Source organism: Candidatus Nitrosocosmicus sp. FF01 (assembly GCF_047711275.1).
Classification (GTDB): Archaea; Thermoproteota; Nitrososphaeria; order Nitrososphaerales; family Nitrososphaeraceae; genus Nitrosocosmicus.
The window spans coordinates 1-45417 of sequence record NZ_JBLNIG010000006.1 but is presented as its reverse complement, the minus strand read 5'-3'; the positions used below and the strand labels follow the sequence as shown (position 1 = coordinate 45417).

The following is a 45417-nucleotide window of genomic DNA, read 5'->3' as shown; positions in this document are numbered from 1 at the left end:
CATTTTAATATCAGTCAGTTTATGGGGGCCATTTAATTGACAGTTCACTTAAAAATACATATAATCATCAGTTTCGCTACTCTTTCAAGTAACAACAATAACCTAAATTAAAGCGTAATTCAAGTGAACATATAATAAAAAGACCTTATTCATTAGGCCTATGTCTGAATTTGACAGTACTATAAGTTTCATTTTTGGCAGATGGAAAAGTCAAATACTTTATACAGGCGCCAAGAGTGGCATATTCGACTACCTTACAACAAATCCCGTAGATATACACCATATTGCACAGGATTTAAATCTCAACGAGATTATGGCATATCGTATTCTCAGAGCAATATCGACTTTAGGCTATGCAAAAGAAGAAAATGATGGTCGCAGATTCTCTATAACATCATTGGGAGAAATACTGAAAAAAGATCATCCTCAAACCCTCCAAGGAGTTTTACTTTTAGAAGAGGGACCAGAACATTATCAAATTTGGAAACATTTACCTAGAATGATTAAGGACGGACAGCAGAATGCTTTTTCTTCGGAATATGGCATGGATCTTTTTGAGTATGCAAGTAAGAACTCAGAGTATTCAAAAATTTTCAACGATGCAATGAGCAGTTATTCGGCGATGCATACTACCATGGTATTAGAAGCACTAAACAATTACGACTTTACTAACATATCTTCCCTTTGTGAAATTGGAGGTGGCCAGGGACATCTTTCAAGCCACCTTCATTCAAAATATGATCATCTCAATGGAACAATATTGGAATTGGAGCCAGTCGTAAGGAATCAAGAAAACTCCTGGCCCAGTAAAATGGGTTTGCAGGATCGTTGTAAATATATCAAAGGCAATATGTTTGATCAGGTCCCTTCAGCAGATCTTTACATGATGAAAATGATTCTACATGATTGGAGCGATAAAGAGTGCATTCAAATACTTGTAAATATTCATAAAGCTGCACCCGACAAAGCCAGAATATTTATTGTTGAACACATAGTGCCAGAACCTAGCCAGCCACACTTTTCGAAATTGTTCGATATACATATGATGTGCGCTACTACCGGTAGAGAAAGGACAATAGCAGAATACAAGACCCTGTTAAGTCAATCGGGATGGAAATATCTTCAAACTCATTACCCTAATTCTAAAATGATTGGTGTTATCGAAGCAGTAAAAAATGGATAACTCTAAACCATTTTCATCAATTATTTTATCGGTGTTGACATTTATTTTTTTAACATATTAACCAAGGTGGAATTTGAGAATCTAATTAAACATGTGCAAATATTTTTATTCTCTATTGATGTATAACAATACGTTCATTACAATACCAATTCTTAATGGTATCTAATCTTAGCCATTGTTGCCAGTTTATGGCTATAAACATAACACAAATATAATAATCCAATAATATCAAGATGTCAGATATGAAATTTCAACGCAGAAGCTATAATGTCTTATTGATACTCGTTATTGGATTTGTAATCTCGTTTTCCATGGCAGTTGCGAATTCGCTCTACATACGAGCTTTTGACGACGCAAACTTTACTAATTCTTTGAATTTGGGAAAACCATTTGTTGTAGAAATTTATCAGTCATCAGGAGGAAAACCGGAATCTACAGATTATGGTATTTATTCAGATTTTGCTGGCAAAGGAATTCTTAACGGTACGATAGATATTGCTGTAGAGGGAAATTATTCGGAAATCCTTAGAAACAATGACACATCCTACATTCAAGGAAATACAAAGTTTTCTACAAAAGACAATGGTACAGCGTCATTTAGTTTTCAAGCTATAGGCAACTACAAACCAGACGGCACTTTTAATAGCAATGGAGTAGGGATCTTCGAAGATGAAGCAAAAGGCGAGCTTTCTTTTCTTAGAAATTGGGTGACCATTTATAAGGATCAAGTAGATAAAAACGGCAATGGAACATTTCTAATGTGGCATCTAAAGTAGATAGAAGAATAAAGCACAGGAACAGAGAGCAAGCTAGTGGAGATACAATGCCTAGAAATTTGATCAATCCATAGGCTCCTCTTGACCGTATACTCTTAAGATCTGTTATAAATAGAGGTACCGACTATCAATATTTCTCTTGTTGTGTCCCTAGATGGGTGCGTAACAATATAAGAGAATAATTTGAATTTGGAATCGTAATATTTCTTACTATAGATACATTCATGCGGTGCTCTAAAAGATCTGAATTGAACTCTTCAATTTAGTATCAAATCTTGAAAGTCATGTATTGCTTAGACCAAGAGTTTGAGTTTACCTTTGAATTTTCAAAAACTACCTATCAGTTTTTGTATATTCTCAGCCACTAATTTTTCAACAGCCTTTTTTGCACCATCTAATAATGTCATGGCTCAAATATCCTGCTTCGATCCAGTGAGAATAAATCTTGGCGCCAGGTTTTTTTTACTTGATTGGCAGCTTGTGCGTGATCTACGTGTACATGGGTCAGAATTATACGTTTTACATTTTTGATATCGTATCCTATATCAAGTATATATTCTTCAAGCATCGGCAATCGAGAAAGAAAAGCTGGGTCAATCAGAGTCAAATTATCCTGATCCTCCACAAACAAGTAAGAAAAAACTTTTCCACGTGGATCAGGATGAATTACTCCATCGATTGAATATACCTTAGGAGTTATCTGGGTCATATGATTTCAAATGATTAATCATATTGATTTTTAAACTTATTCACTTTGATTTCGGAAATTTCATTTTATGATTTATGATTGCAAGACAAGAAATTATTAAAAAACCGCTATTTACTAGAATGGCTATGAGCAGTATATGTAGGTATCTGCATCTACCAATCGATCAATTTTTTCTTGTAATTAAACTGGCTCAAAAATGGGAACATCTGTAGTAATTATCTGATTTGCGTTTGTACAGTTGATAATAAAGTCAATATCAGGTGCCTTTGTACATTCGGATTCCATTTCCTCTTTGCTAGCATTAAGAAACGCCTTAATCCACAATCCAACAATTTCGTAGCACGTGGCCTTAAAGTCCAAATTTGAGTGACTACAAAAGTTGAACCCAACAGCTGTATTGGCATCTCCCTTCATAATTGTCTTTAGCGTGCCTAACAAACAATCGTTATGATAAATTGTTTGGCTTGCTATGTAACAAGCCGCTATTGCTAATTCAGGACTTGTGTATGCAGCAGTTTCTAACAGCCTACCTACACCTTGATAGCAGAATTTGGAAAATTTTGCAGGAGATATATTATCACAATTTGAAAATGTTTCTGAAAGATTGTAATCTAGCGATAGACCATTTTTCACCATATAATAAGCCGGATAATAGTAGTAGCACTGAGATGCAAATTTTTCAACAGTTGTGTCGCAAGGAGAAAAAGTATTATCTAAATCAAAGTCACCTTCTCCTGTTTCAAAGAAGTACTCAATGTTCTCCATAAATATACCCCTTGAGCATGCACTCTGTGCCCATAATGGTACAAACTCATTACAACGATCAACAGCTGCTGCAGTATCATAATTATATAATTTTATCAATCCATGCCCCACTCCATGAATACAATCACGTTCGTGTAGCCAACTTATGTTTTCTTGACCAACGGGACATAGATTCGCAATAGAAATTTGATCCTTTTCTAAGGTATTGTTAGAAAATTGTTCTCCTTCAAAATAACTTTGAAAGATACCATGATAAACCGAACCCCCACAGTGTACTGTTGCATACTTGAGTGCTTCTTTGGGACTTCCTACATAATCATATAGCCACGTTCCAAGGTGGTGACCATCATGATGACAAGAGTAATTGGCTTCGTCAAAAAGGCGAACAAGATTCAAAAATGTTGCTAAAACTAATTCACGGTCTGCTGTGGAATTATCGAGCTCGTCTAGTGCCATCATGGGACAATGATCTTTGCTGGCAAACACATCATGACAAGATACCATAATTTGTTGGGCAAATGCCTTCGATGAATTATTTGCTGACACACCAGCCTCGTTTAGGCTATAACGGGACAGATTCTCAAATGAGTTGTGTACGCCGTGGTCTTTGTGATCGCTTAGTGAATAGACTTGAACACTACTGCCCAAAACAAGGGCAACAAACATTATTACAATTGTTAAAACTGATTTATATTCTAAGGACAACATCGTTGGTCCCTAGTATTTGTCTATTGAATCGAAAAACTCAACTATGTAACAAGGTAAAAGAGTGGTAATCCTTATTAAATTGGGAAAATTCATAAAATCGCTATTATTATATTTCTGAACACATTTGGTAAACTTGCAAAAATGATTGTTCAATGTGAATTCGATCATGAATAATAATTTCATATGTTATTTAACTATTCTGTAAAAAGATTACATTTACTCAATATTTGCGGTTTCTTGTCAAAATATCAAAGAAGTAGAACAGCTAGGTACATTGCTGCTGGTGTGATCGCCTGAAATTTTGCCAATATACTCTCGACTGACTAGTTAAATCAGGATCAAAAGATTGCACATGTGTCTCATTTTGGGACAAAACAAGGTAAACCAATCTTGATAATCAATTTGACATATCAATCGCAAACCTACTATTTTAAGATAGTGAATCAAATATCTTGTCAAATAAGTTGGTTGAAAAGTTGCAATAACACTACTCAAATAAATCTACTTGATTTCGAAATTGAAAATCTAAAAAAATTAAAGTCATACGTTCTTACTTCTTATCTCTGATTCACCGTCTTTTAATCACGAATATGGGTAGGGCATTAAATAAATTTGAAAAGGATTTTACCTTTATTACCCAGGGCTTAAACTCAATTTTTTCAGTAAGTTGTTTCGACTATTCCGATCCTTGTTGAAAGTAAACATAACTATTACACCTTCCTCAACATGCTAAAGGTCTAGGCGTACATTACACATGCCTCTGAATTTATTTCTCTATTAGCCAAATTGTTCTTTTTATATCTGGAGTCTGTTTGTCAAAACCAGTCGCATTACTTAAAAATGAGAAACTTGAACTATTAGTGATTTCAAACTGGACTATTCCATTAAATAATTCTCCCTGGTCATTGATTATTCCAATATCTGAAGAAATCCAATCAATACTCTCCCCATCTTCTGCTGTGATGGTACCATGGGCTGCACTCTGAATAATGCCTTCTGGCAAGTGAGTATTTATGAAGGTCATGTCATTAGTTACATTACCTACGTTTTTCATTACTGCCTTTTCTATAGCATGATCTTGGCTAATTATTGGTGTATCCGATGTTAAATTTTTAGTTTCAAGGAAGGTTCCCGAATATGCTTGATATACCGGTTTGGAAAAATTCAGGGAATTAGTAATCATATTGTTCAGCATGTGACTTGTTGTTTCATTATTTGCAGTTTGACCGAACACATTTTTATCATCTAGTAGTAACACATTAATACTAATCAATAAAATAGAGACAAGCAATATTTTGGTTTGCATATACATAGACAGCAATGAACAATAATATATAAAAATTCTTTTAGATATTATATATAACACGGATTTTCTTAACAAGTGCTTATCCTTGATGCCTGGTTTTTATCTTGCCAATCTTTACCAGATACCTAGAGATGTTGGTAACATATCAAAACTTTGGTCATTTATTTTGTCTTCGTTCAGGTGGATTACAGCCATTGAAGGATCGATTGATAGAGTGGACATAGGGTACTTCTTCCAATGGATTTCAGTCATTGAGATACCTGAAGCAATTTGCAATTAACCCATTTTAAGTAGCGAACAGCACGCATTTGATCATGTAGCTTGACAACTTTTGTTTTAATTGAGATAAGGGGTAGAGGCATATGGACATATATAACAAAAACATTATGGAAAATAAGGGAGATTGCAACAAATATGATTTGATATTTTCATATATATTTGAAGACTCCATTGGTGATTACAAATTCTAATAACATAATCGATGTATGGTAGAAAGAATAGCAAACAGATATTTTACATTTAAGTCGTTGTGGTCATCCTGTTTGACCTTATATTAATAATGGCTCTCAAGCTGGCGTAAATCAAAGCAATCTGCAAGATATATCCACCAACAATTAAAACAATTGCATTTAGAGGTTTAGAAAATGTCATCATTAAATTAACATGAGGAGGTGCAAGGCTATTGCCGATGATAACAAGTATGGCTATGGGGATACAGGCATACAAAGCCTTACTGTATCCCCTCCATAACAAAACAGATAGCGTGATAAAAGATAATTCTAAAGCAATTGCTCTATCAATAAAGTTAGGGTTACCAAATGGAATAGCTATTAGACCTGTTACAACGATAAAGATTAAAACGACTAAAGTAGCTCGAAGATAAATACTCATTGGATTCTTTCATTCACTCCAGACAATACAAAAGGATTTTGGAGTAACATAAATTGAATTCATTTTGGACCAAAGGAGAAAGATTATGAATTTAAGTATTTGGTCTCCAAATAGGCAATAAAGTAATCCGGGTTGTAGTCTTCATTCAGACTATTTTCAAGAAGCACTTTGGGAGCATATGTGGAACCGTATTGGTGTATTTTTAGTCGTAACCACCTTCTGATCGGATCAAAGTTGCCCTTCTCTATGTCATCTTCGTAGCTCTCCATGTCTTTGCGCATCTTTGAAGCAATTATCGCTGAGACCAAATTTCCGAGAGTATAAGTTGGGAAATATCCAAAGAGACCACTGCTCCAATGTGTATCCTGAAGGACCCCCAATGAATCCATTGTAGGTCTTACACCGAGTAACTGTTCCATTCTATCGTTCCAAAATTCAGGAATTTCAGAGACATTAAGATTACCCTCAAATATTTTCTTCTCTATTTCATATCGAATCGCTATATGTAAATTGTAGGTTACTTCATCAGCATCAACTCGAATATAATCAGCCTTGACGTTATTGAAATAAAGGTACAGTTCATCATCTGTAGTTTGACTAGCAAAATTCACTTGCTTTCTAATTAAGGGTGATATCAATTTTACAAAAGGTAAACTTCTACCCACAATATTTTCCCAGAACCTTGATTGAGATTCATGGAGTCCAAGTGAAGACCCACCTTCAATTGGAGTAAGAGATAATGATTGATCACATTGAAGATTATACAAAGCATGACCTCCCTCATGGATGGTACTAAATATCGACTTTTTGAAATCGATTCCTTCATAACGAGTAGTTATTCTGACGTCGTTGAGCCCCATGGTCTCAGTGAAAGGATGAGTAGAAGTATCCATTCTAAATCGTCTCTTGTCGTATTGTAGAAGATCCAAGATATCATGATTAAGCTTATCCACCTTTTTGAAATCATACTTTAATCTCCCAAGATTATTCTCTTTGCAAAAAGGACTGTTTGAATCCACGAGTTTTTTCAAGAGCTTTTGAATACGAGGTGTCAATACACCAAATATCCTATCCAGATCATCTACAGTGAGCTGCTCTTCGAATGTATCTAAAAGAGCATCGTAAGGATGATTATCATACCCCCATTTTGCTGCGATTTCTTTCTTTATTTCTATCATTTTCTGCAAATGGGGTTCAAACATCTTAAAATCAGATTTCGCCCTTGCTTCTCTCCAGGCCATGTTTCCCCTTATTCTTACTAATGATTCTGCCTCAGTCAATTCTTTGGGTATCTTGATCTGTTTGGTTATTTCCTTGTCTAGTACTCTTAGTATGCCCTTTTCAAGATCACCCAGGTTATCTAGTTTCTTTGCTGATTCAACAAGGCCTGTAAATTCTTTGTTTAGCAGTAGATCTTTATGCAGCATGTGAAGCTGAGAATCGGCCACTCCCCGTTCTTCTGTTCCTTCCTTAGGCATAAAAGTCTCAAAGTCCCAACCCATAAGGGAAACGGCATGTTTTATCGACCACATCGGTTTATAAGCATCGAGGATCTGATTCATGACTGGATTCTCGCATCTCATTTTTTTATACCTTTGATGGACTCAATCTTATCAGTCACTTAATCCTTTGCTAGTGTGCGTAGAGTAATTAAACAATATTTCTACGATTATACGAAAGACTAATCAATAATCATAATTTAGAATGCCCAAATCCATTATTTTGATTTGATCTTTGTTTGCATCAGAGAGCAATAAAATGGATGGGGATAGTTAAAAAGAATCAATTTACATGCCTATTCAAACAAGATATCAGAACCTCTCCATTGTCACATTCGAATGTCAGTACCTTTGGGCGAGGCTTTTACTTGACAAATTGCGATCATATTATCGAGAAAGTCTAGATGACCAGTGGAATTTGTTTTGAAAAATACAATACCAGTAGAGACTCTTGGATCATCAGGTCTTACTCCATTAAGGTCAATCATGACGGCAGTTGCGTTGTCGGGTTTCATATTGCCACTACTATTATAGTTATTGGTTGTAATGATGCTTTGTCCATTTACGATAGTATACATTCATGGTGATGAACTAAAAATAAGTTACCGCTCTATGTGCCATTAATTGTTATATTAGGAGTTAGAGGAGGCTTTATCCTTCTTTCACCCGTATAGGATACCTGAGTAAATGTTTTATTGATTGAATTAAAGCTAGTCAACGTATCTGTTCCATTCAAAAATATCCTTCCCAGAACAGGATTTGAATAGGCAAAATTAGTTATGGTTGTGTTACCAATGGTTTTATTGATGTCCATGTTATCTATTCTAGTAGCATTTGAAGTTTGAAATAGTATTAGTGACACTCCACTAGTTACTAACACGATTGCAACAGTTCCTACCAATGTCTCTGTTTTGATAATCTTACTCATTTTCAAAGCGGCAATGGATTTCATATACTTGTCTAGACCCTTCTGGTATATCAAAAAGCCCTTTTGGTTTAAGACCATCAACTCATTTTTTGAGGCTAATGATCGTACTTGAAGTAACTTAGCTACTTGTCAAATAATAGAATCGTTTAATTTGATTCTATTGTGCCAGTTACGAATATCAATATTTATCCCTATTTACAATCAAGACTACTCCTATCATTAATATGAGGGTTGCAAATACTATCTGCTCTGTGATAGGTTCTCTTAGAATAACCCATCCCAGAATCACAGTAACCACAGGACTTGAGTAAGTAAAAGTATTTGCTAATGATGCTGATGTATTTCTGAGAACCCAAAAAAACCTACCCATCCCACTGACCCTACGGTGATTAGATACAACAATGAGGTCATGGATTCCGAAGAAATTGAACATACATGAAAATCCTGTAATTCGCCAGTCAGGAAGCTCATTGCAATTAAAAAAAATCCACCTACAAATAACATCATGCCGGTTGAAACTAGAACATTAACAGGCAGAATTACGTTAGAGGAGTACAGCGACCCAACCGACCAGCTAAGTGCAGCTATTGTCAATGCGAATATGCATACCAATTCAAATGTATTACCTGGAGAATCGAATTCTAGAAATTGTGCTGCCAAAGAAGGAATAATAAGCATTATGAATCCAATGGAACCCATAATAACTCCAAGTACTGTTAATTTCATTACCTTTTCTTTAAATGGTATCTTTCCAATAAGTAATACGCATATAGTAACAGTCGAAACAAAAGTGCAGTAACACTTGAAGAAAGATATTGCTCGCACCATGTCAAGACCCCTTGTCCTCCAAGAATTAATGCAGATCCAATAATTGTTGCTTCCCTCCATTGTCTCTTATCAAGTAGCGAGTGAAGTTTGCTCCAATGACCGGTCAGGATATTTTGACTTTGATACTGATATAGATTAGTATGAGAGTCGTTGTTTTTGGAAGGAATTAGAATATATACTGATATAAGAAGTCCACCAGATAACACATATCTTATTCAAGACATCAAAAAAGGAGGATGGTATCTATAGCAATTTTGATGGTGATATAGGTAGATCCTATGACTACCCAAAGCATTATCAATATTAACCAAATCTTGATCTTATTCATAAAGAGATACCATAGATAACCAATTAATTCATTCTTGATTTTTTTCTAGGTTTCGTTTCAAATCTAATAATAGCCATGAAAGAATGATGAAACTGCATTAGTGATTTCATTTCGAAATTGGATTCATAATAAGGTACATAATGAGGGATAAATCGGATTTAATAAAATCACAAAATTGTTTGTGGATTTAGGTGAATTATCGACAGACTTCACACCATTGTTTTTGGCCTAAAGGTTTGTAGTTGAATCAAACCTCAACCAGTTAGTTTTCTCTCTAGTTACTGCTACTTCCGCTATCACCACTGTCACTGCTACTTCCGCTATCACCACTGTCACTGCTACTTCCGCTATCACCACTGTCACTGCTACTTCCGCTGTCACCACCTTGTTGTGCAGCTGCATTGTTTCCACTATTTGCTTGGTCTTGAGTATTAATATTATTGCATGAATCGTCTACATTCCCACCAGAAGCACATTGTGCGTTTTGGTTGGAGGTTTGTGATTGGCCGATACCTTGGTTGGCAGAGTTACCACCGCTACCACTACCACCACTGCTACCACTGCTACCACCGACGCCTAATTGACCCAATACGTTACTACCACTATTTACTTGGTTTTGGAAGTTTGCATTATTACAAGATACTATAGCATCCTTACCAGATACACATTGTGCGTTTTGGTTGGAGGTTTGTGATTGGCCGATACCTTGGTTGGCAGAGTTACCACCGCCACCTTGTTGTGCAGCTGCATTGTTTCCACTATTTGCTTGGTTTTGGGTATTAGTGTTACTACATGAATTGCTCAATGAACCGCCTGCTACACATTGTGCGTTTTGGTTGGAGGTTTGTGATTGGCCGATACCTTGGTTGGCAGAGTTACCACCGCTACCACTACCACCTTGTTGGCCTACTGCGTTACTACCAGTATTTGCTTGGTTTTGAGTGCTTGTATTGTTACAAGAATCAGCTACATTGCCACCAGATACACATTGTGCGTTTTGGTTGGAGGTTTGTGATTGGCCGATACCTTGGTTGGCAGAGTTACCACCGCTACCACTACCACCACTTTGAGCACCCGCATTGTTTCCAGTATTTGCTTGGTTTTGAGTGCTTGTATTGTTACAAGAGTTGGCTGTGTTTCCGCCTGCTACACATTGTGCGTTTTGGTTGGAGGTTTGTGATTGGCCGATACCTTGGTTGGCAGAGTTACCACCGCTACCACTACCACCACTTTGAGCAGCCGCATTGTTTCCTGTGTTTGTTTGACTTTGTGTATTTTGGTTGTTTCCAGAATTCGTAGTATTACCGCCAGATGCTACTCCACTGTTTTGGTTGGAGGTTTGTGATTGGCCGATACCTTGGTTGGCAGAGTTACCACCGCTACCACTACCACCTTGTTGGCCTACTGCGTTACTACCAGTATTATTTTGGGTTTGTGTATTTTGGTTGTTTCCAGAGTTGTTTGTATTACCGCCAGATGCTACTCCACTGTTTTGGTTGGAGGTTTGTGATTGGCCGATACCTTGGTTGGCAGAGTTACCACCGCTACCACTACCACCACTTTGAGCAGCTGCATTGTTTCCTGTGTTTGTTTGAGTTTGTGTATTTTGGTTGTTTCCAGAATTCGTATGTATTACCGCCAGATGCTACTCCACTGTTTTGGTTGGAGGTTTGTGATTGGCCGATACCTTGGTTGGCAGAGTTACCACCGCTACCACTACCACCACTTTGAGCAGCCGCATTGTTTCCACTATTTGCTTGGTTTTGAGAGTTTACGTTATTACAAGAAAAAAGTGTACCGTTACCCGACACACATACACCAAGTTGGAGTGAAGATTGTGATTGGCCGATGCCTTGATTAGCCGTGTTAGTTGTAGCGTTTACATTCATTGTCATTGAGGTTGGACCTAAAATCAAAATGAATGAAATGGCAACAATAACTAAGGAAAGATTATTAAAAGTTTTAATGCTATTCATTCAGCACTTATTACCAATATGAGTATATAAAGTCATGTATATTATTATCAATTCAATTAGAAATTTGCTAATTTCTTCTTTTTCATTTGCGGTCTTTTTTATCCAATATTACCAATGGAAAAATTAGTATTGTCTCTAGGCTTTTATCGGGGGTGATGATAGAATGTGAATTTCAGACTTATTGAATACTAGATATACAGTCTCGATATGGTATTCAGGCTCCACACAAGATAAAAATGGCGTGTCATAAAAAAAGGTCCCAAACCATCTTTTATTTTCATTCAATAGAGTTATTCTACTTCCGTGAGTTGAGTTGTTTATCAGATTTTTTAATTTTTGCAAAGACTAGCGAGGCAAAACCTCTTGCAACAATACTGATTGGCTGACCATATACACTCCAAAATTCCTTGAATTGCTCATCAAAGTTAAGAGGAGGGATCACACTAACCGTCAAATTCATTGATGGATTTGTTACATAGCCGAATGAAGGATACTTACCAGTTGTTTGGAGAATGGGACTCATGGTTATGCTTTCATTATTATTAGGTGCAATATCCAAAGATTCAATCATAGTTTCCAAAAATAGAGAAGCAGTAAAGGGAATAGTATAGAAACCTTCAGGTGTTTGGGGAGACGCAATTATCTTAAATAATGAAGGGCGAATACTTTCAATTGTTGCGGATAATCCGCTCGAGTTAAAATCCGAACCCTCTCCAGTGCTGTCACCATTGAAACTGATGTCTGTAACATTGTTAGAAAAGGTTGAATAGATATTGGCAGGAACCATCAGTTGTTCCCCTTGTCTTATCACTATATCCTTTGGAGAAGTTACAATGGTTATTGCTGATGGAGGAACTCCAATCAGTAAAATCACTAATCGCACTCTCGTTAAGAGCCCTGGTTGTATAGAAAAGGATACCATACTCACTAGGATTATCAATATAGCTCAGATTCAGGTTCATTTTAATATATCCGGGTCCAAGGTTGGGACAACCAAGAGTTTGAGAATAATTTGTGTTAGAGTATAATAGTATTTTGCTTCCGGTTGAGGCTAATTGATAAAGATACTCGCTCCAATTTCCATTAACTAACTTTTGATGTTTATAGAATATCGATTGAACATAAAGAATAGAATTACTGTTAGTGCATCTAATTGAATAAATAGGTAACAACAGATTTGTTACCATTCATTATCTTGATATTACGTAATACGCTGAAATTGTTGAATTTGTTGTTATGATATTGAAATGGGATTGATGAGACAATGACAAAGACACAAACAAGGATGATACGATCAGGTCAGTTTGGGTCCTATCAATCATCGATTCTTATCCCTTGTACGGCTAATACTTTGATATGGTCCATAATTGGACCAGAACAGACTGACTTTGAACTAATTGGGCAATTGGGACGGCGTTTGTTGCTTATTTATACAATATTTTTAATTAAATTCAGACTATGGCATGATTCGGATTATCCTCTGATTTGGTAGTCATATTTTTGATGAAGGACACAGAATGACAAAATTTTATATTACGAGTATGCAGAAGCATAAAAATTTTCATTAGCATTATCTACTGGTTGAATAATATTAGGAATACTAATTAACCGTGTTATTTTGAATGTTTCCTCTTTCTTGAGTGTTTATTGAATCTAAACGGTTACTTTAAGAAAGAATTGTCAGATTCATGGCCATTTAATGAACAGTTGCTAATAGTCTTGCGACTTACACTATACAGAGCAAAAATCAAAATACCTATTGCAAAGAATCTCAATGGAATCTGATAATTTGTAAGAAAAGTAGTAGCAATTATACCTGCACTTCCAAATGTAGAAATTATTACAAATCCGATTGAAGAACAGCTTGCACAAGTACTAAATAAAGTCGTCAGAAACGAACTCGAAAGTAACGATTTGTATTCACTATTTATTGAATTTCTTAATAGGTAAATATTCATTGAAACAGTGACTCCCAAAAGTGTTGCACTTATGGTAGATAGAATGAACCCTACTATAGCATCATTTGGTAGGTAAAAATACAATATAGGGGAGAAAAATAGCAGTTCATCAAAGACATTAAAAACTACCCAAAAAACAGTAAAAACCAGAACGGTTATTCCAATATACAAAATTGGATTTGAACCATATACTAATCTGAATACAAAAAATCCGGACATCTAATTCTTTTTGATCTTGCTTTCCAATTCGTCGATAATTACCTTAAATATAGGAAAAGGCTTTGGACCTTGAATTTTTTCAATCATTGATCCATCACTGGACATTATTATGAAAGATGGTGTATCGGTAAATCCCAGGGAATTTGCCATAGCAATATCCCTGTCTACTAATGACTCATATTTTTTAGTGTCAAAACATGAATCAAACTGAGTAGAATTGATATCAGGTAGTTGGGAAGCAAATTTCTTTATGTTGTCAACATCAACCCATCCAGAATCGATTGCACCTTGATTTGTATACAAAATCTTATGAAACTCCCAGAATTTTCCTTGGTCGTTTGTGCATTGTGCTGCAAGAGAAGCGTTTTTTGAATCAAAACCTCGATTCGGAAGATGTTTGAACACATAGACGGCTTTGTCTGATTGAATATAAGATGAATTGATCTGTTGTTCTGTATTGTCTACATATCTTTTACACAGGTGACATTGAAAATCGCTAAAGTCTATAACCACTAGTGAAGCATTTAAATTCCCATAATAAGGCGAACCTTGATTAATTAACGTAGATAGGGTAAGGTTATTGTCAGGGGCTAATGCAAAAGCCATTTTCTTCACTACATGTTGATTAGATTCTGCATAGCTGATATTTAATACCACAAATAGTAAAAAAGATAAAAAGACAAAAGATGAACAAATATTAACTTTATTTTGAGTAAATATCATACTCTAGATTAAATATCATCGTTTCCTGTATAAATCCTCCTTTTATTCGTGATCCTATTATCTACTGAAGTTCGACCAGAACAGAAAACCGTTTTGATTTGATGATCCTAATAGAGCTATTGATTTCTACGGTATTAGATAAGAAATTACATTAAAAAATTCTAACTTTTATCATTTAAAATAGTTTCAGACTCGGAAGAAGGTAGCTCAAAAAGAATGAAATATTTGGATAAAATGGCGGGCGTTAACGGGGAAACACCATATCAATCGATAGATGAAGCGGATACAGCCTACACATTACATTGGTGTAATTAATATCTTGGGGCTTAGTGACGTACCGTGATGACATGGTTTGTTGCACAATGGGCAATTCTTTCTATCAAAATTAATACAACGACAAACATGATCTGCAAGTGAATCTTTGGATGTTTTGATAGATTCTTTATTACTAGCACAAGATGAACACACAGTGTTGGTAGTCTCAGGAAGCACTATACCACCACAAATCTCGCATGCTTTCATTTCTCAAATTCTATGTCGATATTATTGATAAACTCTTTGTAAATACCAATAATGAAGATAATTCACAATATTATATGATTAAGTAAACCAACAACATTTATGCCTAAAAAATAATAATAGTAGTAGTATAGACAAATGCGATACTATATACAGTGACGCATTTGATGGAAATCATTAGGATATCCACATGATGTTTGATAACAGATTTTCATTTGATTGATTTTTCAGTAGAGCATTTATGCTTTCCACTCCAGTTAGGTTTAACAAGACATAACCAAGTTTTTCCATGTCGATATCCTTAATATCGCAACTACACAATAAAAATATCCCTAGTTTTTTTTGGGGATCAATTCCTGCATAGGAATTCCACCCATTGATTGCACCAGCGTGATTCAGTATTTCAGTTCCAAAATTAGTAAATACACCCTAAACCAGAGCAACATAAGCATCATAATGCGTTGGATTTGATATCGATGCAGAATGACTTAACAAATGTTGTAGTTGGATGGAGGTATCGAGTTTGGTATGGAGTAGACCAATGTTAGCTGACAAATATTTGACCAAGTCATCAGCCGTAGAATGGAGTGCACCAGCACCTGCGATAATTTCAGGAACAATAGGTGTCTCAATTTCAGATCCGTTTAGATGGCCAGTTGGATACATGTAATTTACCTTATGATCTGAGAGTATAATTTTAGTGTCATTTACACCCAGTACATTGAGAATCCGATTTTTGATAGGACCCACATGAGATATTCCACCTTGCTTTAGACTCAATAAGTGATCAAGTAATCCCATCCCGTAATCAGAGTAAAGGAAGATCGTACCAGGTTTGGTGGTTAATGTAATTTTGGACAACGCTTTTTACATTCGGGCTGAATAATAATCTGAATTAAGTCCCCAATTGTATTGTTTGACCCTGTGTCTGAAGGCATAAAGGGAAGACCCGAAGTATGAGTTGCAAGGTTTTCGAGCGTTATTTTTGTACCATGATATTGAGGTACGGTTTCCTACTTGGGAAGGTACATTTCGATTGAATCATGAAGATTTACAATTCCTTGAGTCATCATGTCTGCTTATACTAGAGTAGTAAATCTCTTTGTAATCCATCCAATGTCAAAAAAAGGTGCTTCCAGTGACCGGTATATTATTATCTTTAGAAACATTCCCATAGCCAGATATCTTTACTTCACTAGAATCTACAAACCCTATTACGATGGCGGCCTTAGACTTGTTGACCATATCCTCTAAGATTATCTCCCTGATACTACTAGGTGATTCGTTAGAGTATTCTTTTAATTATGACTTGTCCAATTTTCAGTACCGTCTGACATGTTTCTGGAATAGGAAACAGAATAAATAAACGGTATTGAAACTACAAGATAGAATGTAATAATAAATATACCTGCAAATATGAACATAGTCAAAGGCTTATGGTGTAAATTTGCATACATATATTACTTAAATATGAATCGCTAATGAAATGAACCGTCGAGATATTTTTTGAACATAGGTATTGGAAATCAAGGAGTTTAATAAATTTAATTTATTTCACCACTGATGAATTAAATGCCTGCATACAATCAAATGAAATCTATACAGTTACTACTAATAGGATGTTGACTTAGTGCTTCTCAATATGATACAATTCTAATGAAACATCGGAGAATGGGGATTTGCTTATGTCCAGATAATTTCCTGTAAAATGAATTGATATTGTACGGCAATTCATTACCATAAAAGAGTGTCTGTGTTAGCGACAAGCGAAAGAAATTTGATCAATTTCTTTAACCTAATTGAATCAAAACCAATGAATCAAGAGAGCGCATAAGATGTTTTCAGATACAGAATTTCCTCCTCTCAGAACTTTATTACGGTAAATCACGGATGCTATCCATTGTAATACATGAGCAAAGAAACTATTATTAGTGATATAATAGTATTCAGGAGCAGAAAATTTCGAGTAAAAGTTTTTTCTATGTGTTTATTATTACTGATCTATAATGAAAGCATTGTCAAATATTGAAATTTTTGGATTATCATTTGTTATGGTTGTGGTATTGGTTTTGTATACAAATCTTTATTTTGATGCTTTCGGTCAGGGAAATGAGAAAAAGTATGAGATGGTATTAGAAAGTCAAAATTACACCCATAAAGGAATTACGGGTGAAATTGTTGGTGAGATTTTAAATAATGGAACAGACACTGTAAGGGCAGTAGAAGTATCTGCTATTTTTTATAATGATAGTGGGATTGTAGGATATGAATCAGATCGCACTGACCCTACTACTATAGATTCAGCGGAAAGAGCAGTGTTTGTTTTGCCAATAATTGACGAAGTCATCTTGAGTGATGCTGAAAACTATGAATTCACCATTAAATGGCAAGACGAGTATTCAAGAGATTATTTTGTGAGATTAACCGGGGGCGATATACCAGATAACAGTGACAGCGGTGGAGATGACAGTGACAGTGACAGTGACAGCGACAGCGGTGGAGATGACAGTGACAGTGACAGTGACAGCGGTGGAGATGACAGTGACAGTGACAGTGACAGTGACAGCGGTGGAGATGACAGTGACAGTGACAGTGACAGCGACAGCGGTGGAGATGACAGTGACAGTGACAGTGACAGCGACAGCGGTGGAGATGACGCATAGGAAAGAGACTATAGATAAGCAGGTGTTTCTCACAATTACACAGTGTTAAACATACTTTCGGTATAGCAAGCAAATATCCTCATTAATGCATATTGGGCCATGAATGGCTGGAAGAGTCATTGTTGCCCAGGTATTCTTAATCGGTTGAGTTTCAAGTATAAGGTAAAAGTTATTGTATGAATAAAGGGTAAATTTCGTCATATAACATTATAGGATTATTTGCAAGGTCAAATGAGGTTTATAGTCAATAAAGAATCAAAAAACTATTTTCGCGAGAAGATATTAGTTTTTTTGATTAGAGAGATTGACATATCTTTTGATGCGCTGATTCTACTTGTAAATTGGTAAATAATTCTTAATTTACAAATTTACGGTTTTTGAACATTGGTAAAAAAACCAGATACTCAACTCATTATTCTAACTGCTATTTGTGTTTCATTATTATTGTACTCCAATAATTTCATGATAAATAACTTATCGTATGGTGCCTACATTAAAGCACCTTTAGCACCAAGCGGACCTTCAATTAATGACGATAACCTCCTGGTTCAAAAAGTAACCGATGGACTTGAAATACCCACTAGTATGGCGTTTTTGGGACCAAATGACCTATTAGTTACAGAAAAAGAAACAGGGAAGGTTATTCATATTGTGGATGGTCAGATACAAGATGAACCAGCTCTTGATGTGACAGTAGCCAATAGCATAGAAAGAGGCCTGCTAGGCATTGCCATATCAAAACAACCAGATGGAAAGACCTTCGTGTTCATTTCGTTTACTGAATCGGGTAATGAAGTGGATGGAAGTGATGTTGAAAGTAATGTAGACCCAGCAGGTAATAGACTATATCGGTATGAATATGTAGATGGTCAGCTGATCAATCCTGTTTTGTTATTAGATTTAACCGCAATACCACCCAATGATCGAGGTGAACATAATGGAGGTAAGATCCGTATTGGTCCAGACAACAACATATATTTTATTGTAGGAGAAGTGGGAGGACACAGAACCCAGGCTCAAAATATTGAAGATGGACCACCACCAAATGGTTTAGGAGGAGTATTAAGGATTACACAAGATGGTCAAATTATACACGGAGAACCCTTATTTGGTAACGAATTACCTCTAAATTTATACTATGCAATGGGTATTCGAAACAGTTTTGGCATGGATTTTGATCCGGTAACAGGAAACTTATGGGATACTGAAAATGGACCTTACACCGGAGATGAGATTAATTTGGTTTTTCCGGGCTTTAACAGCGGTTGGTCGTTGATTCAAGGATTATCTCAGAACGACCTGCTTGGTTCTGGTGCAACATCTGATGACCTTGTTTATTTTGGAAAAGGAAGTTATGCTGAACCTAAATTATCCTGGGTTACTCCAATTGGCATTACCGCATTAAAGTTCTTGAATTCAGATAAGCTGGGAAAGCAATATCAAAATAATATGTTTGTAGGCGATATTAACAACGGTCTTCTATACCGATTCATACTTAATGATGCTCGAGACGAAATATCTTTTGATAGTGGATATACTGGAAACACTGCTTTATTAGCAGACAAAGAAGTTAATGATCCAAAGGAGAATCAACCCTTTATTTTTGGTCAAGGATTTGGTGGAATAACAGATATTGAGGTGGGTCCGGATGGATTTTTATATGTCTTGAGTTATACTGGCTCTTTATTTAGAATTGTACCTTCACCTGCCGGTACAACAACTACGATGAGTAGTTCCGCCAGTCCCGCTAATAATGCTGGCACTACAGAGGATCAGCAAGCAGTCGAACAATCTGAAAATGAGAATGATCAAAGCGTAGCACAAAATGGAAATTCTGTTCCAGCTGTCATCTTAGGATTATACGACGCAAAGTCCTATTCTCCAAACCCAATCACAATTGAAAGAGGTCAAACAATAACATGGTATAATGGGGATACTATTTCTCATACTGTAACTTCAGGAACAGACAATGATGCCAACGCCGGGCAGATATTTGATTCTGAAGCCATAATACCAAATCAATATTATAGCATCACATTTGATGATTCCGGCATATATCCCTACTATTGTTTTTACCATCCATCAATGGTCGGAGAGGTTGTTGTAGAATAAGTACACTTCAACATCCATTTTACATTTATTAGAAGTTTTACGCAAACAACAGACCAGCTACTCCAAAAAATTTTCATTTGATATGATTTCGAGGATACAACAAGGGTCCAATCAATTGACAGGTGCTTGACAATTAGTTTTTCTGACCATGTGGGAATATGCAATCAGATTTCCAACATAGAAATCCGATTAACACTCGAATTTACATAGAGGCAAGGGGTCATGGTCGGGCCTCATAAACGACAATTAGAGGAGTCTGAGTGGTCCTCCTAAATATCGAAAACCCTGCTTCATAAGCAAGATCCTTTATCTTTTTTCACCTGCTTGAGCACCCAATGCTGGACCGTTATCCGCTAAAGAATTAGGTACACAAACAATTGAGGATACAGCATAGGATATTTTACCCATCAGATTTAGATTATCCTCTAGTTTATCATTAGCAAGGGGCTCAACTATCATGCATGTTCCATCACTTTTCAATGATTGTTTCGCAAACTTGAGGGCTCCAAGTGGATCACCCATGTCATGAAGACAATCAAAAAACGTAATCAGATCATAATCGTTTCCTATAGATTCATTGGTAGCGGATACTACTATAAAATTTGTATTGTTTTGTATATTCTCTTTTAGGGCATTCTCCTGGGCAGCCTCAATTGATGGCGTATGGTTATCATAACCATAAAACTGTGAGTTTGGAAACGATTTTGCCATAATTGTGGTAGAAATACCATAACCGCATCCAATGTCGGCAACCTTTGCTCCTTTCATTAATTTGTCTGCTAGTCCTTCCATAGAAGGTATCCATGATTGGACTAAATTTGTTAGATATCCAGGTTTAAAGAATCGTGCAGTACCTTCAAATAGATCATGATGATGTTCGCCCCACTTAAGGCCCTTACCAGTTTTAAAGATTTCTGCGAATTTGTCTTCATCCTTAAATAACGATCTTACTAATTGATAACCTCCCCATAGTAAATACGGGGCTATCTTCGTCTGCTAAAACCATTGCGTTTTCAGGTGCCAATGTAAACTTTTTACTTGTCGCATCATAGGAAATATAATCTGCCGCGGCTTGGCTTGCGAGCCATTCTCGAATGTAGCGTTCTGAGGTATCAGTCTTCTGAGCTAATTCTTCGGATGTTAATGATCCATACTGCTGCAAGGCTTTATACAAACCCAATCTATCTCCCAGCATAACCATCAATGCGCATATGCTACTACCCATATCCCCAATAGATTTCATGACAAAATTCTCTAGTTTTTTATTATCTATAGAAGTTGATTCAGTATTAGCACTCATAGAATTTTCAACAATAACAATTATTTAAGCAAATTGAAAATTGGATCATTTTGGAAAAGATGAAGGAGAGGTATGTAAAATTCAGCTTTGAGAGTGTCCAAATTCTAGATCAATTTTAATCCTTAAACTAAAAATAGAAATTATCTAAATAGGTATAATCGTATATATTTTTTATACTAATATTTTTATGCAACAATTATCACATATGAATGATTTCTGTGTCAAAGACAGCAGCATCAACCTCACCGTCATCTACTACTCTTATAGATAGGTATGTATCTAAAATTGTAATTCCTAGTATATCTACAATTGCACAGGAAAAAGATGTGTTGAGATGTACGTCAGAATGCTGTTCTAACAGAGTGATTTGTAGATGCGGAGTATGTTTGGAGCACTTATGCTATGATCATGCTTACTTGCACAGGCATTCCATGACAGATTTGGAAATTATAAAATAGTGAATTCATGTTTGTGATTTTGGCATACTTTCTTTGAATCTAGTCGCTTGTTGCTACTTTTAGTATCTTATGTCTCTAAAAGACGACCCTTTCATCATGAAACTCTAGAAAGGACAAAAAAAATAATAATATTAGATTTGGGGAACATATGGGGAACATATGGATCAATTTTTACCAGGAATTGACAGTAGTATCCACTTTGACTGAGCAAATTTCAATGGGGCATAGGCTATAGTCATATTTTTTCCATCAATACCTTCTATGATAGATCCCAGTTCTCCATTATTGGCATTTTCAAAACTTTGAAGGTGCTTAAATGATTCTAATCCAGTTGCATTAGATTGAGAATCAGATATTTTAGTGCCATTACCATCTAAGATTAGGAGTCTTGTTTCATTTTTACCATCAGACTCTGATTTTAGCAATTCATCAAATTGTTTCAAATCCAATCCCAGTGCTAACACCCCTATCAAAGTTTTGTTTGTTTCCTTTCCTGAAAAAACCGGGCTAGCTACAACGACGAGTGGCTGACCAGTTGAGGCGGATATGATAACGTTACTTAAATAGGGGCTTTTTGAATCTATTGCTCCATTTATATGATCGCGATAACCATAGTTAGATTTAGAACTATCCGCCTGAGAGGAAAGGAATGGTTTACTAAAATAAGTATCTTCATTTGGAAGTCTATAGTTATATTTGATAAAGGTAATGCTCTGAAGGAATTTGTTAAATTCATAGATTGATAAGCAAGATTCATAATCCGTGTGATTTCCCGTTCTACCGATTGTAGACTGCAGATAATCCGAGATTTTCGAGCAGTTTTGTATCTGAAGAACTTGACTGTTGTGACGGTATAACACTAGGATCATGCGGTATATCGCCTTGAGATAAGGGTTCAATTGCTTGTGAGAAGGTTTCTTTAACAGATGTCGATCCAACCGAGACTGTAAATGAGCCAAGGAAGAGTACTAATACAGAGAACAAAATTAATTTCGATTGATATTCTTCAATCATTGCTTTGATTCATGAACTGTTCTTTATAAAATTTTATCTGCATTGTATGAAGTTAATGGCATAAATTATCATCTTTCTTTTTTTTGTGATTGAATAAGATCTCGTGTCGAGGTCAAATTTCTTAATTATGTTCTATTTAATCCAGATCTATATGAAAAGAATAGATCATTTTCAAAAACAATATTTGATTTAACTTCCTATATGTATAACTTGATCAAAGAAAATACACGATGTGAATTTTTTGCAGAGTCCGCCTGCAATTGCGGATATTGTTGTATTGATGGATGAGACAAAGCAAAATACTAAAAATTTCTAGCACCACAAATTAGTTAGGCAGGTATACATCATTTTCTTTTTTGGAAACACATTATCTATCAATCCAAGACTTTTTTTTATTCGTTATTTATTTCAAATATTTCTTATATATGGATGTCATGATATATCATTTTCGACCACCATTTTTTCCTTTTTGAGACATCATATTATCCTAAGGTTACGCTTTTCGCATTACTAATAATTTCAAATTAGCCTCTCCCCTAAATTGATAACTAGGGATGAGGTCAAAGAAGGTTACAGAAGGAACTGAGCAAACTGACAGTTGAATACCTTCTTTTTCTTCTCAACAGAATCCATGAGGAGGATTTATGAGTCCCATAATGATCCCAGGAGGTATATTTTTCAAAGAATGGTTTTTATGCATGACTTTGTGTGCTGGAAGAATCCATTTCACATCATCACCTGAGTAATATGAAGCAATAGATTATTTACAATTTTTTAATGTTTTTGGTTGAGAAACAATATCATAAAATTAAAATGTGGATAATGTGATAGAATATTATTTTGCGGTTTACAATTTAGAATTAAAATGAATTGAGTAACGTTTTGTAGTATCAAAGTGATAATTCTCGTACAGAGGTTTACATGCTAACAAAATTCCCAAGAAAACTGACCGAACGAAGAATATGAATCACAGAACATAATTGAAATATTAAAAAAAGTAAGTGGGAACAATTAAAGATTTCAAGTAGGTATCAGTGAATCTTGATATACAACCTTTTGGTATAAGTTGGAGTGAATGGCATTAATGAATTGAAATGTTGTCCAGTAATTCCATATTTTAGGGCGGATGGTAAAATAGTCAGATAGTTTGTCGATATGTATAAATCACAAATTATAATCTGAGCTTCATCAGACAAGACATAATTTCGTCAATTAAGTCAAATCCGAATGAAACAGCACAGGTAGCTCCCATTTTACCTCATAGATCTGATGGCATGATTTATTCTGGCGTGTTGACCTTTTCAGCAACCAGTCCTGTGGAAATAGGTTTCCTAAATAGAATAGATATGGATTAATCTACCCTTTCACACATAATAAATCAATTCGGATAATCATCACCCCATTGGATACATCTTGCATCCTCTTCCATCCATAATTTAACAAAACCAATTCTTAAAATTATTGGAGGAATTCAACCTGAATATGGACCGTCGACTCATTATTATTCTGCATCCATTCCTTTTGTATCTGGAGGAGTTGGATTATGGTCACCTGTAGGAGAGCCTTTTGTTGTTTCATACCAATTGTCAGCAAAACTGGTTCAGCCCGAGATAGTAAGTAATATAGTTTTAAACAATACTGAATAGATTGTTACAATCATCTTTATTTTTATTTTGAAAAATCAAGCAAGCCCAATACAGTAAATTTGAATGTCTGCTGGAATATAATGAGTTAAATTTCTATGCTATTTATTTTGGGTCTAATATTAAAGTTATCCAGAAGGTTGCTAATTCGGTTGGTTCAGTCTTTGATACCACAAAATAATTTAGTTTATTGATAAATGATATTATTTGCAAATCAAAAAAGGAAAAAGGTGTTGATAGATTAGATTGGTACGGATTGACCTACTCTATCTTAATTTCCTTGCCTGCAGGTTTGTTTACTTTCTTGTGGTCGAAAGTTATTTCCAGGACACCATTGTTGTAGACGGACCTAGCGGTTTCTATATCGGCTTGTTCTGGCAGATCGATTGTCTTGTGATACTTCCTTGAAGCATCCTTTGCTGTTGTTACCTCAACTTTAGAATCGTATGCTTTTATCTTAATATCAGTTTTTTTGATACCAGGCATTTCTAGTATTACTTTAACCTCTTTATCAGTACTTGTGACATCAACTAATGGCTCTCTTTCCGCAGAAATTGGCGAAGGTTTCTCTAGTTGGGATCCTACACTTTGTATGTTACTGATGTTTTTAAGAGACTTTACATTTCCAAATTCTCTAACTTGAGGTTTTCCGTCGGGTCCAATGGTCATGGAATACCCATAAACTATCGGCCCTACTTCCCTGACCTTACCACCATCCTTCGTTTCGTATTCTCTAACAAGTTCTTTGGGTGCGTTGTTTGACACATTGTTAAATACATCAAACATTCTGTTCATTTCGTCATGGATGGAATCTAATTCATTATCGAAAATATCGCTTGTATTCAACCTATTGAATAACCCTCTTCCTCGTCTTCCAAAAGGCAAATCGAAGAATCGGTTAAACCAGTCATTTGGGATTATATCCTTATTGCTCATAAGTAATATATGTAATACACATTACAATATATAAATTTTTCTTACAATGTGTAATATTTATTGTTTAAGATATAGTGTTACGTAAATCCACGAGTAAATTAGTCCTCCTCTCCTCTAATTGTAGCCCAACAGATATTTTAAAAATCTGGTGAGAATTAGTTAGGCTGTGTTTTTGACACGCATGTAGTATAGTTTAATTTAAGCAGAACTATGTCAGCATTTCATACGGAAACTGTACAACTGGCCATGGTTCAATGGATGATATACAAAACGAATTTGACCATATTTTTCAATTCTAGGTTTAGAGGAGCGGTGGCAAAGATATCCTCTAGAATCACTAATTTTCCACAGATGAGTATTATGTTATTTTGTTTTATTATTTTTACGTGAATTACACATTCTTAGATGATGAATTTCAAAAATGGAGACATAAACCAGATAGTAAAAAAAATTAGAGAGAAGTCTAACCGCTTCTAGAAGATAGCCATTCAAACATATCCCTAAGGACGTACTCCTCCATTGGTCCACTCTGACTAACCCATTCACTTGAAATCGAGAGTGAATGTCCAAGATTCGGATATGTAATTATGAGATGATCTGGATGATCAACCTCCGTGAGTCTTTGTTGCAATAACAATCCTTGTTCAAGAGGAGTAGCGCTGTCATTTTCTCCTTGAAGTATTAAGACGCCAATATCTGAAGATACGTTTCCTATAATGCTCAAAGTGCTTTGAAAGTTAGGATGCGATCTCATCCATTTGGGACATCCTTCATATCCACCATTCCATTCAAAGTATCCATAATGAACGTCACGACAATGGATAGATAAAGCAAAATCGGTAGGAGTAGTAACATTTTGGAATGCTTCTACTAGTGCTTGTTCCAAGATATTTCCTATATCAATAGTGTCATGTGTCATATTACTGGATATAGAACCCACTTGACCGGTCAATGACTTGTTAAGTTGGATTTCAGGATCAAATGGAAAATCAAGTAGGTGAGTAACATTGCCGCCCACTAAATCTTGTAATAATGGATCGTCTGATACTTCTTTAATTGTAAGAGAGTCGTTATCACCTTTTTTTAATACACTTTTAACGTAATCCAAGGGATTTTTGACTATCTGGAAATACAAGAGTTCCTTAAGGCTATCTGCAACTGCTCCCATCAAAACTATATTCCTAACTTTATCCGGATTATCGACTGCAATTCTAGGTGTAATCATTGTTCCTTCACTATGCCCAATTAGTGTTACCTTTTCAGTGGAGTTGACTTGAGGTTGTTGCAAAAGTACAGATAGGGCCTTTGAAGCATCCTGCTTTAGTAGATCAAATGTAGCGTTTCCCCATACATCATAGTCTATCGTAAAGTTTGATGTAATTCCTCTCTTATCGTACTTGAGAACTGCAAATCCTCTTTCAGAAAGATATTGAGATATTTGAAAGAATGTCTGCTTGGCAGGATAAGTTTTCTCGCCTGTCTTATTATCAATGAGTATTAATCCGCCAGTCTCATTCATATCGTTTGCACCTGACCCTTGTATAAGCAGGACACCTGGAAATGGTCCTTTACCAATTGCTGGATATGATAATTGAGATTTAGTAGTTAACCCATCGCCCAAATCTATTTCCAGATCCTTGTGTTTTACAAGATGCAGATCTGATTGAGCAAATGCTTCGGAGTGCAGGGATAAATTAAATGATGAGGATAATATACAATAACTAACGAAGACCCCAATTATCCAACCTAAAAATAGAGCCGCCGATTTTGATCTAATTATCAACAATTACAATAAGAATAAATATTATGATATATAGTGATTATGGTCCCAGAAACAACATCCAAAAAAAATATCAATTTTCTGCTAGCATCAATCGGTCTTTGTACCAATTCGAAAAAGATAAACCTATAGTATTATATTTCCATCTGAAAATCCAGTTAAAACCTAGCGCCAATTCTAATCATTTTCATCTTAACGTGTAGGGCCTCACCAAAATAAATAATAATTATTAAAAAAAACATGCAACTCAAAAATCAATGAGATCATACTTGTTACTTAGAATGAGAATCCAACCAAGAATATAAATCTGCCAAAACCTGGGGATAAATAGGTCCTAATCCATTCTGCCATTTCGATGAAGAATAGAAAAAGTGTCCAAGGTTGGGGTAGGTTATCAAGGTGTGGTCAGGATGATTTACTTTATCGAGTTGTTGATGCAATAACAGACCCTGTTCAATAGGAGTTGCACTATCGTTTTCTCCTTGAAGGATAAGAATAGGTATAGATCTAGAAACATTCCCAATTGTACTTAAATTCGGTATTAAATCAGTTTCTGATTTAATCCAGATTGGACACCCAATTATTTTGGAGCACTTTGACAAATCGAACGCTATTTTATCTTCATATTCCTTTATCAGTAAAGGCTTGAGCTGTGTCTCAATATTGAGATACCCAGTTTCATTATTTTGATTTCCTGAATCGCTTTCTACATTATCTTCCGCTGCTGCTTTGATGGCATTGGTAACATTATCAGTATCCAGGAGAGACAGGTTTACCACTACATCGTCCAGTAGGGGGTCTGATGCAATTCGATCAATTGGGATATAACCTGTATGGTTTGTATCTAAAACTTGCTTTGCGTAATCATAACGTAAATCTACAACTTGATAATAAAGTATATCTTTAATCAAGTTTTGAGCTACTGCACCCATCAATACGATACTCTTCACTTTTGTGGGATTATCAATTGCAATTCGTGGTACAATTATTGTGCCTTCACTATGCCCAACTATGCTAATACTTTTGGGCTCGATATCAGGCTGCTCACTCAAAACAATCAAGGCTTTTTCTGCGTCATTTATGAGATCTGTTACCGTCATGTTGCCCCAAACATTAGAATCCTCAACAGTCAAGTTAGGACCGACGCCTCTTTTGTCATACCGAAGCACTTCAAAACCCCTTTCTGAAAGGTAATTTGCAATCTCCCAAAATGGCTTTACATTCTCATTGAGAGTTGAATTCATATCGGTTGCACCAGAACCGGGTACAAGAAGTACGCCCGGAAATGGTCCTTTACCCATTGCTGGGTAGGTTATCTGAGCGTTAGTAGAAACACCATTGCCAATATCTATTGTCAAATTTCTATACTTGACAATTTGAATTTCAGGTTGTGCAAAGGCTTTGGAAAATGACAACGAGGTCGGATCAAATGACATTGGTAAATAAACTAACATGTTAATAGATATTAGTAATGCCATACCTATTGTGATGGCAAATATTGAATTGACAAAAGATCTAAACAATAGTTATAGCAAAATACTTCTAGTATATAAAATTCCTCGATACTTTTCACGTCTCTTCTATTACAAGAATTACAAAGATGAAAGGAGAGGCTAAATCCGGCAAGACCGAATCAAATCGTGTCATATGACCAAAATGGGGAAATATTTTTGATCAAAATAGTTAAGAAATATGTCATATTTATAATATAGTAGCATCTTACTTGTATGAACAAAGTAAACTTGTTAGCATTTGTGGGAGTTGTTGTAGCAGCATTTCTGAATATTGAGGTGTTGGATTGGGTTGAGGGTCAACCATCAATGGAAAATTCCTCTAATTTAACTAATCCTAATAACCCGACCCTAAAGTTAGATGCACTGTACAATAAGACAAGCGAGCTGGATAATAATTCCACCGAAACTGACAAGAATCTGCCATCGCCCATGTAGACTTAGGGTTAGTTAACAATACCATAACTTTCATTACATAAAAAAACACTATGGTTATTTGAGCAGAATACGTATCCCGTTGGGATCTTGGATTATATGATGTATTTTGAGATTTGATTGTGTGCTGCTCATAAACCATTATGCATATTTAGAATGAAGCGATAATTTTGTGACAAATCGAAAAAAGGTCAAAACTCTGTTATATGGAGCGATAGGAGGAATCATTGCAAGCATAACCATGTATCCATTTCTTTTTCTTACTACAAGTATGATGGGGCTTCCACTAGATGACTTATCTATAGCCAGGGGTATGGCAATAAGCAATATCAAAGACAATTATTATCTCAATCTGACGCTGGGTATTTTCATGCATTTGTTTACTGGAGCCATAGCGGGTGTAATATTCGCCATCATAGTGTCTACTATAAAGAAATTTGTGATCACAGATTTAAAAAGAGGAATTACGGAAGGTCTAATTTACTCGGTAATCATTTTCATAGTTTTGTTTGTTCCTACTACTGTGGGTATGGTCATACCAAATCTGTTTGATATAATGAACCAATCCAATCCTATTCAAAGTAGTTCGGAGGATCGCCAAACTATTGAACAAAATCTAATACCAATATATGGCTTTGGATTTATTGCACATATAGTATTTGGATCAGTATTAGGAATTGTAACATCATTGTTAGTTATCAGAAACCGTATGGTTCAGCTTAAATAAATTTTTTATACAGGGTATATGACAATAGTTACTAAATATAGTACCTTAGTTCCCATACAACGCAATAAAAATAGTATTAGCGAGGATTGGAATAAATCTTAGATTAATAAAATTATAGATTTTTAAAAATTACATCTATGGAATTATTTTATATTTTCAAGTTCCTTAGAACATACTTCACAGACAGTCTCATCTTCTTTGGAAGTAAATAGTATGCCGCATGAAGCACATTTTATTTTATGTTTCTCATACATATATTACTAATATGCAAAACAAAATATTAAAACAACCATGATCAGTCTGTCTGTTAGAATTTACATAAATCCAAGAGGACCCGGTGAGAATATTCTAAATATTAACCTGTAGTTGATTACTGATCCTCAGGATCAAGGGTTGTAATGTCGGTGGTCAGGATTGGATTGGATGTACTATGTTATATGAGATAAAGTATCATTAAATGATAGATGATGATTCGCAAGGATAAGTGATGAATGCAGACACCATGTTACAATAACATATTTCTGTGAGCCGTTATTACACATCCTGATTGTGGCACATGTTTATTCACCAATCATTTGTACTATGATTTTGCGTTCCCTCGGTCTTGTATCTAGCTCTATTAACACTATCTGTTGCCATGTGCCAAGTGTTAAATGACCTTCTATTAATGGAATTGCCAAGCTAGGGCCAATCAAAGATGCTCTAACGTGGGAGTGTCCATTTCCATCATGCCACGTATTATCATGAGCGTATTCAATCTCTCTAGGCGCCAGTCTTGAGAGCATTTCTGGAAAGTCCTTTCGTAATCCTGACTCGTATTCTATTGTTGTGATTGCTGCAGTGGAGCCGACAACAAATACTATAATGGCCCCGTTTTCCATCTTACTTTCTTTGACAACTTCTGATACTTTATCTGTAATGTCAAGAATATCATTTTCTGATCTTGATTTGATCTGAATTTTCTTTGTAATCACAGTCATACTTTGTTCGGATATTTTGTGTAATTTCATAAATTTTAAAATTTTTCTATTAACCGAGTTCTGTGATAAGCGATACAAATTTGACTCATATAGGTACTAAAGCATACCAATTTGCCTAATTCCGTCAAAACCATTCAATCAGATTCGATTAAAAAACCGCAACAAGGAGCTGTTTTTGCCATGAGGGCAATGCGGTCATAGTAATGATATTATGCTATAGATATTTTTGTTATTACAAATAGTAATTTATCTATACCATATCATCCTCAGTAATATATTAATAGTTTTTTATTGTGATATTAAAATTACATCGAATTATAGATAAAAATATTGCAAATTTCATTTACATGGATTTGGCCTAGATCACCGCATAACCTGATATCGGGTTTATGTTCCATATATTATTTAATGGACTGCTGCCAATATTAGTAAATTCAGTATTAATCCAGAGTTGTTTTTCCAGGACAAATAGAATTGAAATCTCAATACTTTAATAAAAAATACTCATCTAGAAAACTGAAATCATCCAGGTTATTGATAAAGTGAATGGAAATACTAAACAGCATCTATCTTACTAGTTATTTGCCTATTGAAGAGAATTGTTTGTATGTCCTACTATCCTGTCCCCTTTGGCTACTAAGCAACAAATGCATTTTTCTCTTACACATGTGCTAGATTGTGTGTGTCCGCAGATAGCACATGTACAAATTACATCGTTTCGTCTATCAGTTATGTCATTTTTCTTTCGATTGATGTAAATCCAATAAATAACAAGGGAAATGCCTGTTAGTATTAAGATAAATGAAGGTACTATTACTCGTAAACTCAATAACAACACACTAAACCCTACAATTACGATTCCAACAATTAATGGCCAAACGACCATTTTGTTGCCTTTGTTACTCTTGTTCTTGTCACCTGTATCAATTGGATTAGAATTAACTTTGCTCAATTTGCTTCATCAACCGTAACAGCGGCAATGTCACTTTGATCTTGAGTTTTCTTTTTCTTCTTCCGAATACTTCTCACCTGTTCAAGAATTTCCAGTAATTTATCCTCAGAAATTTTAGAAATTTTTGAATCACATTCGATTCCTTCCGCATCTAATACTTGTTCTGTAGTTTCTATAATTTCGTTCTTATTCTGTTTTTCCTCTTCAGTAAGCAAACTCAAACTCAAAAATCTTATGTAGGCGAATTCACTCATAACATACTATGGTTGAACCTAATTTATAACACATACTACGAAATGTTGCGACAATTAGTTGATAACATTAAATTTTATATTCACTTCTTTATCGAATTATCCGTTGTTTCCTAAATGAATAAAGCCAACTTCTGACTAGGAAAAATATAGACAAAAATCATATTTTTGAACGCATTATCTTATGATAGAAGAGTTCAAAAAACATATCTTTAGCAAACAGTAGTATGGTAGTTTATTACTCAGATAGAGATCAATATATTACTAATCTATATAAATTATGATGACAAATAGAATAGTGAAGTATATTTATTTAATTTTTATTTCATTTTTTTTAGCATTTCTAACTCAATTAATAAATGCCAATGCAACAAGTAACAGATTTGATTATGCATTAAAAAATATGTCTACGGAAAATAGAAGATTCTTTGTTTAATGTTACCCAACCCTCACATTCCATAGGAGATGCGCTAACTACATCAAGTTTGATATCAAATAAAACTTTGGACCAAGAAAAGGTTGTTAATGGTACAATAAGGGAAACAAATCAACCTTCTGATGAAAGTACACAACATTTACCATCAATAAGAGATGCGCTAACTACATCAAGTTTGATATCAAATAAAACTTTGGACCAAGAAAAGTGATGAAAATTGAACAATTATCTAGTAAATCGAAATTCTAAGTAACGTAGAATACCAATTTATTTTAGTCAGAGTCCCTATCACTGAGATATGGTAAAATTTTCCCGTGATTTTGAACGTAGTTGCAAGAATGACTGGGGCGTACTATAGGGTAAAACACCCCAGAGTCAATGGCATTACCGATGCTGGAATTAAAATGGGTTCATACATCCCAACATTTAGCCTAATTCATGATAGTAAAAAAGTCTAGGCATTAACAATCTCGTTTATGTATGGATATATTGTATAGCGATCCGGTATACAAACCGTCACTTGTGATAAAAATATCAAAATGCAGAGAATCATTTGTGGCTTAAGACCCTTGACTACAGTAACGAGATCCACTCTGCATTGACTCTTGAGCTTATCATTGCATACGTGTAGGTTAACAGGTATACAACATGATCTTTACTGAAATCAAATAATTATTTTTTGTGGTACAAGTGCCAAAATACAGGATGTATTGACAAGCTAGATTTCTTGAATTACTTGTCGAGTCGTCCTGTAATACAATATTGTTGCTTCCTCTACGATTTTGGTAATGACTATAGAGACAGATAATTGAAATGTTAACGTGTCTGTAAATCCAGGGAAATGTATCTAAGACAAAGAATACAACAAAATGCGAAATGAATAGATAAACCGGCTGACAGTACTTGGAAAGTTAGTTGTTGGATTTTCTAACTAACAATCGTACAATCAATCCATTAATCTATCCATCTCGCATTGATTTCTGAATAAATTCATCGTACGCTGGTAGGCCTACATTATACTAAGAATAATTACTAAACAATATAGTTTGTGATACAAATATCAAAATATGGATTGGACGGATGTAAAATTGCTAATCACGATTCAATCAGGTCAGGCACTTTTGAGCATTATTGACCGATTCAATAAGTAGTTTCCGTAATACATTCACTAGGTTTTGTAACATGTTTGAAGTATTATGATATTGACCATTATTATCTCCCTTTTTCTTTTATGACCAATGCCTAATATTCACTTCATAATTTACAAATATTGATACTTTAAATAGCATCGTGCATTATTGAATTTGATCAGCAGGAATGAATTTAGCCAAATGGATAACCAATATTTTTAAAAAATTAAGAAAAGATAAGAAAGCCGATACAAAATCAAGCTTTTATGACACCAATAAGCCAATTGATCAATAAGAAATTTGTTATGATGTAGAGCGAATCAATTACTGGGATTACCTTTTGACTATGGTTGGTAAGTCGATCCGCCCCACATTGAATTTTGAGAGTCTCATTGTACACGTGTAGGTTGACAGGTGTACAACTTTATAATTACTATTATCAAGTAATTAATTTTTGTGGTACAGTTATCAAAATAAAGTACGTATCGGCTACATATAACATTGAGGAATTCGACTATTAGCCGATCCATTATAGAATACATTGCATAGTACTGAATCTATTGTACACAGTTTTTTGTAATACAACATTCATGGGATAAATATTATTTCTTTTGGTACAAGTATCTAATAACGCAAAGAAGGGTGGACCGACAAGATAATAATTTTTGATTTGAAAGCCGATCCCCCCCAGCCTCTGATACTCTTGTAGTATATTGTTTGACCTATCCGAATTGTGATAAATCTTAGAACGTCCTTACGATTATTGCTTGTGATACTACTGTCTAATAATCAGCACGGATTAAAAGAAAAGGAACTATTGAATTTATAGTTTATCCAAATCGAATCGTATGAATTCATGTTAGCTTATGACATGATAAATGGAGTTAGAGTCTCCAGTGATGATTATTGTCTTCAAATAGAGTCTTTCATGTGATTTTAAATGATGTTGATGAATAATATGACGAATAATTCAACCAATTATAAAGTCGGACTACGAATGCTGAAATATAAAAAAAATAAAGAATGAATGACCCTACGGTTAGTCGTTTGATTGAGCTAGGGCGTTATTACCAGTGTTAAATTGGCCTTGGAAATTAAAGTTATTACCAGAAAGGAATGAGCTGCCTCCAGAGATCACTTGGCTATTTTGTTTTGATTTTTGAGACTGACTAATTATTTGTTTTGCCTTGTTACTCTTTTTTGCTAAAGCGTCTTCTGAGATCGCAAGTGGAGCCAGAACCAATGCGAGTGCTAGAACAACTGCTGTTGATACTAGTAATGTTTTATTTGTATTCATACCTGTAAATTTAACTTTAACTTTTCAATATATATTAGATACTTCAAAATTATATGTTAATATTATTGAGTAGTATCGAACAGTAAAATTTTCCTTTTATTATTCTTTGTGATACAATTATCAAATTTAATGTAAGTCGTCTAAATTTTGAATTACGGAATAAGCGGGAGGAGGATCATCTCATGTAATGCAGTGATATATTGAAGAGTAGGATATCATGAAAGCAAATCCTGATCCCCAATTTTTTTATTTAGACGTCCTATTCGATTAAAATACAATGTTGATTGTGTTAGTAGAAAAATCAAACCAGAATGGAATTATTATCAATTGATGAAAAGAGATTAATTTACAAGGGTCTTGGATAAACAAATATTAATCAAATTACCAAGTCATATCATTGTCAATGCTTTAATATTTAATCTTTTACATTGACAGACGCTTATAGGTCGATCTATCGGATTTATCCTACTTTTATCTTAAGGTCCAAGTAGCATGTTTGATTTTGCTGTATTTGATTATAGATAAGGACTAAGAGATCTGCACCCCATGGACTTGTAACAAAAACTTTTCTCTCTGCATGGTACTTCAGAAACCCTTCGTTTATCAAGTGATATAGATATTTTCTTAAAATCCTCTCTGAAATAGCTTCAATGTCTTGAATACTATTATAAATGTCGTAAAAAGATCTCTCTTTAAGACACGTTATCAATATAGGTTCAACAATACATGTTCTTAGGTATACAGGAGAAGTTTCAGCACTTTCTAAACTTTTATCCATTTATTTAATGCACCTTCTTTCTTTGAAACAATTTGAGATGAATGCTTCGAATACATATGCACATGTTAATAGAAGAACTGTTCCAAACCATATCAAGCAGGGCAAAAGTAAAGTATTAATTCTCAAGGTCATGTTTTTGAATAAATCAAAATGCGAGGGATGTGAAGATAATTGGGAATTCTTGTTTCCACAGAATGACGAACTATTGTGTATCTTCTGGAATACAAGTAGGTAATCAAAGTGGTTATTTGGTTACATCCAGAGATCTAGACAGGGCTATTCTGTCTGTACAAGAATGAAGTACAACTTAAGATCGTTATCCAATTATTCTTTGTCAAATAATAATTCGCATAGGGGGACTGAAGAATTTGTACATTGACATAATTATTAAAATCGATATTTTCATGATGAAATTGTTCATACTTTAGACTTTTCGTCATGATCTTCAATACTCTTCAACATTTCTTGTTTAAAAGAAAATTGATACAAATGTCTAAATATTTTCGTTATTACTCTATGAGATAACTAAATTGATTTAGACATTTGTACTAATTTAATGACCTAAAATATGCATATATGTGGACAGGACACAAAATAAGGGATATACACAAGTCTCAAGTCAATGGTTTAGTAATCAATTATTCTTTATTTGGTGTTATTTCAAATACAATTGATTAGTAGAATGTCATTAAATTGGGTTAATACATGTACGTCGACTGATTCATAGAAATTTCAACCTATTGAAATTAAAAATATTACATTATACTCTCCTGGTTCGTTTAACTGACTTGTTTTTCCATTAAAATTTTTGACATCGTTTATTAAAGAAAATGGATCTTACGATCTTATTGATGCGGTTGATAAATGCGAGGACAGGGATCTAAGGACAACATTAATGAATCGAAAATACTCTATTATATAAGAGATAACCCCGGGTTACATCTACGCAGAATTAAGAATGATCTTGGTTTTTCTATGGGGACTATTCAATACTATCTTCGTAAATTAGAAAAAGAAGGAAAAATTACATCCTCTAGGAACGGTTTACACAAGCGTTTTTTTGTAACTGGAATTTTTGGAGAGAACGAAAAAGATATTTTAAAATATTTTAACCAAGATACACCCAGGAACATAATCTTGTATATAGTACAGCAAGGCCAGCCCACTCAAACAAACATAGCGCAGGAATTAAGGATAACTTCCCCTACTGTGAGTTGGAATCTAAATCGGTTGACTACAGCAAATATAATTACAGAAATTAAAGATGGAAGATATAAACGTTATACGTTGAATTCGGATATCGATCCTTTATTATTGACCAAGTTGCTAAAATCTTATTATCCAAGCCTATGGAATAAATGGAGTGACAAACTAGCAGAAATCTATTTATCTCTATCCTTTGATGCTGAAAATAAGGAAAGGAATTAAATGTTAGAAATTTTAACATTATCAACCTTAGTTTCTACATTATTATATTCAAATTTCATTATTATTCCGCTCCAACTGGAATTCATGGGCATTGTTGAAAATTTGGAGAGTTTGTTAATAGGGATTTTCTCAATTGTACTATTGTTACTATCTATCTCGACCTACCAGAAAACTGGCTTAAAGAATGTCCTATACGCAGCGACGGCATTCGCATTGTTTACATTCCAGGTCTTTTTGGAACTAATAATAGAGCGATACTATTCAGTCACATATCCGATGCAGGATTTGTTGAATACATCAATTACTCTGGCCATACTAGGTCTATTTTTCTTATCGGTTGTTAGAACTGCCAGATAATTAATAATGTATCATTCTTTTGAAAAATATCTTTTTAGAATATCAACCTTGAATAAAATAGATAAGAAAGGTATTTGAAACTACAATTAGAATGAATAAGCTTGATAATGATATGAAACATTTGAGTACAGAACCAGAGGAATACCTAATTTTTCATAATTGATAAAACAAAAAAATTCATAGTTCGTAATACCTTTTATTGGATCTGTTTATGTTACGGTCAAGTTCTATGTAGTTTAGATTAATTCTCTTTGGATAAGTAGTGAGAATTGAATTATAGTTTGAACTTGAACGGTTACGTGCTATTAATAGATATATAGCTCAAAATGTTTTTACTTATTATTGGCAACAATCTTTGTTACAGATATTAATCAGACAAATTTGCGAACTATTATCGTGATCTTGTGGAAGTCTTCATAGCAATTGAATCGCAACTCTACTCTAATAATTATATACCATTAACTTAATTTTAATATGCTAAAAATTATCTTACTAGTAGAACAGAACATTTTGCATTTGTCACCACACCCTGAGCCACACTCCCAACCAACATTCTATCGAGCTTTGAGTTGCCCGTGCTACCGACAACGATCAAGTCTATTTTTTCTTCCTCGGCACTTTTGATTATTTCTTTGACAACTGAAGAGGTAGTCTCTTTTACCAGTGTTTTGAATTGGATATCATAGTTTTTGGCCTGCTTCACAATATCATCTAACCAAATTTTCATCTGCTCAACATCATACTCACGTAGTCCCTCCCAGTCGTATTGGGGTAGGCGCCTTAAATAATACGGAATAAATGAAATATATATTGCGATAACTTCTGCTTTGTGTTTTTTTTTGCAATCTCTAGAGCCTTTCTTGCAGTTTTGATCGAAGCCTCCGATCCATCTATACAGACCATTATTTTAGAGATTTCTTCGTTCATAAGATGAGAATTTCTACAAATGATAATAAATTTATTTACTATTTTGATAATATCTTTATATTTACTTACTAGTCATGCGAGAATAATTCATCAGATCAAAACTTTACTCAATCGCACACAATACTATTAACAATCAACATCTCGCTCAAGTTTCGTTACTGGGAAGAGTCATGATTTTTATGTTGTCTTTTACTATGTCTATATTTTATTTGTTGTTGATGATGGTACAAGTTCTTTATCAAATATTCATGAGGTAATATTGAAGGAGTAGTAATCCTTTTACTATTTTTTATTTTTCTTTTTATGCGCTGCTGTTGCTACTCATCAAGTATATAGTTCGAAATCATTTTTTAAACGTTGTACAAAGATCGTTTAAATTTTCTTTGCTCTCTCTCTCTGTGTGTGTGCGTACGCGCTATATCATCGACATAACCCTACATCACATTCTAAACTGGTCTAATTAAACGAAATTTTAAAAAATCACTTGGCCATCTCGATCATAATTCTGCTTCAAACAAATGGCAAATCCTACATGACCACAATCATCAGTATTACAGGTCACGCACCACGGCATACCCTCCCTGTAACCAACAATAACATCCTTTGAGATACTTTTGTCAAATAAAATGACATATTTATTATCGAGATAGTCTTTGACTATTATTATAGTACTCCCAGAATTGGTATCCTTGTTTACTAGCCATCTCATAAATTCCATGGTACCAGTATCAAGGGTGTCCAATTCGGAATTAATATCAGACATTCGGGATATTCCCAATAATCATATATTACCCTCATTTTTAAAGGGTATGTAATTTACAACGACAAAATCGCATTGAAAGCTGTTACTAAACTACATTGTTTGCTTGGATGTAATGAAATTGTTATCTACCGTATCTATAGAAATTCTTGAGTTTATTGACAGATAAGCATCATTATTGTTGTTGCCGTCAAGCAAGTATTCATGTATTACACTGATTGGATGGGGATTCATCGTCTTGTTTGTCCGATTTAGTAGAGGTTGATGATGTTATCGTTGTGTCGTCAGGGTCGCAAGCAAATTTGATAATCATCTCTAATTTTAAAAGATATGGCGCGTTATGAATCTAATAACGATAGTTACTACACCCACACGAGAAAAACCGAACTAAAAGTTGCACCAACTACCTTTGCCTAGCCTTGATTACAACTAAGGATAATTCTCCCATTGAATCATGTAATGTACATCCCTACTATTGCTACCTGAAATGTGGTAGTTAGTTCATATTCAACCAAAATTTCTTTATTAACTATATTTTAATATGATGGAAATATATAATTCACCATGATAAATCGAAAAAATTTGGTATTCACCTTTGGGTTGGTCGCAATTTTTGTTGGACTTTTCTCCAGCATGAATTCAAATTCGCCCATTTTAGCCCAACAAAATTCAACAAGCTCGACTTCATCATAGGTCAGCATAGAAGACATTGAACAAGTAAAGGCATCATTGGACCAAGCAATTACCGAATTACAAAATAATAATCTTACTGGTGTTTTGAACTACATCGACACATCGGATAATTTATTAGGTGATGTAGAAGATCAGCTTGAGCGAGATTTAGGACAGGATGATGATTAAAGGTAAATAGACAAGTCCTCTTTTTTATTTCTAATAGCTACATACGTTCTCTTTAAGAACTACATAAATTTAGTATAATCTGAAAAGCGTTCTTTTATTTTTAAAATTCTATTTAAAATAATTGAGGAAAATTGGAACGTATAGATCGTCCTGGTAGGTAGATGGGTAGAGTTTGATTGTCTTACTTGGCTTTACAGGTTTCAATACATCTGCCGAATAGGTAATCCTATTTTCCATAAGAATTTTTCAAAAATATAAAGCTGTTCTCAGCTGCGGAGATGTATCGAAATTTGTTTTATCAAATGGTATGTCATGATTATCTTGCAGATTCTGTCGGTTTAGGTTTATCAGATGAAAGTAATTTTTAGAGCATTTGAAAGCTTGCTTGCTTGCTTGCTTATATAATTCTAAACGTATTATCCAAATCCAAAAATTAATTAGTCATTACATCAATCGTTTAAATAGTAACGTTAATTTCACCTTGATTTGTAGTCCTGATGATCCATTGATCACTCTGAGCAGTCATCTTCTATGGGTTGAAACTTGTAGATGGAGATTTTTATTGCGTGAACTGTCTATTGTAGGCGACAGAGCAGCTCAAGTCTATGTGGTGATCTGACATAGTTTCATTTTTATCATTATCCCCATGAATTATTATTTATAACCATCAATTATTGTTTTCACTTGTTGAATCTTTGTTGTCCTTATCTTTATCTTGGTCAGAAACTTGAGATGTTGTGCTACTCTCACCTGGATCTGATTTAAAACTGATTCTTTTTCCAAGTTTAAGCATATACGGGGTTATGAATGTGGTTAATATCGTTACTACTCCCAATATAGGAAAGACGGAATTTGAAACAGCACCCGTATCTTGTCCTACCTTGGCCACTACTAAGGACAACTCTCCTCTAGCAGCAGACATCCCTATCCCCGTTCTGAGGGCAGTAGTTTTTCCATATTTGGCTAAGGATAGTACACCACTTACTATTGCAAGCTTTGAGGATAAAGAAACAGCAATGAGAATTAAGGCAGGGACTATAAAGGCTGGAATAAGTGATATATCCATTAGCGCCCCGATGGAAATAAAAAACAAAGCAGCAAACATATCTCTTAATGGAGTAGTAATTACCCTAGCAACTGACGCGCTTCTTGCCTCAGCGATAAGAACTCCGGCAAAGAACGCACCTGTTGCAACAGACAATCCGACGGATTTGGCTAGAAATGATAAAAAGAAAGCTACGCCTAGAATGGATATCAAAACCAATGCATAGTCGTTTACTTTGCTTATTCTGTCGACTAATTTTGGGACAAGTCTAGAACCAATGAATAATGTACCGCCTATGAAGGCACCTACAATCAAAATTGAGGGTATGAGATTAACAAATGAGGCATTACCCTCCTGTGTTACTACGGACTGAAGTATTCCCAATATTGCAATTGCGAGAGTATCTTCAACTATAGATATACCAAGCAACAATGTTGTTGATTGGTTTTTTATCATATTCAGTTCTTCAAGTACCTTTAGTGTAACTGCTGTGCTAGTGATAGAAAGTGCAAGTGCAATAAATAGTGAATCAAAGTAAGAAAACCCAAGAAATTGGGCAACAACAAATGTAATCAAAAGTGTTCCCATGGATTCTGCTACTGCTACTATTGCAGAAATACGGCCTACTTGTCTCAATCTATTTATTGGAAAATCAATTCCAATTACAAATAACAGCATTATTATTCCTAGTTCTGCAAAGGCATTTAGAGTGTCTAAATTATGAATCAATGAGAATGGGGGTGTGTATGGTCCAATAACCATACCTGCGATAATATATCCAATTACCGCAGATTGCTTTAACTTAAAAGAAATGAGCAGCATCACTGTGGCAACTATCATAATAACTGCAAAATCCTGTACAAGCAAGTCTAATGGAGAATTCGTCTGATTAGCTCCTGGCTGTGCAGAAGTGTTAATAATATTATTATTATCTGATGCCGATATCCCAAATACTAGTAATGATGAATTTTCAGTTTCTGGATAAAAATTAATGAGAAATACACCAAAAATTACAACTAATAATAAAATTCGTATATTTCCCACCAAATATACTTTTTATCGCAATAATTAAAGTTTTTCATAAGCAGGCGAAGAGTCCTGATGTTAATATTATTTCAAGCTCTTCAGATCAGTAGCATCAAGAATTCAGCTTTAATTCCCAAAAATATCAATATTGTTTGCGTAAAGTCAGAGGATGATGTCCTTTTGTAGCGAAGTGTCTTCTAGTAGACGAATAAAAGCAAACCATAAAGGACGATATTGCCTACTACCGGGGTCAAAAGCATAAACGGAAATCCTATTTTTATCCACCTAGTAAAGGATATGTAATGTCCAAACTTTTGGCTTAGTCCCGCAGCTACTACCCCTGCGCTAAATCCAATTAAAGATCCATTGCCACCCAAATCTGCTCCTAATGGAAAACCCCACCACAATGGACTAAACTGATAGCCACTATCTGGACCAAAAGCAGCAGCAATTGTCGGATCTGTATGTAAAGTATGAACTAATGGTATCATTGTCGTTGTAAAGGGAATGTTATCAATAAATGCACCTGCGATAGCTGATAACCATGTTATCATAAAAAATGTTAGCCAAGGATCACCTCCGGTTATATTAATAGCCATATTTGCAAGTATGGTTATTAGTCCCGCATGTTCTGCTACTCCTACAATAACAAATAGGCCAATCAACTTCATGCAAAATTTTTCTAAAGAAACTCTGCTTATTATTAATAATACTGCTGCTCCACCTATGGCTACTATTGATACTTCCAAATGTGTTATGGTTTGTAAGGAAAACAGGATAACTACACCCACTATAACGATTAAGGACTTTAAAAGCAATCCCTTATGGTGTACTACTATCATATTTTCATCCCTATCCATCAACTCTTGGATATCTTTTTGTTGTCCTAATTTTTGGGCACTTTTTAGGTCATTTCTGAAAAATAGTTTAATTAACAATAAAATAAATACAAAAACCACAGCAATTGTTGGTCCCAAATATATCAGAAAAGAATTAAAATCTATACCCGCAGCAGATCCGATCAAGATATTTGGAGGATCGCCTATTAAGGTTGCTGATCCTCCAACATTTGAAGCTAAAACTTGAGCCATTATGAATGGAAAAGGTTGTAGTCCTAAAGTTCGTACTATAGAGAGAGTTACTGGAATCATTAAAAATATAGTTGTAACATTGTCAACAAACATTGAGGCAACAGCAGTAAAGGTACATAATAATACCATCAGTATCCAGACATTGCCTTTACTTATTTTTCCCAATTTTATCCCAACTTGATGAAATACCCCCCTTTTCACCAAGTATGGTAACTAGAATCATCATACCAAATAAAAGACCTATCGTGTTAAAGTCCACGAATTCTACGACAAAATGTAGGCTATCTTCAGCATAAATTGATCCCAGAATAATGGCCAGTATTATTGCTAGAATTGCTCCAAACATTACAATAACTGTCCGATGGAGTATATCAAGTCCAAGTATGACATAGACAGCCAACATGATTACAGTGATACCTGCAATTATGGGAGTAACACTCTTTTCAATTACAAGAGGAGGAACAGTAAAAAGAATAACAACGTAAATTGCAATCAATAATATACCAATAGTGTATTTTTTATGGAAATCGTTAATCTATTTGAATATATTGCTAGCTTTTTTAAATTGAACTTATTTTTGTTTATAATGTTAAATCCAAATCTCCCCTTGATTTATTATTATTCCACAACTCTTGCAAGTCTGATTAATTTCGCTGGTTTGATATAGATAGTAGTAAAGCTGCTTTTACAGGATCAGAAATGAGAGGTAAGTGTCGTACCAGATGACCATGCTTATTGAAGAAGAAACTGTAATACCCCTCATTTCTAGCAATACATCAACCATTGTCTTAGTTTGTTTGTTAGTTATTATCGTACTTTAGATAATATTAAACGATTTTCTCTGAATTGCACAAGAGAATATCACAGAATAATATCTTGAACTAATCATCTATTACTATTTGTACCTGTTTGCACTAGATTTCACTATAGACTTAACAATATGTTACAAAAAAAAGGATAGAAAATAAAGACAGGATTATTTAGTTCCATGGATTACCAGAATTAGCTTCACCATGGCCCATCATGCCCATTTCAGGTCCTCCCATCATGCCACCATGGCCCATCATGCCCATTTCAGGTCCTCCCATCATGCCACCTTTACCACCATGGGCTAGCTTCATCAAATGCATAAATGATGTCTTTTCATCCTTCAATACATTGCCGTTACCCGGATCGACTAAAACCTTGTGTGGTGTTCCACTGGAGTCAAGTATGATCACCGTATAAACTATGTAATGTTTGTCGGGGTGTAAGAATGCAGTGATTGTAGTAGCATTTTCACCTACTGCTCCTTGAGCAGTCGTAATAGCGTCACTAATATCCACTGTAATCAGGGATTTGAATGCATTAATTATCGGCTGAAAAATAGACACAGAGCTGGTCGAGTTGTTTTCTTTTTCTTTAGTCTCCTGGGATCGCATGGACATATCATGATTCATTGACATGCCCATTGAATTACTGGATGTCTGTAAATCCGTTGCGTTGCCTGGAGTTTGTGCGTATATACCCGATACAGGAGCGAAAACAAGTAGTGAACCTAGCAGTATAGCAAAAGATACTGCGAACAATGAATTTTTACGATTCATTAGATCAGAATATAAATAAAACTATTTAATGATCGACAAAATTATCCAAAACTAGAATATTAAATTGACCATAGATCAGATGCTACTTTAAAAACTCTTCGCGGCAGTCTAATACCTAGATATTTTGGCAAAAGATCATGTAAATACATCAAAAGTCATCGTTTTCTATAACTACTATTTCGGTCGTTAATTATTAATCTATTTTATTAACAACAAAAGTAAAGAAAATAATGATACTTAGACGATTGGATATCTACCTAACTATTTGAGGGGGGACGAAATATTATGTTACAACCTTTTTTCATTTCATTAACAATATCGATACCATATTCTAATCCAAGGCGTTTAGAATAATCATTGTATTGACACACTGTTTCATTGTATTTTTGTATATCACGTTGTATCCCATTCATTTGGGTGTCAGTTCGAGTAACAGGAAATTTTTTAAGATCCCAATTACAGTTTACAGTGTCCAAGCCATAACAATTCATCAATTTTTTTTGATACATTATCGAATCCAATAATTCCTTTATTTGGTCATATTCGAATTTGTTCTCTAGAGTTATGATGATTGATCGCTTGCATCTTGCATCCTGAAAGACCAATCTTTACTGTTG

The 45417-nt window shown here is 34.7% G+C and carries 48 protein-coding genes; 13 read left to right on the top strand and 35 right to left on the bottom strand.

The window, feature by feature from the left end:
• Nucleotides 1–160: 160 nt before the first annotated feature.
• Together ACMT7R_RS14645 and ACMT7R_RS14640 are read left to right on the top strand one after the other, a co-directional pair.
• Nucleotides 161–1183, top strand: coding sequence for a methyltransferase (locus tag ACMT7R_RS14645; RefSeq protein ID WP_415312710.1), 1023 nt, complete (start codon nt 161–163; stop codon nt 1181–1183).
• A 275-nt stretch (nt 1184–1458) separates the two neighbouring features.
• Nucleotides 1459–1959 (top strand): hypothetical protein, encoded by a 501-nt coding sequence (locus tag ACMT7R_RS14640; protein ID WP_415312709.1) that lies wholly within the window; start codon nt 1459–1461, stop codon nt 1957–1959.
• A gap of 403 nt (nt 1960–2362) precedes the next feature.
• On the opposite strand, the gene ACMT7R_RS14635 is transcribed toward ACMT7R_RS14640, so the two are convergent.
• From ACMT7R_RS14635 to ACMT7R_RS14590, 10 genes are all read right to left on the bottom strand, one after another.
• Nucleotides 2363–2668, bottom strand: a complete 306-nt coding sequence (locus ACMT7R_RS14635; RefSeq protein WP_415312708.1) for an MBL fold metallo-hydrolase — start codon at nt 2666–2668, stop codon at nt 2363–2365.
• Between the two features lie 180 nt (nt 2669–2848).
• Complete coding sequence (locus tag ACMT7R_RS14630; protein ID WP_415312707.1) at nt 2849–4099, bottom strand: hypothetical protein; 1251 nt, start codon at nt 4097–4099, stop codon at nt 2849–2851.
• An 808-nt stretch (nt 4100–4907) separates the two neighbouring features.
• Nucleotides 4908–5447 (bottom strand): hypothetical protein, encoded by a 540-nt coding sequence (locus ACMT7R_RS14625; protein ID WP_415312706.1) that lies wholly within the window; start codon nt 5445–5447, stop codon nt 4908–4910.
• A gap of 519 nt (nt 5448–5966) precedes the next feature.
• On the bottom strand, nt 5967–6338 hold the full coding sequence (locus tag ACMT7R_RS14620; RefSeq protein WP_415312704.1) for a hypothetical protein: 372 nt from the start codon (nt 6336–6338) through the stop codon (nt 5967–5969).
• A gap of 83 nt (nt 6339–6421) precedes the next feature.
• Nucleotides 6422–7900, bottom strand: coding sequence for a carboxypeptidase M32 (locus ACMT7R_RS14615; RefSeq protein WP_415312703.1), 1479 nt, complete (start codon nt 7898–7900; stop codon nt 6422–6424).
• A 266-nt stretch (nt 7901–8166) separates the two neighbouring features.
• Nucleotides 8167–8415 (bottom strand): hypothetical protein, encoded by a 249-nt coding sequence (locus tag ACMT7R_RS14610; RefSeq protein WP_415312701.1) that lies wholly within the window; start codon nt 8413–8415, stop codon nt 8167–8169.
• 32 nt (nt 8416–8447) lie between these two features.
• Nucleotides 8448–8843 (bottom strand): hypothetical protein, encoded by a 396-nt coding sequence (locus ACMT7R_RS14605; RefSeq protein ID WP_415312700.1) that lies wholly within the window; start codon nt 8841–8843, stop codon nt 8448–8450.
• 100 nt (nt 8844–8943) lie between these two features.
• Nucleotides 8944–9135 (bottom strand): EamA family transporter, encoded by a 192-nt coding sequence (locus ACMT7R_RS14600; RefSeq protein ID WP_415312699.1) that lies wholly within the window; start codon nt 9133–9135, stop codon nt 8944–8946.
• Nucleotides 9090–9593 (bottom strand): hypothetical protein, encoded by a 504-nt coding sequence (locus ACMT7R_RS14595; RefSeq protein WP_415312712.1) that lies wholly within the window; start codon nt 9591–9593, stop codon nt 9090–9092. The genes ACMT7R_RS14600 and ACMT7R_RS14595 overlap by 46 nt, the downstream gene beginning before the upstream one ends.
• A 602-nt stretch (nt 9594–10195) precedes the next feature.
• On the bottom strand, nt 10196–10726 hold the full coding sequence (locus ACMT7R_RS14590) for a hypothetical protein (RefSeq protein WP_415312697.1): 531 nt from the start codon (nt 10724–10726) through the stop codon (nt 10196–10198).
• Here ACMT7R_RS14590 and ACMT7R_RS14585 point away from each other — a divergent pair.
• Complete coding sequence (locus ACMT7R_RS14585; RefSeq protein ID WP_415312696.1) at nt 10719–10862, top strand: hypothetical protein; 144 nt, start codon at nt 10719–10721, stop codon at nt 10860–10862. The two genes, ACMT7R_RS14590 and ACMT7R_RS14585, sit on opposite strands and share 8 nt — an antisense overlap.
• Before the next feature lie 339 nt (nt 10863–11201).
• On the top strand, nt 11202–11486 hold the full coding sequence (locus ACMT7R_RS14580; RefSeq protein WP_415312694.1) for a hypothetical protein: 285 nt from the start codon (nt 11202–11204) through the stop codon (nt 11484–11486).
• Here ACMT7R_RS14580 and ACMT7R_RS14575 read toward each other — a convergent pair.
• From ACMT7R_RS14575 to ACMT7R_RS14545, 7 genes are all read right to left on the bottom strand, one after another.
• The gene (locus ACMT7R_RS14575; RefSeq protein WP_415312693.1) at nt 11472–11897 is read right to left on the bottom strand and encodes a hypothetical protein; all 426 of its coding nucleotides are present in this window, start codon (nt 11895–11897) and stop codon (nt 11472–11474) included. The genes ACMT7R_RS14580 and ACMT7R_RS14575 overlap by 15 nt on opposite strands.
• Before the next feature lie 295 nt (nt 11898–12192).
• Entirely contained in the window at nt 12193–12771 is a 579-nt protein-coding gene (locus ACMT7R_RS14570; protein ID WP_415312691.1) for a hypothetical protein, read from the bottom strand.
• A 787-nt stretch (nt 12772–13558) separates the two neighbouring features.
• Nucleotides 13559–14074, bottom strand: coding sequence for a hypothetical protein (locus ACMT7R_RS14565; protein WP_415312690.1), 516 nt, complete (start codon nt 14072–14074; stop codon nt 13559–13561).
• Nucleotides 14075–14731, bottom strand: coding sequence for a DsbA family protein (locus ACMT7R_RS14560; protein WP_415312689.1), 657 nt, complete (start codon nt 14729–14731; stop codon nt 14075–14077).
• 363 nt (nt 14732–15094) lie between these two features.
• Nucleotides 15095–15319 (bottom strand): hypothetical protein, encoded by a 225-nt coding sequence (locus tag ACMT7R_RS14555; protein WP_415312688.1) that lies wholly within the window; start codon nt 15317–15319, stop codon nt 15095–15097.
• A gap of 426 nt (nt 15320–15745) precedes the next feature.
• A complete protein-coding gene (locus tag ACMT7R_RS14550; protein WP_415312687.1) occupies nt 15746–16177 on the bottom strand; it encodes a serine hydrolase in 432 nt (143 codons plus the stop codon).
• Nucleotides 16178–16435: 258 nt separating this feature from the next.
• On the bottom strand, nt 16436–16561 hold the full coding sequence (locus ACMT7R_RS14545) for a hypothetical protein (protein ID WP_415312686.1): 126 nt from the start codon (nt 16559–16561) through the stop codon (nt 16436–16438).
• Nucleotides 16562–17322: 761 nt separating this feature from the next.
• Here ACMT7R_RS14545 and ACMT7R_RS14540 point away from each other — a divergent pair.
• Nucleotides 17323–17979 (top strand): hypothetical protein, encoded by a 657-nt coding sequence (locus ACMT7R_RS14540; RefSeq protein ID WP_415312685.1) that lies wholly within the window; start codon nt 17323–17325, stop codon nt 17977–17979.
• A 384-nt stretch (nt 17980–18363) separates the two neighbouring features.
• Nucleotides 18364–20091 carry a PQQ-dependent sugar dehydrogenase gene (locus ACMT7R_RS14535; protein ID WP_415312684.1) on the top strand — a complete coding sequence of 576 codons (1728 nt, stop codon included), beginning with the start codon at nt 18364–18366 and terminating at the stop codon, nt 20089–20091.
• A gap of 306 nt (nt 20092–20397) precedes the next feature.
• Here ACMT7R_RS14535 and ACMT7R_RS14530 read toward each other — a convergent pair whose 3' ends face one another.
• Together ACMT7R_RS14530 and ACMT7R_RS14525 are read right to left on the bottom strand one after the other, a co-directional pair.
• Complete coding sequence (locus tag ACMT7R_RS14530; protein ID WP_415312682.1) at nt 20398–20883, bottom strand: class I SAM-dependent methyltransferase; 486 nt, start codon at nt 20881–20883, stop codon at nt 20398–20400.
• Between the two features lie 142 nt (nt 20884–21025).
• Nucleotides 21026–21391, bottom strand: a complete 366-nt coding sequence (locus tag ACMT7R_RS14525) for a hypothetical protein (protein ID WP_415312681.1) — start codon at nt 21389–21391, stop codon at nt 21026–21028.
• Nucleotides 21392–21600: 209 nt separating this feature from the next.
• On the opposite strand from ACMT7R_RS14525, the gene ACMT7R_RS14520 reads away from it, so the two are divergent.
• Complete coding sequence (locus ACMT7R_RS14520; RefSeq protein ID WP_415312680.1) at nt 21601–21849, top strand: hypothetical protein; 249 nt, start codon at nt 21601–21603, stop codon at nt 21847–21849.
• Between the two features lie 164 nt (nt 21850–22013).
• Here the strand turns inward: ACMT7R_RS14520 and ACMT7R_RS14515 are convergent, their stop codons facing one another.
• The 4 genes from ACMT7R_RS14515 to ACMT7R_RS14500 form a co-directional block, all read right to left on the bottom strand.
• Nucleotides 22014–22718: a cache domain-containing protein gene (locus tag ACMT7R_RS14515; protein WP_415312679.1), complete on the bottom strand. Its 705-nt coding sequence runs from the start codon at nt 22716–22718 to the stop codon at nt 22014–22016.
• 2049 nt (nt 22719–24767) lie between these two features.
• Nucleotides 24768–25442 (bottom strand): archaeal heat shock protein Hsp20, encoded by a 675-nt coding sequence (gene hsp20 / locus ACMT7R_RS14510; RefSeq protein ID WP_415312677.1) that lies wholly within the window; start codon nt 25440–25442, stop codon nt 24768–24770.
• A gap of 463 nt (nt 25443–25905) precedes the next feature.
• Entirely contained in the window at nt 25906–27228 is a 1323-nt protein-coding gene (locus ACMT7R_RS14505) for an alpha/beta hydrolase (RefSeq protein ID WP_415312676.1), read from the bottom strand.
• 266 nt (nt 27229–27494) lie between these two features.
• Nucleotides 27495–28745, bottom strand: coding sequence for an alpha/beta hydrolase family protein (locus ACMT7R_RS14500; RefSeq protein ID WP_415312675.1), 1251 nt, complete (start codon nt 28743–28745; stop codon nt 27495–27497).
• 204 nt (nt 28746–28949) lie between these two features.
• On the opposite strand from ACMT7R_RS14500, the gene ACMT7R_RS14495 reads away from it, so the two are divergent.
• Nucleotides 28950–29171, top strand: coding sequence for a hypothetical protein (locus ACMT7R_RS14495; RefSeq protein WP_415312674.1), 222 nt, complete (start codon nt 28950–28952; stop codon nt 29169–29171).
• Nucleotides 29172–29340: 169 nt separating this feature from the next.
• Nucleotides 29341–29895 (top strand): DUF6789 family protein, encoded by a 555-nt coding sequence (locus ACMT7R_RS14490; RefSeq protein WP_415312673.1) that lies wholly within the window; start codon nt 29341–29343, stop codon nt 29893–29895.
• Between the two features lie 560 nt (nt 29896–30455).
• Here the strand turns inward: ACMT7R_RS14490 and ACMT7R_RS14485 are convergent.
• The 3 genes from ACMT7R_RS14485 to ACMT7R_RS14475 all read right to left on the bottom strand — a co-directional run bounded on the left by ACMT7R_RS14485 (nt 30456) and on the right by ACMT7R_RS14475 (nt 32081).
• A complete protein-coding gene (locus tag ACMT7R_RS14485) occupies nt 30456–30875 on the bottom strand; it encodes a secondary thiamine-phosphate synthase enzyme YjbQ (RefSeq protein ID WP_415312671.1) in 420 nt (139 codons plus the stop codon).
• A gap of 586 nt (nt 30876–31461) precedes the next feature.
• The gene (locus ACMT7R_RS14480) at nt 31462–31827 is read right to left on the bottom strand and encodes a hypothetical protein (RefSeq protein ID WP_415312669.1); all 366 of its coding nucleotides are present in this window, start codon (nt 31825–31827) and stop codon (nt 31462–31464) included.
• Nucleotides 31824–32081 (bottom strand): hypothetical protein, encoded by a 258-nt coding sequence (locus ACMT7R_RS14475; RefSeq protein ID WP_415312668.1) that lies wholly within the window; start codon nt 32079–32081, stop codon nt 31824–31826. The genes ACMT7R_RS14480 and ACMT7R_RS14475 overlap by 4 nt, the downstream gene beginning before the upstream one ends.
• A 425-nt stretch (nt 32082–32506) precedes the next feature.
• Between ACMT7R_RS14475 and ACMT7R_RS14470 the strand changes: the two genes are divergently transcribed.
• Nucleotides 32507–32725: a hypothetical protein gene (locus ACMT7R_RS14470; protein ID WP_415312667.1), complete on the top strand. Its 219-nt coding sequence runs from the start codon at nt 32507–32509 to the stop codon at nt 32723–32725.
• A 1958-nt stretch (nt 32726–34683) separates the two neighbouring features.
• On the opposite strand, the gene ACMT7R_RS14465 is transcribed toward ACMT7R_RS14470, so the two are convergent.
• Both ACMT7R_RS14465 and ACMT7R_RS14460 read right to left on the bottom strand, forming a co-directional pair.
• Nucleotides 34684–34941 carry a hypothetical protein gene (locus ACMT7R_RS14465; RefSeq protein WP_415312665.1) on the bottom strand — a complete coding sequence of 86 codons (258 nt, stop codon included), beginning with the start codon at nt 34939–34941 and terminating at the stop codon, nt 34684–34686.
• 460 nt (nt 34942–35401) lie between these two features.
• Nucleotides 35402–35719: a hypothetical protein gene (locus tag ACMT7R_RS14460; protein WP_415312664.1), complete on the bottom strand. Its 318-nt coding sequence runs from the start codon at nt 35717–35719 to the stop codon at nt 35402–35404.
• 864 nt (nt 35720–36583) lie between these two features.
• Here ACMT7R_RS14460 and ACMT7R_RS14455 point away from each other — a divergent pair.
• Both ACMT7R_RS14455 and ACMT7R_RS14450 read left to right on the top strand, forming a co-directional pair.
• Nucleotides 36584–37147: a winged helix-turn-helix transcriptional regulator gene (locus ACMT7R_RS14455; RefSeq protein ID WP_415312663.1), complete on the top strand. Its 564-nt coding sequence runs from the start codon at nt 36584–36586 to the stop codon at nt 37145–37147.
• Complete coding sequence (locus ACMT7R_RS14450; protein WP_415312662.1) at nt 37148–37504, top strand: hypothetical protein; 357 nt, start codon at nt 37148–37150, stop codon at nt 37502–37504.
• Between the two features lie 484 nt (nt 37505–37988).
• Here the strand turns inward: ACMT7R_RS14450 and ACMT7R_RS14445 are convergent, their stop codons facing one another.
• Complete coding sequence (locus ACMT7R_RS14445) at nt 37989–38390, bottom strand: universal stress protein (RefSeq protein ID WP_415312711.1); 402 nt, start codon at nt 38388–38390, stop codon at nt 37989–37991.
• Between the two features lie 513 nt (nt 38391–38903).
• Entirely contained in the window at nt 38904–39194 is a 291-nt protein-coding gene (locus ACMT7R_RS14440) for a hypothetical protein (RefSeq protein ID WP_415312661.1), read from the bottom strand.
• A gap of 726 nt (nt 39195–39920) precedes the next feature.
• On the opposite strand from ACMT7R_RS14440, the gene ACMT7R_RS14435 reads away from it, so the two are divergent.
• Complete coding sequence (locus ACMT7R_RS14435) at nt 39921–40052, top strand: hypothetical protein (protein ID WP_415312506.1); 132 nt, start codon at nt 39921–39923, stop codon at nt 40050–40052.
• 667 nt (nt 40053–40719) lie between these two features.
• On the opposite strand, the gene ACMT7R_RS14430 is transcribed toward ACMT7R_RS14435, so the two are convergent.
• From ACMT7R_RS14430 to ACMT7R_RS14410, 5 genes are all read right to left on the bottom strand, one after another.
• Entirely contained in the window at nt 40720–42141 is a 1422-nt protein-coding gene (locus ACMT7R_RS14430; protein WP_415312659.1) for a cation:proton antiporter, read from the bottom strand.
• Between the two features lie 179 nt (nt 42142–42320).
• On the bottom strand, nt 42321–43379 hold the full coding sequence (locus ACMT7R_RS14425) for an SLC13 family permease (RefSeq protein ID WP_415312501.1): 1059 nt from the start codon (nt 43377–43379) through the stop codon (nt 42321–42323).
• Entirely contained in the window at nt 43363–43710 is a 348-nt protein-coding gene (locus tag ACMT7R_RS14420; protein ID WP_415312500.1) for a hypothetical protein, read from the bottom strand. The genes ACMT7R_RS14425 and ACMT7R_RS14420 overlap by 17 nt, the downstream gene beginning before the upstream one ends.
• A 484-nt stretch (nt 43711–44194) precedes the next feature.
• On the bottom strand, nt 44195–44800 hold the full coding sequence (locus ACMT7R_RS14415) for a PepSY domain-containing protein (protein ID WP_415312658.1): 606 nt from the start codon (nt 44798–44800) through the stop codon (nt 44195–44197).
• Nucleotides 44801–45057: 257 nt separating this feature from the next.
• Nucleotides 45058–45405, bottom strand: a complete 348-nt coding sequence (locus ACMT7R_RS14410; protein WP_415312657.1) for a hypothetical protein — start codon at nt 45403–45405, stop codon at nt 45058–45060.
• Nucleotides 45406–45417: the final 12 nt, after the last annotated feature.

Coding starts and splice junctions, on each gene's coding strand:
- ACMT7R_RS14630 (WP_415312707.1), bottom strand. CDS start 4,099: ATGTTTGTTGCCCTTGTTTTGGGCAGTAGTGTTCAAGTCTATTCACTA.
- ACMT7R_RS14520 (WP_415312680.1), top strand. CDS start 21,601: ATGATTTCTGTGTCAAAGACAGCAGCATCAACCTCACCGTCATCTACT.
- ACMT7R_RS14635 (WP_415312708.1), bottom strand. CDS start 2,668: ATGACCCAGATAACTCCTAAGGTATATTCAATCGATGGAGTAATTCAT.
- ACMT7R_RS14460 (WP_415312664.1), bottom strand. CDS start 35,719: ATGGATAAAAGTTTAGAAAGTGCTGAAACTTCTCCTGTATACCTAAGA.
- ACMT7R_RS14540 (WP_415312685.1), top strand. CDS start 17,323: ATGAAAGCATTGTCAAATATTGAAATTTTTGGATTATCATTTGTTATG.
- ACMT7R_RS14525 (WP_415312681.1), bottom strand. CDS start 21,391: ATGAGTGCTAATACTGAATCAACTTCTATAGATAATAAAAAACTAGAG.
- ACMT7R_RS14615 (WP_415312703.1), bottom strand. CDS start 7,900: ATGAATCAGATCCTCGATGCTTATAAACCGATGTGGTCGATAAAACAT.
- ACMT7R_RS14625 (WP_415312706.1), bottom strand. CDS start 5,447: ATGCAAACCAAAATATTGCTTGTCTCTATTTTATTGATTAGTATTAAT.
- ACMT7R_RS14595 (WP_415312712.1), bottom strand. CDS start 9,593: ATGGTGCGAGCAATATCTTTCTTCAAGTGTTACTGCACTTTTGTTTCG.
- ACMT7R_RS14620 (WP_415312704.1), bottom strand. CDS start 6,338: ATGAGTATTTATCTTCGAGCTACTTTAGTCGTTTTAATCTTTATCGTT.
- ACMT7R_RS14610 (WP_415312701.1), bottom strand. CDS start 8,415: ATGTATACTATCGTAAATGGACAAAGCATCATTACAACCAATAACTAT.
- ACMT7R_RS14455 (WP_415312663.1), top strand. CDS start 36,584: ATGCGAGGACAGGGATCTAAGGACAACATTAATGAATCGAAAATACTC.
- hsp20 (WP_415312677.1), bottom strand. CDS start 25,442: ATGAGCAATAAGGATATAATCCCAAATGACTGGTTTAACCGATTCTTC.
- ACMT7R_RS14440 (WP_415312661.1), bottom strand. CDS start 39,194: ATGTCTGATATTAATTCCGAATTGGACACCCTTGATACTGGTACCATG.
- ACMT7R_RS14515 (WP_415312679.1), bottom strand. CDS start 22,718: ATGATCCTAGTGTTATACCGTCACAACAGTCAAGTTCTTCAGATACAA.
- ACMT7R_RS14485 (WP_415312671.1), bottom strand. CDS start 30,875: ATGACTGTGATTACAAAGAAAATTCAGATCAAATCAAGATCAGAAAAT.
- ACMT7R_RS14645 (WP_415312710.1), top strand. CDS start 161: ATGTCTGAATTTGACAGTACTATAAGTTTCATTTTTGGCAGATGGAAA.
- ACMT7R_RS14415 (WP_415312658.1), bottom strand. CDS start 44,800: ATGAATCGTAAAAATTCATTGTTCGCAGTATCTTTTGCTATACTGCTA.
- ACMT7R_RS14575 (WP_415312693.1), bottom strand. CDS start 11,897: ATGAATAGCATTAAAACTTTTAATAATCTTTCCTTAGTTATTGTTGCC.
- ACMT7R_RS14555 (WP_415312688.1), bottom strand. CDS start 15,319: ATGAAAGCATGCGAGATTTGTGGTGGTATAGTGCTTCCTGAGACTACC.
- ACMT7R_RS14530 (WP_415312682.1), bottom strand. CDS start 20,883: ATGGAAGGACTAGCAGACAAATTAATGAAAGGAGCAAAGGTTGCCGAC.
- ACMT7R_RS14450 (WP_415312662.1), top strand. CDS start 37,148: ATGTTAGAAATTTTAACATTATCAACCTTAGTTTCTACATTATTATAT.
- ACMT7R_RS14545 (WP_415312686.1), bottom strand. CDS start 16,561: ATGGTCAACAAGTCTAAGGCCGCCATCGTAATAGGGTTTGTAGATTCT.
- ACMT7R_RS14465 (WP_415312665.1), bottom strand. CDS start 34,941: ATGAATACAAATAAAACATTACTAGTATCAACAGCAGTTGTTCTAGCA.
- ACMT7R_RS14565 (WP_415312690.1), bottom strand. CDS start 14,074: ATGTCCGGATTTTTTGTATTCAGATTAGTATATGGTTCAAATCCAATT.
- ACMT7R_RS14600 (WP_415312699.1), bottom strand. CDS start 9,135: ATGGGTAGGTTTTTTTGGGTTCTCAGAAATACATCAGCATCATTAGCA.
- ACMT7R_RS14475 (WP_415312668.1), bottom strand. CDS start 32,081: ATGAGTGAATTCGCCTACATAAGATTTTTGAGTTTGAGTTTGCTTACT.
- ACMT7R_RS14495 (WP_415312674.1), top strand. CDS start 28,950: ATGAACAAAGTAAACTTGTTAGCATTTGTGGGAGTTGTTGTAGCAGCA.
- ACMT7R_RS14605 (WP_415312700.1), bottom strand. CDS start 8,843: ATGGTCTTAAACCAAAAGGGCTTTTTGATATACCAGAAGGGTCTAGAC.